This window comes from Cellulosimicrobium sp. 4261 (assembly GCF_040546915.1).
In the GTDB taxonomy this organism is placed as follows: domain Bacteria; phylum Actinomycetota; class Actinomycetes; order Actinomycetales; family Cellulomonadaceae; genus Cellulosimicrobium; species Cellulosimicrobium cinnabarinum.
The window spans coordinates 1-57,671 of sequence record NZ_JBEPOQ010000003.1; the positions used below are offsets into that span (position 1 = coordinate 1).

At 75.1% G+C, this 57,671-nt stretch carries 47 protein-coding genes (1 of these 47 running past the window's edge); 39 read left to right on the top strand and 8 right to left on the bottom strand.

Annotated elements, in window-relative coordinates; translation table 11 throughout:
* Nucleotides 1-151 precede the first annotated feature (151 nt).
* On the bottom strand, nucleotides 152-1,024 hold the full coding sequence (locus ABIE39_RS04580) for an HAD-IB family hydrolase (RefSeq protein ID WP_175007736.1): 873 nt from the start codon (nucleotides 1,022-1,024) through the stop codon (nucleotides 152-154).
* 49 nt (nucleotides 1,025-1,073) lie between these two features.
* Here ABIE39_RS04580 and ABIE39_RS04585 point away from each other — a divergent pair, with 49 nt between their 5' ends.
* Together ABIE39_RS04585 and ABIE39_RS04590 are read left to right on the top strand one after the other, a co-directional pair.
* Entirely contained in the window at nucleotides 1,074-1,364 is a 291-nt protein-coding gene (locus ABIE39_RS04585) for a glutaredoxin family protein (protein WP_255436971.1), read from the top strand.
* Between the two features lie 58 nt (nucleotides 1,365-1,422).
* The gene (locus ABIE39_RS04590; RefSeq protein WP_021482510.1) at nucleotides 1,423-2,097 is read left to right on the top strand and encodes a redox-sensing transcriptional repressor Rex; all 675 of its coding nucleotides are present in this window, start codon (nucleotides 1,423-1,425) and stop codon (nucleotides 2,095-2,097) included.
* Nucleotides 2,098-2,215: 118 nt separating this feature from the next.
* Here the strand turns inward: ABIE39_RS04590 and ABIE39_RS04595 are convergent, their stop codons facing one another.
* Nucleotides 2,216-2,767, bottom strand: coding sequence for a YceI family protein (locus tag ABIE39_RS04595; protein WP_043655749.1), 552 nt, complete (start codon nucleotides 2,765-2,767; stop codon nucleotides 2,216-2,218).
* A gap of 167 nt (nucleotides 2,768-2,934) precedes the next feature.
* On the opposite strand from ABIE39_RS04595, the gene ABIE39_RS04600 reads away from it, so the two are divergent.
* The 6 genes from ABIE39_RS04600 (at nucleotide 2,935) to ccsB (ending at nucleotide 8,808) form a co-directional block, all read left to right on the top strand.
* Nucleotides 2,935-3,465, top strand: coding sequence for a MarR family transcriptional regulator (locus ABIE39_RS04600; protein WP_175007737.1), 531 nt, complete (start codon nucleotides 2,935-2,937; stop codon nucleotides 3,463-3,465).
* A gap of 92 nt (nucleotides 3,466-3,557) precedes the next feature.
* On the top strand, nucleotides 3,558-4,229 hold the full coding sequence (locus ABIE39_RS04605; RefSeq protein ID WP_354050628.1) for a histidine phosphatase family protein: 672 nt from the start codon (nucleotides 3,558-3,560) through the stop codon (nucleotides 4,227-4,229).
* A gap of 211 nt (nucleotides 4,230-4,440) precedes the next feature.
* Nucleotides 4,441-5,019: a TlpA disulfide reductase family protein gene (locus ABIE39_RS04610; protein ID WP_175007805.1), complete on the top strand. Its 579-nt coding sequence runs from the start codon at nucleotides 4,441-4,443 to the stop codon at nucleotides 5,017-5,019.
* Between the two features lie 56 nt (nucleotides 5,020-5,075).
* Complete coding sequence (locus ABIE39_RS04615; RefSeq protein ID WP_175007806.1) at nucleotides 5,076-5,870, top strand: cytochrome c biogenesis CcdA family protein; 795 nt, start codon at nucleotides 5,076-5,078, stop codon at nucleotides 5,868-5,870.
* Between the two features lies 1 nt (nucleotide 5,871).
* On the top strand, nucleotides 5,872-7,782 hold the full coding sequence (resB, locus tag ABIE39_RS04620; protein ID WP_175007739.1) for a cytochrome c biogenesis ResB family protein: 1,911 nt from the start codon (nucleotides 5,872-5,874) through the stop codon (nucleotides 7,780-7,782).
* A 3-nt stretch (nucleotides 7,783-7,785) separates the two neighbouring features.
* Nucleotides 7,786-8,808, top strand: a complete 1,023-nt coding sequence (gene ccsB, locus ABIE39_RS04625) for a c-type cytochrome biogenesis protein CcsB (protein ID WP_108051253.1) — start codon at nucleotides 7,786-7,788, stop codon at nucleotides 8,806-8,808.
* Between the two features lie 170 nt (nucleotides 8,809-8,978).
* Here the strand turns inward: ccsB and ABIE39_RS04630 are convergent, their stop codons facing one another.
* Nucleotides 8,979-9,446, bottom strand: a complete 468-nt coding sequence (locus ABIE39_RS04630; protein ID WP_175007740.1) for a PLDc N-terminal domain-containing protein — start codon at nucleotides 9,444-9,446, stop codon at nucleotides 8,979-8,981.
* A 31-nt stretch (nucleotides 9,447-9,477) separates the two neighbouring features.
* Between ABIE39_RS04630 and ABIE39_RS04635 the strand changes: the two genes are divergently transcribed.
* Nucleotides 9,478-9,795, top strand: coding sequence for a DUF4229 domain-containing protein (locus ABIE39_RS04635; protein ID WP_354050630.1), 318 nt, complete (start codon nucleotides 9,478-9,480; stop codon nucleotides 9,793-9,795).
* A gap of 55 nt (nucleotides 9,796-9,850) precedes the next feature.
* Here the strand turns inward: ABIE39_RS04635 and ABIE39_RS04640 are convergent, their stop codons facing one another.
* The gene (locus ABIE39_RS04640; RefSeq protein ID WP_074808794.1) at nucleotides 9,851-10,720 is read right to left on the bottom strand and encodes a 1,4-dihydroxy-2-naphthoate polyprenyltransferase; all 870 of its coding nucleotides are present in this window, start codon (nucleotides 10,718-10,720) and stop codon (nucleotides 9,851-9,853) included.
* Between the two features lie 67 nt (nucleotides 10,721-10,787).
* On the bottom strand, nucleotides 10,788-12,056 hold the full coding sequence (locus ABIE39_RS04645; RefSeq protein ID WP_354050632.1) for an AMP-binding protein: 1,269 nt from the start codon (nucleotides 12,054-12,056) through the stop codon (nucleotides 10,788-10,790).
* A gap of 95 nt (nucleotides 12,057-12,151) precedes the next feature.
* Here ABIE39_RS04645 and ABIE39_RS04650 point away from each other — a divergent pair, with 95 nt between their 5' ends.
* Both ABIE39_RS04650 and ABIE39_RS04655 read left to right on the top strand, forming a co-directional pair.
* Entirely contained in the window at nucleotides 12,152-13,222 is a 1,071-nt protein-coding gene (locus ABIE39_RS04650; RefSeq protein WP_354050634.1) for a DUF3048 domain-containing protein, read from the top strand.
* Nucleotides 13,223-13,353: 131 nt separating this feature from the next.
* Nucleotides 13,354-13,611 carry a hypothetical protein gene (locus ABIE39_RS04655; protein ID WP_108051261.1) on the top strand — a complete coding sequence of 86 codons (258 nt, stop codon included), beginning with the start codon at nucleotides 13,354-13,356 and terminating at the stop codon, nucleotides 13,609-13,611.
* A 9-nt stretch (nucleotides 13,612-13,620) separates the two neighbouring features.
* Here ABIE39_RS04655 and ABIE39_RS04660 read toward each other — a convergent pair whose 3' ends face one another.
* Nucleotides 13,621-14,628 carry a 1,4-dihydroxy-2-naphthoyl-CoA synthase gene (locus tag ABIE39_RS04660; RefSeq protein ID WP_354050636.1) on the bottom strand — a complete coding sequence of 336 codons (1,008 nt, stop codon included), beginning with the start codon at nucleotides 14,626-14,628 and terminating at the stop codon, nucleotides 13,621-13,623.
* The gene (locus ABIE39_RS04665) at nucleotides 14,625-15,554 is read right to left on the bottom strand and encodes an EamA family transporter (protein ID WP_354050638.1); all 930 of its coding nucleotides are present in this window, start codon (nucleotides 15,552-15,554) and stop codon (nucleotides 14,625-14,627) included. The genes ABIE39_RS04660 and ABIE39_RS04665 overlap by 4 nt, the downstream gene beginning before the upstream one ends.
* 66 nt (nucleotides 15,555-15,620) lie before the next feature.
* Here ABIE39_RS04665 and pdxR point away from each other — a divergent pair, with 66 nt between their 5' ends.
* From pdxR to ABIE39_RS04695, 6 genes are all read left to right on the top strand, one after another.
* Nucleotides 15,621-17,090: a MocR-like pyridoxine biosynthesis transcription factor PdxR gene (pdxR, locus tag ABIE39_RS04670; RefSeq protein ID WP_354050640.1), complete on the top strand. Its 1,470-nt coding sequence runs from the start codon at nucleotides 15,621-15,623 to the stop codon at nucleotides 17,088-17,090.
* Nucleotides 17,091-17,122: 32 nt separating this feature from the next.
* Nucleotides 17,123-17,734 carry a TetR/AcrR family transcriptional regulator gene (locus ABIE39_RS04675; protein WP_354050641.1) on the top strand — a complete coding sequence of 204 codons (612 nt, stop codon included), beginning with the start codon at nucleotides 17,123-17,125 and terminating at the stop codon, nucleotides 17,732-17,734.
* A 34-nt stretch (nucleotides 17,735-17,768) separates the two neighbouring features.
* The gene (locus ABIE39_RS04680; RefSeq protein WP_175007747.1) at nucleotides 17,769-18,488 is read left to right on the top strand and encodes a DUF1345 domain-containing protein; all 720 of its coding nucleotides are present in this window, start codon (nucleotides 17,769-17,771) and stop codon (nucleotides 18,486-18,488) included.
* Nucleotides 18,489-18,559: 71 nt separating this feature from the next.
* On the top strand, nucleotides 18,560-19,558 hold the full coding sequence (locus tag ABIE39_RS04685; protein ID WP_354050643.1) for an o-succinylbenzoate synthase: 999 nt from the start codon (nucleotides 18,560-18,562) through the stop codon (nucleotides 19,556-19,558).
* Nucleotides 19,555-21,441: a 2-succinyl-5-enolpyruvyl-6-hydroxy-3-cyclohexene-1-carboxylic-acid synthase gene (gene menD, locus ABIE39_RS04690; RefSeq protein ID WP_354050645.1), complete on the top strand. Its 1,887-nt coding sequence runs from the start codon at nucleotides 19,555-19,557 to the stop codon at nucleotides 21,439-21,441. Before ABIE39_RS04685 ends, menD begins: the two co-directional genes overlap by 4 nt.
* A gap of 93 nt (nucleotides 21,442-21,534) precedes the next feature.
* On the top strand, nucleotides 21,535-23,181 hold the full coding sequence (locus ABIE39_RS04695; RefSeq protein ID WP_354050647.1) for a S1C family serine protease: 1,647 nt from the start codon (nucleotides 21,535-21,537) through the stop codon (nucleotides 23,179-23,181).
* Nucleotides 23,182-23,385: 204 nt separating this feature from the next.
* On the opposite strand, the gene ABIE39_RS04700 is transcribed toward ABIE39_RS04695, so the two are convergent.
* Nucleotides 23,386-24,753 (bottom strand): isochorismate synthase, encoded by a 1,368-nt coding sequence (locus tag ABIE39_RS04700; protein ID WP_209827078.1) that lies wholly within the window; start codon nucleotides 24,751-24,753, stop codon nucleotides 23,386-23,388.
* A 63-nt stretch (nucleotides 24,754-24,816) separates the two neighbouring features.
* On the opposite strand from ABIE39_RS04700, the gene ABIE39_RS04705 reads away from it, so the two are divergent.
* The 22 genes from ABIE39_RS04705 to ABIE39_RS04810 form a co-directional block, all read left to right on the top strand.
* Nucleotides 24,817-25,512, top strand: a complete 696-nt coding sequence (locus ABIE39_RS04705) for a demethylmenaquinone methyltransferase (RefSeq protein ID WP_108050269.1) — start codon at nucleotides 24,817-24,819, stop codon at nucleotides 25,510-25,512.
* 395 nt (nucleotides 25,513-25,907) lie between these two features.
* Nucleotides 25,908-27,209 (top strand): geranylgeranyl reductase family protein, encoded by a 1,302-nt coding sequence (locus ABIE39_RS04710; RefSeq protein WP_244985474.1) that lies wholly within the window; start codon nucleotides 25,908-25,910, stop codon nucleotides 27,207-27,209.
* A 121-nt stretch (nucleotides 27,210-27,330) separates the two neighbouring features.
* Nucleotides 27,331-27,693 (top strand): NADH-quinone oxidoreductase subunit A, encoded by a 363-nt coding sequence (locus tag ABIE39_RS04715; protein WP_021481795.1) that lies wholly within the window; start codon nucleotides 27,331-27,333, stop codon nucleotides 27,691-27,693.
* Between the two features lie 57 nt (nucleotides 27,694-27,750).
* The gene (locus ABIE39_RS04720) at nucleotides 27,751-28,302 is read left to right on the top strand and encodes a NuoB/complex I 20 kDa subunit family protein (RefSeq protein ID WP_021481794.1); all 552 of its coding nucleotides are present in this window, start codon (nucleotides 27,751-27,753) and stop codon (nucleotides 28,300-28,302) included.
* Nucleotides 28,299-29,075, top strand: a complete 777-nt coding sequence (locus tag ABIE39_RS04725; RefSeq protein WP_083385238.1) for an NADH-quinone oxidoreductase subunit C — start codon at nucleotides 28,299-28,301, stop codon at nucleotides 29,073-29,075. Before ABIE39_RS04720 ends, ABIE39_RS04725 begins: the two co-directional genes overlap by 4 nt.
* Entirely contained in the window at nucleotides 29,072-30,451 is a 1,380-nt protein-coding gene (locus ABIE39_RS04730) for an NADH-quinone oxidoreductase subunit D (RefSeq protein WP_074808817.1), read from the top strand. The genes ABIE39_RS04725 and ABIE39_RS04730 overlap by 4 nt, the downstream gene beginning before the upstream one ends.
* Nucleotides 30,448-31,332, top strand: coding sequence for an NADH-quinone oxidoreductase subunit NuoE (nuoE, locus tag ABIE39_RS04735; protein ID WP_175007753.1), 885 nt, complete (start codon nucleotides 30,448-30,450; stop codon nucleotides 31,330-31,332). Before ABIE39_RS04730 ends, nuoE begins: the two co-directional genes overlap by 4 nt.
* A complete protein-coding gene (gene nuoF / locus ABIE39_RS04740) occupies nucleotides 31,329-32,696 on the top strand; it encodes an NADH-quinone oxidoreductase subunit NuoF (RefSeq protein WP_354050649.1) in 1,368 nt (455 codons plus the stop codon). The genes nuoE and nuoF overlap by 4 nt, the downstream gene beginning before the upstream one ends.
* Entirely contained in the window at nucleotides 32,696-35,380 is a 2,685-nt protein-coding gene (locus ABIE39_RS04745) for an NADH-quinone oxidoreductase subunit G (RefSeq protein ID WP_354050651.1), read from the top strand. Before nuoF ends, ABIE39_RS04745 begins: the two co-directional genes overlap by 1 nt.
* Entirely contained in the window at nucleotides 35,377-36,789 is a 1,413-nt protein-coding gene (gene nuoH, locus ABIE39_RS04750) for an NADH-quinone oxidoreductase subunit NuoH (RefSeq protein ID WP_354050653.1), read from the top strand. Before ABIE39_RS04745 ends, nuoH begins: the two co-directional genes overlap by 4 nt.
* Nucleotides 36,782-37,513 (top strand): NADH-quinone oxidoreductase subunit NuoI, encoded by a 732-nt coding sequence (gene nuoI, locus ABIE39_RS04755; protein WP_074808827.1) that lies wholly within the window; start codon nucleotides 36,782-36,784, stop codon nucleotides 37,511-37,513. Before nuoH ends, nuoI begins: the two co-directional genes overlap by 8 nt.
* 47 nt (nucleotides 37,514-37,560) lie before the next feature.
* Nucleotides 37,561-38,439 carry an NADH-quinone oxidoreductase subunit J gene (locus tag ABIE39_RS04760; RefSeq protein WP_255436991.1) on the top strand — a complete coding sequence of 293 codons (879 nt, stop codon included), beginning with the start codon at nucleotides 37,561-37,563 and terminating at the stop codon, nucleotides 38,437-38,439.
* Nucleotides 38,439-38,738, top strand: a complete 300-nt coding sequence (gene nuoK, locus ABIE39_RS04765) for an NADH-quinone oxidoreductase subunit NuoK (protein ID WP_074808829.1) — start codon at nucleotides 38,439-38,441, stop codon at nucleotides 38,736-38,738. Before ABIE39_RS04760 ends, nuoK begins: the two co-directional genes overlap by 1 nt.
* Before the next feature lie 13 nt (nucleotides 38,739-38,751).
* The gene (gene nuoL / locus ABIE39_RS04770; protein WP_354050655.1) at nucleotides 38,752-40,782 is read left to right on the top strand and encodes an NADH-quinone oxidoreductase subunit L; all 2,031 of its coding nucleotides are present in this window, start codon (nucleotides 38,752-38,754) and stop codon (nucleotides 40,780-40,782) included.
* Between the two features lie 13 nt (nucleotides 40,783-40,795).
* Entirely contained in the window at nucleotides 40,796-42,463 is a 1,668-nt protein-coding gene (locus ABIE39_RS04775; RefSeq protein ID WP_354050656.1) for an NADH-quinone oxidoreductase subunit M, read from the top strand.
* Nucleotides 42,460-44,241, top strand: a complete 1,782-nt coding sequence (gene nuoN / locus ABIE39_RS04780) for an NADH-quinone oxidoreductase subunit NuoN (RefSeq protein ID WP_354050658.1) — start codon at nucleotides 42,460-42,462, stop codon at nucleotides 44,239-44,241. Before ABIE39_RS04775 ends, nuoN begins: the two co-directional genes overlap by 4 nt.
* Nucleotides 44,242-44,306: 65 nt before the next feature.
* Entirely contained in the window at nucleotides 44,307-45,311 is a 1,005-nt protein-coding gene (locus ABIE39_RS04785) for a polyprenyl synthetase family protein (protein WP_074808834.1), read from the top strand.
* A gap of 354 nt (nucleotides 45,312-45,665) precedes the next feature.
* Nucleotides 45,666-51,680 carry an Ig-like domain-containing protein gene (locus tag ABIE39_RS04790; RefSeq protein WP_354050660.1) on the top strand — a complete coding sequence of 2,005 codons (6,015 nt, stop codon included), beginning with the start codon at nucleotides 45,666-45,668 and terminating at the stop codon, nucleotides 51,678-51,680.
* A gap of 47 nt (nucleotides 51,681-51,727) precedes the next feature.
* Nucleotides 51,728-52,702, top strand: a complete 975-nt coding sequence (locus tag ABIE39_RS04795; protein WP_186810340.1) for an AAA family ATPase — start codon at nucleotides 51,728-51,730, stop codon at nucleotides 52,700-52,702.
* A gap of 83 nt (nucleotides 52,703-52,785) precedes the next feature.
* Nucleotides 52,786-54,129 carry a DUF58 domain-containing protein gene (locus ABIE39_RS04800; protein ID WP_354050662.1) on the top strand — a complete coding sequence of 448 codons (1,344 nt, stop codon included), beginning with the start codon at nucleotides 52,786-52,788 and terminating at the stop codon, nucleotides 54,127-54,129.
* Complete coding sequence (locus ABIE39_RS04805) at nucleotides 54,129-56,630, top strand: transglutaminase-like domain-containing protein (protein ID WP_354050664.1); 2,502 nt, start codon at nucleotides 54,129-54,131, stop codon at nucleotides 56,628-56,630. The genes ABIE39_RS04800 and ABIE39_RS04805 overlap by 1 nt, the downstream gene beginning before the upstream one ends.
* Nucleotides 56,627-57,671, top strand: partial view of an RDD family protein gene (locus tag ABIE39_RS04810; protein WP_354050666.1) — the 5' portion only. 572 nt of this gene lie beyond the right edge of the window; the window shows 1,045 of its 1,617 coding nt (coding positions 1-1,045); it begins with the start codon at nucleotides 56,627-56,629; its stop codon lies beyond the right edge, outside the window. Before ABIE39_RS04805 ends, ABIE39_RS04810 begins: the two co-directional genes overlap by 4 nt.

Genomic DNA, 57,671 nt, shown 5'->3' on the forward strand with positions numbered 1-57,671 from the left:
TGGGCCCCCCTGCCCCACCCCCCCCCCGCGGGGGCGGGCGTGTGGGCCGGCCGCGGCGGGCCCCCCCCCCCCCCCCGGGGCCCCCCCCCGCCCCCCCCCGGGGCCCGGGCCCCCCCGCGTCTCCGGCGGTCGCCGTCCCCCGCAGGCCGGGTCAGAGGCGCGCGATGCGCCGGTCGACGGCGCGGCGCACGGAGCGCAGGACGAGCGCGGCGGCCCAGGCGGCGCCGGCCCAGCTCGCGGTGCGGACGCTGCTGCGGGCGACGCGGCGGCGGCGCCCGCGGAACTCGCGGATGGGCCAGCCGACGTCCTGCGCGTGGCGGCGCAGGCGCGCGTCGGGGTTGATGGGGCACGGGTGCCCCACGGCCTCCATCATCGTCACGTCGTTGAGCGAGTCGCCGTACGCGTACGACGCCTCGAGGTCGATGCCCTCGCGCTCGGCGAGCGCCCGCACCCCGGCGGCCTTGGCGCGGCCGTGCATCATGTCGCCGACGAGCCGTCCCGTGTAGAAGCCGTCCTCGTGCTCCGCGACGGTGCCGAGCGCGCCCGTCGTGCCGAGCCGACGCGCGATGAGCTCGCCGATCTCGACGGGGGTCGCGGAGACGAGCCACACCTGGTGCCCGGCGGCGAGGTGCTCGTCGAGCAGACGGCGCGTGCCGGGGTAGATGCGCAGCGACAGGACGGTGTCGTAGACCTCCTCGCCGATCGCGGTGACCTCCGCGACGGAGCGCCCGGCGATGAGGTCCAGGGCGCGCGAGCGGATGCGGTCGATCTGCCGCTTGTTCTCGCCGAACACGAGGTACCGGGCCTGGTGCGCCGCGAACCGCACGATGTCGAGCGTCGAGAAGAACTCGCGCTGGTACAGGGCGCGCGCGAGGTGGAACGACGACGCGCCGCGGATGATCGTGTTGTCGACGTCGAAGAACGCGGCGGTCCGGTGCGGCGGCCCGGGGGCGCGCGCGGGGGCCTCCTCGGGGAGCGTCGGCCGGGAGGTCGGGTCGGGGCCCGGGCCGGGAGACGTCGCCATGCCTCCACTCTAGGCGGTCGGGCTGCCGGGGCCTCGTACCCTGGGAGGCGTGAGCACCTCCGACGCCCCCGCCCCGGTCCTGCTGTTCGGCCGCGCGGGCTGCCACCTGTGCGACGACGCGCGGGCGGTCGTCGAGGCGGTGTGCCGCGAGGCCGGCGTCGCGTGGGCGGAGGTCGACGTCGACGCGCCGGGCGCGGACCCGGCGCTGCGCGAGCAGTACGGCGAGTACGTGCCGGTCGTCACGGTCGGCGGCGTGCAGCAGGGCTTCTGGCGCGTGGACGCGCGTCGGCTGGCGCGCGCGGTGGCCCGGATTTCGGTGCCGCGCACGGACCTGGGATGATTCCTCCCGGTGGAGCGTGACCGTCGACGAGGACGGTCCCATGGACGACGGAGTGACGGTGGCTGAGCAGGTAGTCGGTGAGGTGACGGCGCCGGGGATCCCGAGCGCGACGGTGGCGCGGCTCCCGTCCTACCTGCGTGCGCTGCGCGACCTCGTGGCGCGGGGCGTCGGGACGACGTCGTCGGTCGAGCTCGCGGAGCTGTCCGGCGTGGGCCCGGCGCAGCTGCGCAAGGACCTGTCCTTCCTCGGCTCGTTCGGCACGCGCGGCGTGGGCTACGACGTCGACTCGCTGGCGCAGTACATCACCGAGGCGCTGGGCCTGGTCGACGAGCACCGGATCGCGATCGTCGGGATCGGCAACCTGGGGCACGCCCTCGCGAACTACTCGGGCTACGAGCAGCGCGGCTTCCACGTCGCGGCGCTGCTCGACGCGTCGCCGGACGTCGTCGGGACGCGGGCCGCGGGCCTCGTCGTCGAGCACGTCGACGCGCTCGAGGAGGTCGTGGAGCGCGAGAAGGTGTCGATCGTCGTCCTCGCGACGCCTGCGGCGCACGCCCAGGCGGTCGCGGACCGCGTGGTCGCGGCCGGGGTGCGCGAGATCCTCAACTTCGCGCCGCGCGCGCTCCAGGTCCCGGCGGACGTCGACGTGCGCGGCGTGGACGTCGGCAGCGAGCTGCAGATCCTCGCGTTCCACTCGCAGGCCCGCGCGCTCGCGGCGTCGCAGGAGCGCTGAGCGGGCCCGGCGCCCGGACCCGGGGGGACGAAGGGCCGCGTGCTCTGCACGCGGCCCCTCGGGGCGGCACCCCTGCCGGTGGGCGCCGGTCTCGCCCGGGACGTGCCCGGGAGGACGGTCAGGCCTGCTTGATGGCCGAGACGTCGAGCGCGATCTTGATCTTGTCGCCGACGAGCACGCCGCCGGTCTCGAGCGCGGCGTTCCAGGTGAGGCCGAACTCCTTGCGCGAGATCTCGGTGGTCGCCTCGAACCCGGCGCGCGGGTTGCCGAACGGGTCGGTCGCGGTGCCCGCGAACTCGGTCTCGAGCTCGACCGGCTTGGTGACGCCGTTGATGGTCAGGTCGCCCGCCACGACGTAGTCGTCGCCGTCGCCCGTGATGCGCGTCGACGTGAACGTCCACGTCGGCTTGTTCTCGGCGTCCCAGAAGTCGGCGCTGCGCAGGTGGTTGTCGCGGTTCTCGTCGCCCGTGCTCACGGACGCGGCGTCGAGCTGGGCGGTCACGGACGTCGACTCGAGGTCGTCGCCCACGGTGATCGTGCCGTCGGTGATCGCGAGGGTGCCGCGGACCTTGGAGATCCCGGCGTGGCGGACGGTGAACGACGCCTGCGAGTGCGACGCGTCGAGGGCGTAGGTACCGGTGGTGAGGCCGGCGGGCAGCGACGAGGCCATGGGTGCTCCTGTGGTGGTCGGGGTCCTGGCGGACCCAAGTGGTTGAAGGTTCAACTTCGGACGAGCGTATCAACAGCACCCCTCGATCCGTCTATTCCCGGTGGGGTGGAACAATGTTCCGCGACGCCCCGCACCGCCCCCAGCCCCTCCCGCACCGCCGAGGACCCATGACCAGCAACGACGTCGACATCCCGACGGCGAGGAACGTCCGCACCGCGGCAGTCGCCCCGACCGGCGAGCCGCGCTGGCTCGACACCGAGCAGCAGCGGCTGTGGCGCGCCTACCTCGACGGGACCGTGCGCTTCATCGAGGCCCTGGGTCGTGACCACGAGGAGCGGTCCGACGTGTCCCTCAACGAGTACGAGCTGCTCGTGCGCCTCTCGGAGAGCCCCGACCACACGCTGCGCATGTCGGCGCTCGCGGACGGTCTCGCCCGCTCGCGCAGCCGCGTGACGCACACCGTCGCGCGCATGGAGGCGCGCGGCCTGGTCCGGCGCTCCGCGAGCTCGGGCGACCGCCGCGGCGTGAACTGCGCGATGACGAGCGAGGGCTACCGCGTGCTCGTCGCGTCGGCGCCCGCGCACGTCGCGGCCGTGCGCCGTTACCTGGTCGACGTGCTCACGCCGGAGCAGTTCCGCGCGCTGGGCGAGGCGATGGCCGCCGTCGCCGAGGCGTGCAAGGCCGACCGCGACACCTGACCGGCCCGTCCCGGCGCGTCCCCGCCCGTCCCGTCCCGCGACGTCGGCCCGCGATGGCGTGCGCTCGCCCCGAGTGCGGGACACTGGTGGGCATGGTCTCCACCATCGTCCACCTCTTGCGCCACGGCGAGGTCCACAACCCCGACGGCGTCCTCTACGGCCGGATCCCCGGCTACCACCTCTCCGAGCGCGGGCACGAGATGGCTCGCCGCGTCGCCGCGCACCTCGCCGGCGAGCCCGGGCCCGACGGCACGTCGCGCCCGCGCGCCGACCTCACGGTCGTCGTGGCGTCGCCGCTGCAGCGCGCGCAGGAGACCGCGACGCCAGCCGCCGAGGCGTTCGGGCTCGAGCTCGGCACGGACGAGCGGCTCATCGAGGCCGCGAACCACTTCGAGGGCAAGACCTTCGGCGTCGGCGACGGCTCGCTGCGGCACCCGCAGCACTGGCCCTACCTGTGGAACCCGTTCCGCCCGTCGTGGGGCGAGCCGTACGTGGAGCAGGTCGCGCGCATGCGGGCCGCCGTCACCGACGCGCGGGACAAGGCGGCCGGGCACGAGGCGCTGCTCGTCAGCCACCAGCTCCCGGTGTGGCTCACGCGCCTGAGCTTCGAGAACCGCCGGCTCTGGCACGACCCGCGCAAGCGCGAGTGCTCGCTCGCGTCGCTCACGTCCCTGCACTTCGAGGACGACCGCCTGGTCGGCCTGCACTACACCGAGCCGGTCGCGGACCTCCTCCCGGGCGCGGCGACCGTCTCGGGGGCGTGACGTCGGTCATGTCCAGCGCTGTCGCCATGGTCGCCACGCCCGAACTGCGCGGTTCGGGCGTGGCGGAGGTCACGTCTCTCAGGTCCCGTTCAGGAAGCGCGGGCAGGGTGCGTCCCGTGATGCCGTCGTGACCGCCGACTCGCGCGCGCGCGCCGCGCGCCCCCTCTCCGTCGAGGCGCGGGCTGCTGCCGTGCCGTCGCGTCGCCGACCCGTGCGCCGGGCGCTGACGGGCGCCGTCGTGCTCGCCGCGACCCTCGGCCTCGCGGCGTGCGCCGCCCAGGACTCCGGCGCGACGACCGACGTCGTGGGCCAGGGCTTCGTCTCGGGCGACGGGTCGGTCCGCACGTGGGACGCCGACGAGCGCGGCGATGTCGTCGCGCTCACGGGCACGGACTACGAGGGCGAGCAGGTCGACACGAGCGCGTGGCTCGGGGACGTCGTCGTGCTCAACACCTGGTACGCGGCGTGCGCGCCGTGCCGGGCCGAGGCGCCCGACCTCGTGGCGCTCGCCGACGACCGCGCCGACGACGGCGTGCAGGTGCTCGGGATCAACACCACCGACGAGGCGGGTGCCGCCCAGGCGTTCCAGCGTCGGTTCGACGTCCCCTACCCGTCGATCGACGACCGCTCCGGCGAGGTCGTCGCGGCGCTCTCGGGAACCGTCCCGCTCCAGGCCGTGCCGTCCACGGTCGTGCTCGACCGCGAGGGCCGTGTCGCGGCGCGCGTCATCGGGCTCGTCGAGGGCTCGACGCTCACCGCCCTGGTCGACGACGTCCTCGCCGAGAGCTGACCGTGCCCGTCCTCACGCCCCTCGCCGCCGCCGTCCCCGCGGCCGCCGCGTCGAGCATCGGCGACACCTTCGCGACGACCGTGTGGAGCGGCTCGATGCTGCTCGCGGTGCCCGTCGCGGTCATCGCCGGTCTCGTCTCGTTCGCGTCCCCGTGCGTGCTGCCGCTCGTGCCGGGGTACGTCGGCTACGTCTCGGGCATGGCCGCCGCCACCACCGGCAGCGGAGGCAAGGCGTCCGGGGGCACGACGACGGCCACCCGGGTCGCGGCACCGAGCCGGGGCCGCGTGCTCGCGGGGGTCGGGCTGTTCGTCGCCGGGTTCACGCTCGTGTTCGTGGCGCTCATGTTCGCGGCGGGCGCGATCGGCGTGCACCTGGTCCGCTGGGAGGACGTCATCACGCGCGTGCTCGGCGTGGTCGTGATCCTCATGGGCTTCGCGTTCCTCGGCGCGCTGCCCTTCCTCCAGCGCGAGCGGCGCCTGCACGTGAGCCCGCAGGCCGGGCTGTGGGGGGCGCCGCTGCTCGGCATCGTGTTCGGGCTCGGCTGGACCCCGTGCCTCGGCCCCACGCTCGTCGCCGTCCAGGCGCTGTCGCTCAGCGAGGCGTCGGCGGGGCGCGGCGCGATCCTCGGCGTCGCGTACTGCCTCGGGCTGGGCGTGCCCTTCCTCCTCATCGCGCTGGGGCTCCAGAGCTCGCAGCGCATGCTCGGGTTCCTGCGCCGGCACCGTCTCGCGATCATGCGGATCGGCGGCGGGCTGCTGGTGCTCATCGGTCTGGCGCTGGTCACGGGCCTGTGGACGACGTGGACGACGTCGCTGCAGGGCTGGATCGGTGGATACGTGACGGTGGTGTGAGATGAGCCAGCGGACCGGCGAGCCGGGCGAGACCGAGCAGACCCAGCAGGCGGACGAGGCGGAGAAGACCGTGCGGACGGGCTACCGCCCCGAGGGCATCGACGACGCGTTCTCCGCGGGCGACGGCCCGGGGGACCGGACGCCGTCGGGCGGGAAGGGTGGCGCGCGCGGCGACGGGCCGGCGCTCCCGACGCTCGGGTGGCGCGGCGCGCTGCGCTGGACGTGGCGACAGCTGACGAGCATGCGCGTCGCGCTCATGCTCCTCATGCTGCTCGCGGTCGCCGCGGTGCCCGGGTCCGTCCTGCCGCAGCGCCCGCAGGACCCGGCGGCGGTGCTCCGCTACCTCCAGGAGAACCCCACGACGGGGGAGTGGCTCGACCGCCTCGGCTTCTTCGACGTCTTCTCCTCGGTGTGGTTCTCGGCGATCTACATCCTGCTGTTCGTCTCGCTCGTGGGGTGCATCCTGCCGCGGACGAAGGCGCACTGGCAGGCGCTGCGGTCCCGGCCGCCGCGCACGCCCCGCCGCTTCGACCGGTTCCCCGCGCAGGGCCGCGCCGTCACGGACGCGACGCCCGACGAGGTCGTCGAGGCGGCGAGCTCGCACCTGCGGGGGCGCCTGTCCTGGCTCCCGACCTTCCGCGTCGACACCGGCGCCGAGGACGCGGCGCCCGCGCGCGGGCGCGCCGCCGCCCGGCCCGCCGCCCGGACGGTCTCCGCGGAGCGCGGCTACCTGCGCGAGACCGGGAACCTGCTGTTCCACCTGTCCCTCGTCGGGCTGCTCGTCGCGGTCGCGACCGGCCAGCTCCTGCACTACCGCGGCCAGGCGATCGTCACCGAGGGCCGCGGGTTCGCGAACGCCGTCGTCGACTACGACACGTTCGAGAACGGCGCCTGGTTCCGCCCGTCGTCGCTCGTCCCGTTCTCCATGACGCTCGACGCGTTCGAGTCGGAGTTCGCCGCGGACGCCGCGGCATTCGCCCAGTCGCGCGACTTCACGGCGTTCGTCACGGTGCGCGACCCCGACGGCGGGACGCACGAGGAGACCATCAAGGTCAACCACCCGCTCACCGCGGGGGGCGCGAAGATCTACCTCCAGGGCAACGGGTTCGCGCCCGAGGTCACGGTGCACGACGCCGACGGCGAGGTCGCCTTCTCGGGCCGCGTGCCGTTCCTCCCGGAGGACACGATGTACACGTCGCGCGGCGTCATCAAGGTGCCCGACGTGTCGGACGGCCTCGACCAGGTCGGTCTCGTCGGGTACTTCCTGCCGACGGCCGAGCTCAGCGCCGACGGCGAGTCCGCGGCGTCGGTGTACCCGCAGCCGATCAACCCGCTCCTCGTGCTCGAGGTGTACCGGGGCGACCTGGGTCTCGACGAGGGCCTGCCGCAGAACGTCTACCGCCTCGACACCGACGACCTCACGCCGTCGGTCGACGAGGACGGCGAGCGCGTGAAGATCCTCGTCGCGCCCGGCGAGACCGTCGACCTCCCGGACGGTCTCGGCACCATCACGTTCGACTCCCTGCCGCGCTACGTGGCCCTCGACCTGCGGCACGACCCGTCGCTGACCTGGGTGCTCGTCTTCTCGCTCGGCGCCCTGCTGGGCCTCGCCGTCTCCCTCTTCACACCGCGCCGCCGCGTCTGGGTGCGGGCGTGGCGTGAGGAGGTGCCCGGCACGGCCGACGACGACGCGCCGCGCGAGCGGACGGTCGTCGCCGTCGCGGGCCTCGCCCGGGGCGACGACGCCGGGCTCCAGGGCGAGGTCGACTCGCTTCTCGCCGCGCTCCCCGGCGTGGCACCATCGGGTGAGGGCGACCTCACCTCGTCGTCGGGGCGCGCCCCGGCGGACGGCACCCGCCCGACCGGGCGTCCCGCACAGGACCCGACAGCGCGACCGCGCACGAAAGGCTGACCGATGACCCTCGCCGAGCTGAGCCAGGACCTCGTCTGGGCCGCAGCCACCGCGCTGACCCTCGCGCTCGTCGCGTTCGCGATCGACCTCACGCGGCTCGCGGGCCGCGTGGACGTCGAGCAGGCCGACGCGCGCGAGCGCACCACGGACCGCGCCGAGGTGCTCGCCTCCGCCGGTGCCCCGTCGGCGTCCCCCTACGGACCGGACGCGACGGGCACCGTCGCGGGCGCGCCCGCCGCCGACGCGCCGGAGCCGTCGCGCAAGGCGGGCAACATCGGCATCTCGCTGACCTGGCTCGGCACCGCGCTGCTGCTCGTCGCGATCGTCACGCGCGGCGTCGCGGCCGGCCGCACGCCCTGGGCCAACATGTACGAGTTCACGCTCGTCGGCACGTTCGTCGCCCTCGCGGCGTTCCTCGTCGTCTCCCTCAAGCGCGACGTCCGGTTCCTCGGCTCGTTCGTCACGGGGCTCTCGGTCCTGTTCCTCGTGCTCGCCCAGAACGCCTTCTTCGTCGTCGCGACGGGCGTGCAGCCCGCGCTCCAGTCCTACTGGCTCGTCATCCACGTCGGCGTCGCGATCGTCGCGACGGGCATCTTCACCGTCGCGTTCGTGACCTCGGTGCTCCAGCTGCTCCGCGACTCGCGCGACTCGGGCAACGCGTTCCTCGGAGCGCGCGGGTGGCGCTGGCTCGACTCGACGCCCGGCCCGCTGCAGCTCGAGGCGCTGAGCTTCCGCCTCAACGCGGTGGCGTTCGTGCTGTGGACCTTCACCCTCATCGGCGGCGCGATCTGGGCCGAGCACGCGTGGGGCCGCTACTGGGGCTGGGACCCCAAGGAGGTCTGGAGCTTCGTCGTCTGGATCGTGTACGCGGCGTACCTGCACGCGCGCACGACCCGCGGGTGGTCCGGCCGCCGCGCGGCGTACTTCGTGATCGTCGGCTACGCGTGCGTGCTCTTCAACTTCACCGGCGTGAACCTGCTGTTCAACGGCAAGCACTCGTACTCGGGCCTCAACCCGGGCGACTGACCGACCGTCTCCCGCCGCCGCGTCGCAGCACGACGACAAGGGGCCGCCGTCCGATCCGGACGGCGGCCCCTTGTTGTCTGCTGCGGGCCGGGTGGTGCGAGCTCGTGGTGCTGCGGGCCGGGTGGTGCGCGCCGCGTCGTGGCGCGAGCCTGGGGCCCTGCGGGGGCGCCTCAGCGCGTCGCGTCGTCGCCGTCCTCCGAGGGGTTGCTCGCGCCGGGGCGGCGCGCGTCGCCGTCGTCGGTGCGCTCGTCCTCGGGCGTCGCGTCCGTGGCCGGAGCGTCGTCGGCGGTCGGCGTCGGGGAGCCGTCGCGGGCCTGGCGGCGCTGCTGCTGCTCGAGGCGCCAGAGGAACTCGGGGTCGTCGTCGGGCGCGACGGGCGCGCTGCGCCGCCGCCGCGTGCCCCCGGCGGCGGAGCCGGGACCGGGGCGACCGGCGGGCCGGGCGCGCGTGCCGGACCGCGACGCGGAGCGCTTGACGAGGATCCAGGCGATCGGGCCGAGGAACGGCAGGAGGATGATGAGCACGACCCACAGCCCCTTGGGGATGCCGCCGCGTTCGTCCTCGTCGCTCGAGGCGAGGTCGACGAGCGCGTAGACGGCGAGACCGACGGCGAGGAGCGGGAGCAGGACGCGGAGCATGGCTCCAGCCTACGGGCCGTACCCTGGAGTCGTGCCTGTCGTCGTCTACTCCGTCCTGCGCCTGCTGCTCCTCGCCGTCGCGCTCGGCGCCCTCTGGTTCGCCGGCCTCCGCGGCTGGCTGCTCGTGCTCGTCGCCGCCGTCGTCGCGCTCATGCTGTCCTACCTGACGCTGAGCAAGCCCCGCGAGGCGGCCTCGCGCTACCTCGCCGCCCGGGCCGAGCACCGCGCCCGGACGGGCGAGCGCTTCTCCCGCGAGATCGAGGACGACGCGGCGGCCGAGGACGCGGAGGCAGACGCCGACGCCGACGCCGACGCGACAGGCCGTCCGGGAACCTCCCCGGCGCGCTGACCGGGAACGTCCCGGCCGGGATGCTCGAGCCGCTCCGCCGGGGCGGAGGACGCGCTCAGAGCGCCAGCCCGACCCCCAGCAGGACGCCGTAGCCGAGCTCGAACAGGCCGGTGCCCGCGAGCACCGGGACGAGGAGCGGACCGCGCGCACCCGCGATCACCGGGACGGTGAGGAGCGCGGCGGGCAGCAGGAGCACGAGCGTCCCGAGCGCCCACGGCGACGCGAACGCGCACACGACCGCCAGCAGGAGCGGGACCCAGATCATCGCGACGTAGGCGCGGCGCGCCCGGAAGTCGCCGAGCCGCACCGCGAGCGTGCGCTTGCCCGCCACGACGTCGGTGGGGATGTCACGGATGTTGTTGACCATGAGGATCGCGCACGCGAGCAGGCCGACGGCGACCGCGCCGACCGCGGACGGCCACGTGACGACCCCGGCCTGGGTGTACGTGGTGCCGAGCGTCGCGACGAGGCCGAAGAACACGAACACCCCGACCTCGCCGAGGCCGCGGTATCCGTAGGGGTTCCGCCCGCCCGTGTAGTACCAGGCGGCGAGGATGGCGAGGGCGCCGACCGCCAGGAGCCACCAGTGGCCCGTGACCGCGCACAGGACGAGCCCCAGCACGCCCGCGACGCCGAACGCGGCGAACGCCGCGGCGCGGACCTGCCCGGGGCGCGCGAGCCCGGACGCGGTGAGCCGCAGCGGCCCGACGCGGTCGAGGTCGGTGCCCCGCACGCCGTCCGAGTAGTCGTTGGCGTAGTTCACACCGACCTGGAGCGCGAGCGCGACCCCGAGGGCGAGCAGCGCGGGCCAGAACGCGAACCCGTCCACCTGGGCCGCGGCACCGGAACCCACGATGACGGGCGTCGCGGCGGCAGGGAGGGTGCGCGGGCGTGCGCCCGCGACCCACTGGGTCGTGCTGGCCATGGTGCTCCGTCTCGGTCGTGCGTCTCGGTCGTGCGTCTCGGTCGTGCGGCGGGTGGTCGGGCCGGGCTCAGCCGGGCTGCGTCCGCCCGTGCCCGACGGCGATCCGGGCCACCGCGGCGCGGTCCACCTTGCCGGGCCCGCGCCGGGGGAGGTCCGGGACGACGAGCACGCGGCGGGGTGCGGCCGCCCGCTCCAGCCTATCCGCGACGCGGCCCCGCACGGCGGCGACGAGATCGGGCGGTGCGCTCGCCACGTCCCCGGCGCCCGCCGTGCCCGGCGTGGCACCGTCGCCGCGCTGCGCGCCCGCGAGCGTGACGACCGCGACGACCTCGTGGCCCCACTCCGGGTGCGGCACCCCCACGACGCAGGTCTCCCCGACGCCTGCGACCTCGCCGACCACGGCCTCGACCGCCGCCGGGGCGACGTTCACGCCGCCCGACACGATCACGTCGTCCGCGCGGCCGAGGACGGTGAGCACCGGTGCGTCCGGCGGGCCGTCGAGCCGGCCGAGGTCGCTCGTGCGGAACCAGCGCGTGCCGTCGTCGTCCGTGCGGAACGCGGCCGCGGTCGCGTCCGGCTCCCCGAGGTAGCCGTGCGCGAGGAACGGCCCCGAGAGCTCGACGACGCCTGGATCCGCGTCGTCCGCCGGGACCAGCCGGACGCGGGCCCCCGGGAGGGCGACGCCGTCGTACACGCAGCCGCCGCACGTCTCCGTCATGCCGTACGTGGTGACGACGCGGACCCCCGCGGACCACGCGCGGCGCAGCAGCGCGGGCGGCGTCGCCGCGCCGCCGAGGAGCACGGCGTCGAGCGCGCGGAGCGCGTCGAGCCCCGCGGCGCCGTCGTCGGTCCCGGCGTCCGCCGCCGCGACGAGGCGGTGGAGCTGGGTCGGGACGAGCGAGACGTACCGGCGCTCGCCGCGCGGGGCGCGCGCGACGAGCGCCGCGAACCCGCCCGGGGTGAAGGGCTCGCCCGGGGGTGCGACCGTGAGGCCCCGCCCCGCGGCGTGGGCGCGCGCGACGACCTGCACCCCGGCGACGTGCGTCGGGGGCAGCGTGAGGAGCCAGTGCCCCGGGCCGCCCAGCCGCTCGTGCGTCGCGGCGCCCGACGCGCGCAGCGCGTCCGCACCGAGCAGCACCTCCCGGGGCGTGCCCGTCGAACCCGACGTGCGCAGCACGAGCGCGGTGCCCGCAGGCACGTCGGCCGGGGTCGATCCGGAGCCCGGGGGCCGGGGGAGCAGCGGGACGGGCGCGACGGGCGGGCCGTCGCCGTCGAGCGCGGCCCCGACCGCCGCGACGAGGGCGTCCAGATCGGCGGGGACGACGGCGCGGTTCACCGGATCAGCCTAGGTCGGGTCGTACCGTGGCCGAGGACACAGGTCCGTCGCGGTGCCGGCACGGGCAGGGGCCCCGGGCCGTCGGGAGGTCGAGGGTGACGAGGACGGGACGAGGAGTCCGGGGGACCGCGCTCGCCGCGGTCGTGACGGCGGCGGCGGTCGCGCTCGCCGGGTGCGCGGGCGAGCCGGCGACGCCGAGCACCACGACGGTCGAGCCGGACGTGTCCGGCGCCAAGGGGGACCCCCCGACGCCGGACGTCCCCCTCGTGTGGCCCCTCACGGGCGTCGCGGCCGACGAGGTCGCGGACCGGCCGGCGCTCGCGGTGAAGATCGAGAACGCGCCCCAGGCACGCCCGCAGACCGGGCTCGAGCAGGCGGACGTCGTGTGGGAGGAGGTCGTCGAGGGCGGCATCACCCGCTTCGTCGCCGTCTTCCACTCGCAGGTGCCGCAGAGCGTGGGCCCCGTCCGCTCGGTGCGGCCGATGGACCCGGCGATCGTCGCTCCGCTGCACGGCGTCCTCGCGTACACGGGCGGGCAGCAGCCCTTCATCGATGCCGTGGGGGCCGCGGGCGTCCAGTCGGTCGTCATGGACGAGGGCGACGACGGCTTCACGACCACCCGGGCGCGGCGCGCCCCGCACAACGTGTACGGCAGCCCCGAGACGTTCTGGGCCCAGGCCGACGACGACCGCACGTCCCCGCCGCCCGCGCAGCTCGTGTTCGCGCGCGAGCCGGGGACGGCGACCGCGACGGTCGCGGGCGCTCCCGCGACCCGGCTCGACGTGCGCCTCACCCACGCGAGCCGCGCCGTGTGGGAGTGGGACGGCGGCGAGGGCCGCTACGTGCGGAGCGAGGGCGACCGGCCGGCGGTCTCCGCGGACGAGGTGCGGCTGTCGGCGACGAACGTCGTGCTGCTCGCCGCGACGATGGTGGACACGCCGTTCAAGGACCCGGCGGGCGTGGCCGTCCCCGAGACGCAGCTCGTCGGGACCGGTGAGGGCGTCGTCGCGAGCGGCGGCAAGCAGGTCGCGGTGACGTGGTCCAAGGAGGGGGTCGAGGCTCCGCTCGTGCTCACCGGGGCGGACGGCGAGCCGGTCGAGCTCGAGCCGGGCGCGTCGTGGATCGAGCTCGTGCCGACCGGCTCGGGGAGCTGGACCGCCGGCTGACCTTCCGCAGTGGGGCGGACGGCGTCCGCCCCACGGCGTACGACCGCTCCGCCCCGAGGGGGACCGCCCGCCGCTCAGGTCGAGCCGCGGGGCCGACGCGCCGAGGGGGTCCCGGGCGGCACCGTGGAGTCATGGCAACCGTCGTCCCGCACCCCGTCCACCCGTCCCAGCCCCGCACCCCGTCCGAGGGCGCCCCGCAGCGCGCGGACCAGACCCCGCTCCCGCCGTCGTACGCGCCGCGCGCGTCGCGCGACGACGAGCCCGGCGTCGCCCGCTCGGCCGCCCCGGTCGTCGTCTCCGTCGGGCTCCTGTTCGGCCTCGCCGTCGCGGCGGCGTTCGTCGGCCGCGGCCTCATCGAGATGCTGACGAGCCTCGTCGGCGGCTCCTGAGCCTGCTCGTCAGAACGCGTAGCCGAAGCGTCCCCAGTCCGGGTCGCGCCGCTCGAGGAACGCGTCGCGGCCCTCGACGGCCTCGTCCGTCATGTACGCCAGCCGCGTCGCCTCGCCCGCGAAGACCTGCTGCCCCATGAGCCCGTCGTCCGCGAGGTTGAACGCGAACTTCAGCATCCGGATCGCCTGCGGCGACTTCGTCGCGATCACCCGCGCGTACTCGATCGCGAGCGCCTCCAGGTCCGCGTGGTCCGCGACCTCGTTGACCGCGCCCCACGCGTACGCGTCCTGCGCGGAGTACTCCCGTGCGAGGAAGAAGATCTCTCGCGCGCGCTTCTGGCCCACCTGCCGCGCGAGGTACGCCGAGCCGTAGCCCCCGTCGAACGACCCGACGTTCGCGTCGGTCTGCTTGAACCGCGCGTGCTCGCGGCTCGCGATCGACAGGTCTGCGACGACGTGCAGCGAGTGCCCGCCGCCCGCGGCCCAGCCGTTGACGACCGCGACCACGACCTTCGGCATCGTCCGGATGAGCCGCTGCACCTCGAGGATGTGCAGGCGGCCCGCGCGCCCCGGGTCGACGGCGTCGCGCGTGTGCACGTCGCCGCCGCCGTCGGGCGCGGTCGTGTACTGGTAGCCGGAGCGCCCGCGGATCCGCTGGTCGCCGCCCGAGCAGAACGCCCACCCGCCGTCCTTGGGCGACGGCCCGTTGCCCGTGAGGAGCACGGTCCCGACGTCCGACGTCATGCGCGCGTGGTCGAGGACGCGGTACAGCTCGTCGACGGTGTGGGGCCGGAACGCGTTGCGCACCTCGGGCCGGTCGAACGCGACGCGGACCACGGGCAGGTCGCGCGCGACGGCGCCGCCGGCGTCGCGCTCGACGCCGCGGTGGTACGTGAGGTCGGTGAGGCCCTCGAAGCCGCCGACCTCGCGCCAGGCGCGGGGGTCGAACGTCTCGGAGACCTGGCGGGGGAGCGCGGCGGGGTCGGGCGCGGCGGAGGCGGGGTCGGTGCTGCTCACGCCCGCCACGGTAGCCGGTGCGCGAAGGGCCGGCGTCCGCGCGTCGGGGCGAGGCCGAGCACGAGCCCGGCACCGACCACGAGCGTCCCGACGACCGACCGCGCGGTCGGCTCCTCGAACCCGAGCACGACCGACGCGGCGAGCGCCGCCACGGGCAGCAGGCCCGCGAACAGCCCGGCGCGCGCGGGACCGATCGTCGCGAGGCCGGAGTACCAGAGGAGGAACGCGACGGCCGTGACGACGACGGCGAGGTAGGCGAGCGCGGCGAGCTCGGCGCCGTCGGGCACGGCGAGGAACGGGCTCCCCGACACCCGCTGCCGCACGAGCCCGAGCACGGCGAGCTGCGGGACGGCGAGGACGCACGCGTAGGCGGAGACGCGCAGCGCCCCGAGCGTCGGCAGGAGGGGGACGGCGAGCAGGGAGAAGGACACCTCGCACGCGAGCGCGCCGAGCGCGAGCGCGACGCCGACGGGGTCGCCCGCCCCGCCGCCCTCGACGACCACGACCCCGGCGGTCACCACGACGGCGGCCGCGAGGGTGCGGACCGCGAGCCGCCGGGCCCGGAGGGCGCCCGCGGCTGCGAGGACCACGGGCGAGGCACCCACGACGGCCCCGACGAGCGACGGGTCGGCGCGGCCCGCGCTCTCGACGACGAGGACGCTGAAGCCGACGAGCCCCGTGGCCGCGAGCGCGGTCAGGCGCCCGAGCGCCCGGGGCGAGGGGAGGACCCGCGGCACCCGGCGCACGGCGAGGACGGCGAGCAGGAGGAGCGCGGCGACGGCGTAGCGCGCGGCCTGGCCGCCCAGCACCGGGAACCCGGCGAGGGCGGCGGACGCGACGAACGACGAGCCGACGATCGCCATGCCGGCGGCGCAGCGCAGGTCGCCGGTCCGCCGGCTGCCGGGACGGTCGGGTGCGGGAGTCATGCCTCGACCGTAGGAGTCGGCTGGACCAGGGTGCAGGGCCAGGTCGTGCCTGGTTCACTGGTCCAGATGACGACCCGGCTCGCGCCCGACGCCCTGCTGCTCGCGCTCGGTCCGCGCCCCGCGCGCGACGTCGGCCGCTGGCTGCAGGACGGCCTGCGTGCGGCCGTCGTCGAGGGGCGGGTGCCGGCGGGCACGGTCCTGCCGTCGGGCCGGGACGCCGCCGTCGCGCTCGGGGTGTCGCGCGGCACGGTGACGACGGCGGTCGACGTGCTCGTCGGTGAGGGGCTGCTCGTGTCCCGGCCGAGGTCGGGTGTCGTCGTCGCGGCGCTCCCTGCGGCGCCGTCCGCCCGGGGCGCGGTGCTGCTCGGCGAGGCGGGCTCCGGAGCCGCCCGGCCCGGCGCCGCGGCGGCCCGGCCGGTGAGCGTCGGGACGCCGGACCCGGCGCTGTTCCCTCGGGCGGCGTGGGCGCGCGCCGTCCGCGACGGCGTGCGCGGGCTTGCCGACGCCGACCTCGGCTACCCGGACCCCCAGGGCCTGCCCGCGCTGCGCGCGGCGCTCGCGGAGCACCTGCGCCGCAGCCGCGGCGCGCACGTGAGCGCCCGCGACGTCGTCGTGGTGAGCGGCGTGGCCCAGGCGCTCGCGCTGCTCGCGCGGCTGCTCGCCGACGGCCGGGTGGCGCCGGGGCCGGACCCGGGCCCAGGCCCGGGGCCCGTCACGGTCGCCGTCGAGGACCCGTCGTCCCGCGGCGCGCTCGAGCTCCTGCGCGACGCGGGGACCCGGCCCGTCGGCGTGCCCGTGGACGCCGACGGCCTGCGGACCGACCTGCTCCCCGGCGACGCGCGCGCGGCCCTCGTGACGCCCGCGCACCAGTTCCCGCTGGGCGTCGTGCTCGCCCCGGCGCGCCGTCGTGCGCTGCTCGCGTGGGCCGCCGCGGGGGACCGCCTCGTGCTCGAGGACGACTACGACGCCGAGCTGCGCTACGACCGCCGGCCCGTGGCGTCGGTGCAGCCCCTGGACCCCGGGAGGGTCGTGCTCCTCGGGTCCGTCTCCAAGCTCCTGTCGCCCGCGCTGCGGCTGGGCTGGGTCGTCGCGCCGCCGCGCGTCGTCGGGCCGCTCGTCGAGGCCAAGCGCCACGCCGACCTCGGCACGTCCGTCCCCGAGCAGGCGGCGCTCGCGGCGCTCCTCGGCTCGGGGACGTACCAGCGGCACCTGCGCCGGGCCCGGGCGGTCTACCAGCGGCGGCGCCGCGCGCTGCTCGTCGCGCTCGGCGAGGCCCTGCCCGGCGTCACGGTCGGGGGCGTCGCGGCAGGTCTCCACCTCGTCGTCCCGCTCCCCGGCCCGGCGGCCGAGGACGCGGCGGTCGACGGCCTGCGCTCGGCCGGCGTGCCCGTCGAGCCCCTGAGCGGGACGGGCGTCGGGCGCGCCGAGCCGACCGAGCACGGCGTGGTCGTCGGCACCGCGCGCGTGCGCGAGCCCGACGTCGCGCGCGTCGTCGACGCGCTGCGGGCGGCGGGCGCGGGACGCCTGCCCGCCTGACGACCACGCGGCAGGTGCCCTACGGTGTGCGGGTGGGGACGACGCCGACCGAGACCGCCGACCGACGACCCGCACCGCGGCGCCAGGCGCGCGGTGTCGCGCGCCGGGACGCGATCGTCCGCGCCGCCGCGGAGCTCATCCTCCAGGACGGCCCCGCCGCGGTGACGCACCGCGCCGTCGCGACGCGCGCCGACGTCCCGCTCGCCGCCACCACCTACTACTTCACCGGCCTCGACGACCTCATGGGCGCGGCCGGCGAGCTCATCGTCACCGGGTGGGCGGAGCACGCGCACGGCGCCGCGGAGCGCGCGGCTCGCGGCGGCGACCGGGCCCGGGAGGACGCGCGCGTCCTCGTCGACGCCGTCCTGCCGCCCGGCGGGGAGAGCGAGCTGAGGGGCTTCTACGAGCACCTCGTCGGCGCGGGCCGCTACCCGGCGCTCGCCCGGGCCTACGGCACGGGGCGGCAGGGGCTGGACGACGCCGTCGCGCAGCTCCTCGCCGTCCGGGGACTCGGCCACGTCGCGGCGTCGCTCCTCGTCGCGGTCGTCGACGGCGCCGCGGTGAGCGCGCTGAGCGAGGGCCGCGACGTGCGGGCGCTCGCCGTCCGCCTCGTCGGCGAGCTCGTGGCACCCGGACCGCGCTGAGGTCGGGCGCAGCGGCCGGGTAGCCTCGCGGCCCATGACCCGACGCCCGTCCACCGCCCGACCCGCCCTGCGCGACCGCCTCGTCCCCGAGAGCACCCGGACCCTCGTCTCGACCGTCGTCGCGCTGGTGACCGGCCCGGTCGTCGTGCTCCTCGCGGAGGACCCGCTCGGCCTCGACGACCGGACCGTCCCCGTGGCGGCGGGCCTCCTCGTCTGGGTCGTGCTCGCCGGGCTCTCCTGCGCGCTGACGTGCGTCGCGTTCGCCGGGCGCCGCGGCCCCGAGCTCGAGCGGGCGCTGCTGCGCGCGCACCCCGACGGGCGCGGCCGCGTCCGCAGGCTGCTCCTCGGCGGCGGGTCGACGGCGTGGTCCGTCCAGTTCGCGGTCATGGCGCTGCTCGTCGGGTTCGCCCTCGCCCAGGGCGTCGCGTGGGCCGCGGCCCCCGCGCTGACCGTCCTGGGTGTCGCGGTCATCGTCGTGTCGTGGGTCGCGGTGCTCGTGTCACACACCGTGCACTACGCGCGCCGCGACGTCGCGGCCGGCGACGGCCTCGGGTTCGCGTTCCCCGGCGAGGGACCGCGCGCCTACGCCGACTACGTGTACCTCGCCGCGGGCGTGAGCACGACCTTCTCGACCGCCGACGTCACGGTGCTCGACACGGTCACGCGCCGGATGGTCACGACCCACGCCGTCGTCGCGTTCGCGTTCAACGCCGTGATCGTCGCGCTCGTCGTGGTGGTGCTCGTCAACGCGTGAGCGCCGTGCCCGTGCCCGTGCGCCGCGCCCGGGCCGCGGGCCGACGACGACGCGTGGCATAGCCTGGGCGCGTGCCCGACTCCCGCGCCGTCGTCTACCGCACCCGACTCACCACCCGGTTCCGCGGGCTCGACGCGCGCGACGGCGTCCTCCTGCGCGGGGACGCCGGCTGGGGCGAGTTCTCGCCCTTCTGGGACTACGACGACGCCGAGTCCGCGGCCTGGCTGCGCGCCGCGCGCGAGGCGGCCGACGACGGCTGGCCCGCCCCCGTCCGTGACCGGGTCCCCGTGAACGTGACCGTCCCCGCGGTCGGGCCGGACCGCGCCCGGGAGCTCGTCACCGCGTCCGGCGGGTGCCGCACCGCCAAGGTCAAGGTCGCGCAGCGCGGGCCCGACGGCGCGCTCGAACCCCTCGACGCCGAGGTCGCGCGCCTCGAGGCCGTGCGCGACGCGCTCGGCCCGGGCGGTCGGGTGCGCGTCGACGCGAACGGCGCCTGGGACCCCGACGAGGCGCTGCGCCGCCTCCCGCACCTCGACCGCGCCGCGGGCGGTCTCGAGTACGTCGAGCAGCCGTGCCCCGACGTCGCCGGTCTCGCGGCCGTGCGGCGCGGCCAGCGGGGCGACACCGCCGTGCCCGTCGCCGCGGACGAGTCGATCCGGCGCGCCGAGGACCCGCTCGCCGTCGTGCGCGCGGACGCGGCCGACGTCGTGGTGCTCAAGGTGCAGCCGCTCGGCGGCGTGCGCGCGTGCCTCGACCTCGCCGAGCAGGTGCGCCTGCCCGTGGTCGTGTCGTCGGCGCTCGAGTCGTCGGTCGGCATCGCCGCGGGCGTCGCTCTCGCCGCCGCGCTCCCCGCGCTGCCCTACGCGTGCGGCCTCGCGACCGTGAACCTGTTCGCCGCCGACGTCGTGGCCGAGCCGCTCGTGCCCGTCGACGGGGCCCTGCCCGTGGCCCGCCCCGCGCCGAGCGCGGCGGCGCTCGCGGCGACCGCGCCCGACGCGGGCACCGACCGGCGGTGGCGGGCGCGGCTCGAGCGCGTCGCCGGCCTCGCGCTCGCGGGAGGGGCACGATGAGCGCCGCCGTCGACCCGCTGCTCGACGGCCTGGACGCCCAGCCGCCCGCGGTGCGCAGCGCGTTCGCGCTCGTGCACCGCCTCGCGCTCGAGGGCGTCGCGGACGTCGTGCTCGCCCCCGGGTCGCGCAGCGCCCCGCTCGCGTACGCGCTCGCGGCCGCGGCCGACCTCGGCCGCCTCACGCTGCACGTGCGCGTCGACGAGCGTGCGGCCGGGTTCCTCGCCGTCGGGCTCTCGCGCGGCGCGGGGCCGCTCGTGCGCGGCGGCGTCGCGCTGCCCCGGCCCGTCGCGGTCGTCACGACGTCCGGCACGGCCGTCGCGAACCTGCACCCCGCGGTCCTCGAGGCGCACCACACGGGCGTCCCGCTCGTGCTCCTCACCGCCGACCGGCCGCACGAGCTGCGCGGCACGGGCGCGAACCAGACCACCCACCAGGCCGGGATCTTCGGCCCCGCGACACGGTTCGCCGCGGACGTCCCGGCGCCCGACGGCCGTCCGGGCGAGGTCCGTGACCTCCTCGCCGTCACGGCGCGCGCGCTCGCCGAGGCGGTCGGCGCGCGGTCGGGTCACCCCGGCCCGGTGCACCTCGACCTCGCGTACCGCGAGCCGCTCGTGCCCGCCGGGCTGCCCGGCACCCCTCCCGACGCTGGGCCCGCTGCGCTCGGCGCTCCCGCGGCCGTCGGCCCGGACCCCCGCGGCGTCCGCCCGATCGTCGTGGTGCCGGCCGCCCCCGCGGCCGTGCCGACCGCCGTCGCGCCGGGCGACGTCACCGAGCCGCTCGGCACGCCCGTCGCGCCCGTCGCGATGCCGGCCCCCGGCGAGCGGACGGTCGTCGTCGCGGGCGACGGCGCAGGGCCCGTCGCGCGCGACCTCGCCGAGGCGCGCGGCTGGCCGCTGCTCGCCGAGCCGTCGTCGGGGGCGGCGGGCGGCCCGCGCCTCGTCGTCGCCCACCCGCTCGTGCTCGGGGTCGACGCGCTCGTGGACGACGTGGAGCACGTCGTCGTGCTGGGGCGGCCCACGCTCTCGCGGCCGGTGCAGCGGCTGCTCGGCCGGGGTGACGTCGCGGTGACGGTCGTGGCGCCGGGCGCACGGCCCTGGCCCGACGCCGCACGCAACGCCTCGACGGTGCTCCCTGTCGTGCCCGCGGGCTGGCTCGACCCCGCGCCCGCCACGGGCTGGGCCGAGCGGTGGCGGGCGGCGTCGGCCGCGGCGGCGGACGTCGTCGCGGTGGCGACCGACGGGACCCGGACGGACGGCCCGAGCGTCGCGCGCGCGGTCGCCGCGGCGGGCGGCCCGGACGACCTGCTCGTCGTCGGGTCGTCGAGCCCGGTCCGCGACCTGGGCCTCGTGCTCGGCCTCGACGGGCCCGGGCCGCGCGTGCTCGCCAACCGCGGGCTCGCGGGCATCGACGGCACCGTGTCGACGGCGCTCGGCGCGGCCCTCGCGACGGGCCGGGGCCACCGGCGCACGCGCGCGCTGCTCGGCGACCTCACCTTCCTCCACGACGTCGGCGGGCTCCTGCGCGGACCGGACGAGCCGCACGCCGACCTGCAGCTCGTCGTCGTGAACGACGACGGCGGCGCGATCTTCGCGGGGCTCGAGCCCGGGGCGCTGGGCGAGTCGTCCGCGGGCGCGCGCCGCACGTTCGAGCGTGTCTTCGCGACGCCGCACGGCGCGCACCTCGCGCCGCTGTGCGCGGGGTTCGGGGTGGACCACCAGCTCGTCCAGGACGTCCCCTCGCTGCGCCACGCCCTCGCGGCGCCGAGCCACGGCGTGCAGGTCCTGGAGGTGCGCGTCGGGCGCGCGGACCGTCGTCGCGAGGGCCTGCGCCTCGCGGACGACGTCCGGGCGGCCGTGCGCGCGGCGCTGTCCTCGGGCGGCTGAGGGGCGCGAAAACTCGCAGCGGACTCCCAGGTTCGTTCAAGCGTCGTTCAAGCGCGGCGGTGTGAAGTAGTGGGCAGAAGAAGGAGGCCCACCATGACGAACACCCCGGGCACCGAGCCCACCCCCACCCCGACGCCCGACGCCACGCAGCCGCTGCCGGCCGCGACCTCGGGCGAGCAGGCACCGGTCCAGCCGTCGGCGCACCCGACCGGCCACCCGACGCAGCCGCTCCCGCCGCACCCCGTTCAGCACCTCACGACGCCGCAGCCCGCCCCGACGAGCCACGGCGCGGCGCCCGCGGGGCAGACGCCCGCCGCGGCGCCGGCCAACCCGTACGCGCGCCCCGCGCAGGGCGCGCCCGGCGCCCACACGCCGTCCGGCAGCTTCGGCCCGCCGCCCGCACCGCCCGCGCCGGCCACCGTCGGGGAGGGCGGCGCCCCGCAGCGCCGCCGCACCTGGGTGCCGGTCGTCAGCGCCGCGGCCGCCGCCGCGCTCCTCGCGAGCGTCGGCACCGCCGGGCTCACCGGCGCGTTCGGCGCCGACCGGGACTCCGCGTCGCTCGCCGACGTCGGCCAGCAGCACGAGACGTCGGCCGCGCCTGTCGCCGACTCGTCGTCGCAGAACCCCGACTGGGAGGCCGTGACGAAGGCCGTCGCGCCGTCGGTCGTGGCGATCCAGGTCCAGACCTCGCAGGGCGGGGCCGAGGGCTCGGGCGTCATCATCGACGACAAGGGCCACGTGGTGACGAACAACCACGTGGTGTCCGGCGCCGAGAACGACACGGTCCAGGTCACGCTCAGCGACGGCCGCCTGTTCGACGCGAAGATCGTCGGGCTCGACCCGGCGACGGACCTCGCCGTCGTGCAGCTCGTCGACGCCCCGGACGACCTCCAGCCCGCGACGCTGGGCGACTCCGACGACGTGACCGTCGGCGAGTCGGTCCTCGCGGTGGGCAACCCGCTCGGCCTCGCGAACACGGCCACGACCGGCATCGTGTCGGCCGTCGACCGCCCGGTGTCCGCGTCGGGCGAGGGGGGCGGCACGTCCGTCGTCACCAACGCGATCCAGATCGACGCCGCGATCAACCCCGGGAACTCGGGCGGTCCGCTGTTCGACGCGCAGGGCCGCGTCATCGGCATCACGTCGTCGATCGCGACGCTCTCGAGCGGCGGCGGGCAGTCCGGCTCGATCGGTCTCGGGTTCGCCATCCCGGTGAACCTCGCCAAGACGATCGGTCAGCAGCTCGTCGACAACGGGACCGCGGAGCACGCGTTCCTCGGCGTGACGCTCGCCGACGCGACCGCGACGGCCGACGGCGTCACGCGCCGCGGCGCCGAGGTCCAGGAGGTGACCGACGGCTCGCCGGCCGCCGACGCGGGCATCCGCTCGGGCGACGTCATCGTCGCCATCGACGGCCACCCGGTCGGCGGTGCGGAGTCGCTCACGGCGTTCGTGCGCGAGCGGGCGGCGGGTGCCGAGTCGAAGCTCACCGTCGTGCGCGACGGCAAGACGCTCGAGCTCGACATCACCTTCGCGACGCGCCCGGCGGACGACGAGACCACCGGCCAGGGGTCGCAGGACGGCCAGGGCCGGCAGCCCGGCCAGGACGGCCAGGGCCAGCTCCCCGGCCAGGGCGACCAGGGTGGCCAGCAGGGCGGCGACCAGGGCCAGCAGGGCGACCCGACCGACCCCGGCAACGTCCCGAACCCGTTCGACTGGTTCTTCGGCGGCCAGGGCTGACCCGGCGCCGCACCCCGTCCCGCCACCTCCTCCGACCGTGGCGGGTCGGTGGGCCGTCGGGGACGTCCCCGCCCCGGCGGCCCACCGCACCGAGCGGCCGGCACGGATCTCCGTGCCGGCCGCTCGTCGTCGTCCGGGGGTCTCTCGCCGGGGTCCTTCCGCCGGGGGTCTTCCGCCGGGGTCGGGGCGCGGGGCGGTGGGGCGTCAGGCGTCGCCGAGCGCGTAGCGCATCGGCTCGAGCTTCGCCTCGGACTCGGCGACCTCGGCCGCCGGGTCGGACGCCGCGACGATCCCGCACCCGGCGAAGAGCCGCACGGAGCGCGGGTCGGTGCCCGACAGCTCGGCCGAGCGCAGCGCGATGCCCCACTCGCCGTCGCCGTCGGCGCCGAGCCACCCGACGGGCCCGGCGTACCGGCCGCGGTCCATGCCCTCGATCTCGCGGATGAGGTCGCGCGCGACGACGGTCGGCGTCCCGCAGACCGCCGCGGACGGGTGCAGCGCGGCGGCGAGCGCGAGGCTCGTCGGCCCGGCCGCGGCGCCGCCCGACGCGCCGGGCGCGCTCGCGCCGCGCGCGAGGACGGCCGTCACGTCGGACGCGAGGTGCATGACGTTCGGCAGGTGCAGCACGAACGGCGAGTCGGGGACGTTCATCGACGAGCAGAACGGGGCGAGCGCCTGCGCGACCGACCGGACGGCGTACTCGTGCTCCTCCAGGTCCTTCGACGACCGGGCGAGCTGCGCGGCCCGCAGGAGCGCCTCGTCGTCGGACAGGCCGCCGCGACGGATCGTGCCCGCGAGCACGCGGGACGTCACGAGTCCCTTCTCGCTGCGGACGAGCAGCTCGGGGGTCGCGCCGACCAGCCCGTCGACCGAGAACGTCCAGCACGCCTCGTAGGCCGACGCGAGGCGGGCGAGCAGCCAGCGCGGGTCCACGGGCTCGCTCGTGTGGGCGACGACGTCGCGCGCGAGCACCACCTTCTCCAGCGCGCCCGAGCGGATGCGCTCGACGCCCTCCGCGACGACGGCGGCCCAGTCGTCGGCGCCGAGCGCGCCGTCGTGCCAGGCCACCTCGCCGGGCGCGCGCACGGGCTCGCGCGGCGTGCGGCGCAGGGCGTCCGTGGGGGAGGAGGACAGCGAGCCGGCGGTGTCGACGGTCGTGAGCCACGCGTGCCCGTCACGCCGCCCGACGACGACGCGCGGCACGACGAGGACCCCGCCGGCCCGGACCGGGTCGTGCGCGTCGTCGCCCGGCGCGGAGTCGTCGAACGCGAACGAGCCGAACGCGACGGGGCCCGTGCCGGGCAGGCCCACCTCGTCGCGCACGACCGCGCGCGCGAGCGTCTCGTGCCACGCGGCCTCGGCGTCGGCGAACCGGCCCGGGCCCCACGTCTCGAGCCGCAGCGCCTCGCCCCAGCCGACGATCCCGTCGCCGCGGCGCACCCACGCGAGGGGTCGCGTGTCGGGCAGGAGGTCGACGAGGGCGTCGAGACCGCCGGGCAGGTCGGGGATCCGGGTGGTCCTCACGACCAGCGGGTGGGGCTGTGCGGCGGTGGCCGACGGTTCTGCGCTCATCGCCTCCCAGCGTAAGCCGCGACGGTGCGACCCCGGGCGCGGGGACGTGGAAGCATGGGCGGCATGCCCCGTGCCAACCTGGACAAGAAGCCCTCCGAGGTCGCGTCGATGTTCGACGGGATCGCCTCCCGGTACGACCTGACCAACGACATCCTGTCGCTCGGGCAGGACCGCGCGTGGCGCCGGGCGACGGTCCGCGCGATCGGCGCGCTCCCGGGCGAGAAGGTGCTCGACCTCGCGGCGGGGACCGGCACGTCCTCGGAGCCGTTCGCCGACGACGGCGTGCGCGTCGTCCCGTGCGACTTCTCCCTCGGCATGCTCCAGGTCGGCAAGGAGCGTCGGCCGGACCTCCCGTTCGTCGCCGGGGACGCGACGCGGCTCCCGTTCGCGGACGGCACGTTCGACGCGGTGACGATCTCGTTCGGGCTGCGCAACGTCGTCGACACCGAGGGCGCGCTGCGCGAGATGCTGCGGGTCGTGCGACCGGGCGGGCGCGTGGTCATCTGCGAGTTCTCGACCCCCACGTGGGCGCCGTTCCGCGTCCTGTACCAGGAGTACCTGGTCCAGGCGCTGCCGCGCATCGCCTCCGCGGTGACCCGCGAGGGCGGGTCGTACCAGTACCTCGCCGAGTCGATCGCCGCGTGGCCGGACCAGGAGGGCCTGGGCCGTCTCCTGCTCCGCGCGGGCTGGGAGAAGGTCGCCTACCGCAACCTCTCCGGCGGGATCGTCGCGCTGCACCGGGGCGTGCGCCCGGCCTGACGGGACGCCAGGTCCACGGCCCCGCGCGTGCCGCGCGGGGCCTTCTCGGCGACCCCGGCGGCACGCGGCCGCGTCGGCGCGCGTGCGCGGCGCTGACCTGGGACGACGGCGACCCGGGCGGGCGCGGACGCGCGGGAGGCTAGGCCATCGCGGCGCCGGCCCCCTTGCCCGCGAGTCCTCGTCCCCAGGGCCGGTCGTCGCCGGGCGCCAGGACCTTCGTCACAGGATCTCCCAGGGAAGGGTCGCCTTGCTACACATCTCCCGTCCGGAGTGACTAGAGTGGCGGTGTCCATTGTGACCGACTTCACAAGGACAGTGGATGCACCGTGTCCCGAGCCGGGCCACGGTGGAGCATCGCACGAGGACTCCGACGACGGGACGGCGAGGTGGGCACGGTGGGCGCGAGGCTCGACGACGCCGACGTGATCGTCGTGGGCGCCGGCCCGGCCGGTTCCGCGGCCGCCCACTACTGCGCCGCCGCGGGCCTGAGCGTCCTCCTCCTCGAGAAGTCCGCCTTCCCGCGCGACAAGATCTGCGGCGACGGCCTCACGCCGCGCGCGGTCGCCGAGCTCGTGCGCATGGGCGTCCCCACGCGCGCCGAGGACGGCTGGATCCGCAACCGCGGGCTGCGCGTCGTCGCGAGCGGCCGCTCGTGGGAGCTCGCGTGGCCGGACCTCGCGTCGTACCCCAGCTACGGCATGGCCCGCGCGCGCCACTCGTTCGACCGCACGCTCGCCGAGCACGCGCAGCGCACCGGAGCCAAGCTGCTCGAGCGCACCGCCGTCACCGGTCCCGTCCTCGACGAGCGCACGGGCCGCGTCGTCGGCGTCACGGCGCGCCCCGTGGACGAGAAGGGCCGGCGCGCCGGGGACGAGGTCACCTACCGGGCGCCCGTCGTCATCGCGGCCGACGGCGTCTCGTCCCGCTTCGCCCTCGCCCTCGGCCTCGCGCGGCGCGAGGACCGCCCGATCGGCGTCGCCGTCCGCACCTACTTCCGCACGCCCCGCCACGACGACCCGTGGATGGAGTCCCACCTCGAGCTGTGGGACGGCAAGCCCCGCGAGTCGAACCTCCTGCCGGGCTACGGCTGGATCTTCTCGCTCGGCGACGGCACGGCGAACGTCGGCCTCGGCTCGGTCAGCTCGACGCCCGCGCGCCAGTCCGCGGCGAACGTCGACTACAAGGACCTGTTCGCCACCTGGATGCGCAACGCGCCCGCCGAGTGGGAGTTCACGGAGGAGAACCGGCTCGCCCCGGTGCGCGGCGCGGCGCTGCCCATGGGCTTCAACCGCACGCCGCTGTACACGCGCGGCGTGCTGCTCGTCGGGGACTCGGGCGGCATGGTGAGCCCGTTCAACGGCGAGGGCATCGCGTACGCGATGCAGGCCGGGCGGGCCGCGGCCGACGTCGTGGCCCAGTCCCGCGTGCGCCTCACCGACGCGGGGCGCGAGCGTGCGCTGCAGACGTACCCGCGCCTCATGCGGCGCGAGCTCGGCGGCTACTACACGCTCGGCCGGTACTTCGTGAAGCTCATCGAGCACCCCGAGATCATGCGGATCTGCACGCGCTACGGGCTCCCGCGCCCGGTCGTCATGCGGTTCGTCCTCAAGCTCCTGTCGGACTGCTACGAGCCCCGCGGCGGCGACTGGGTCGACCGCGTCATCGCCGGGCTGACCAGGGTGGTGCCATCGTCATGAGCCCACGAGGTGGGCCGGCACCCGCGCACCACGCAGCGCCGGCACTCGCACCACCTGACCGCGGACCCGGACGACGCCGTCCGGGGAGACCCGTCCCGAGCCCCCACTCGAGGAGTCGACGATGACCAACCCGTACGTCCCGCTGCTCGTCCTCATGGGCGTGGCCGCCGTGCTCGCGCTCGGCGGCGTCGCCGCGAGCGCGGTCATCGGCCCCAAGCGGTACAACCGCGCCAAGCTCGACGCCTACGAGTGCGGCATCGAGCCCACGCCCCACGCCGTCGGCGGCGGGCGCTTCCCGATCAAGTACTACCTCGTCGCGATGACGTTCATCGTCTTCGACATCGAGGTCGTCTTCCTCTACCCGTGGGCCGTCGACTTCGCGACGCTCGCGACGTTCGGGCTGGTGGCGATGCTCGCGTTCCTCGCGCTCATCACCGTCCCGTTCGTCTACGAGTGGCGCCGCGGCGGCCTCGAGTGGGACTGACGGTGGCACCCAGCGTGGGCCCCGGCGGGCACCGGCGAGAGAACTAGGAGAGACACCATGGGGATCGAGGAAGCTCCCTCGGGCTTCTTGCTCACCACGATCGAGGACCTCGCGGGGTACCTGCGCAAGGCGTCGCTGTGGCCCGTGACCTTCGGCCTCGCGTGCTGCGCCATCGAGATGATGGCGGCGGGCGCGTCGCGGTTCGACCTGTCGCGCTTCGGCATGGAGGTCTTCCGCGCGTCGCCGCGCCAGGCGGACCTCATGATCGTGGCCGGGCGCGTGAGCCAGAAGATGGCGCCGGTCGTGCGGCAGGTCTACGACCAGATGAGCGAGCCCAAGTGGGTCCTGTCCATGGGCGTGTGCGCGTCGAGCGGCGGCATGTTCAACAACTACGCGATCGTGCAGGGCGTCGACCACGTCGTCCCTGTCGACATCTACCTGCCCGGCTGCCCGCCGCGGCCGGAGATGCTCATCAACGCGATCCTCGCGCTGCACGACCAGATCCAGCACGAGCCGCTCGGCGTGAACCGCAAGGAGGCGGCGCGCGCCGCCGAGGCGGCGGCGCTCGAGGCGACGCCCACGTTCCAGATGAAGGGGCTGCTGCGGTGACGGACGAGAAGAGCGGCGCCGGCACGCCGGTGCCGCAGCCGGAGGAGGTGAACGGCCCCCGGTCGGCCGACCTCGTGACCGGTGCCGGGGCGCCCCGCACGCTCGAGGTCGTCGAGGTCCGCGAGGGCATGTTCGGCGTCCACGGCTCGGGCGACACGTCCGGGTACGGCGGGCTGGTCCAGCCCGTCGCGATGCCGGGCGCGAGCGCGCGCCCCTACGGCGGCTGGTTCGACGAGGTCGTGGACGTCCTCGCCGAGGTGCTCGAGGCCTCCGGCGTCGCGTTCGACGCCGCGGTCGAGCGCGTCGTCGTCGACCCGCCCGGCGCGCACGCCGAGCTGACCCTGCACGTGCACCGCGACCATCTCGTCGAGGTGTGCCGCGCGCTGCGCGACGACCAGGACCTGCGCTTCGAGCTGAGCCTGGGCGTGAGCGGCGTGCACTTCCCGCACGACGTCGGCCGCGAGCTGCACGCCGTCTACCACCTGACCTCGATCACCCACGGCCGGCGGCTGCGGCTCGAGGTGGCGGTGCCCGACGCGGACCCGCACGTGCCGTCCACGACGTCCGTCTACCCGACGAACGACTGGCACGAGCGCGAGACGTGGGACTTCTTCGGCATCGTCTTCGACGGCCACCCGTCGCTCGCGCGCATCGAGATGCCCGACGACTGGCCGGGCCACCCGCAGCGCAAGGACTACCCGCTCGGCGGGATCCCCGTCGAGTACAAGGGCGCGACCGTGCCCCCGCCCGACACGAGGAGGTCGTACTCGTGAGCACGCACACCACCGGCGCCCCCGGCGGCGCCCCGCACGCCACCCGGCCGCCCGTCGGCGACTTCGACCCCGGCGTCCCGAGCTTCGAGGCGTCCGGCGGCGACTGGGCCGAGATCGCGGAGAGCGCCGTCGCGGCCGCCGCGCTCGGCGAGGAGCGCATCGTCGTCAACATGGGCCCGCAGCACCCGTCGACGCACGGCGTGCTCCGCCTCATGCTCGAGATCGACGGCGAGACGGTCACCGAGGCGCGCTGCGGCATCGGCTACCTGCACACCGGCATCGAGAAGAACATGGAGTTCCGGACGTGGACGCAGGGCGTCACGTTCTGCACCCGCATGGACTACCTGGCGCCGCTGTTCCAGGAGACGGCGTACTGCCTCGCGGTCGAGAAGCTCCTCGGCATCACGGACGACGTGCCCGAGCGGGCGAGCGTCATCCGCGTGCTGATGATGGAGCTCAACCGCATCGCGTCCCACCTCGTGTGCCTCGGCACGGGCGGCAACGAGATGGGCGCGACGACCGTCATGACCATCGCGTTCACCGCGCGCGAGGAGATCCTGCGGATCTTCGAGGCGGTCACGGGGCTGCGCATGAACCACGCGTACGTGCGCCCGGGCGGCGTCGCGCAGGACGTGCCGCCGGACCTCGTCGAGCAGGTCCGCCGGGCGGACCCGCTCGTGCGCCGCTACCTCGGCCAGCTCGGCGACCTCATGCTCGCCAACCCCATCTTCAAGGGGCGCCTCGTCGGGGTCGGGCACCTCAACCTCGCGGGCTGCATGGCGCTCGGCGTCACCGGCCCGGTGCTGCGCTCGACGGGCCACCCGTACGACGTGCGCAAGTCCGACCCGTACTGCGGCTACGAGACGTACGACTTCGACGTCCCGACCGCGACGGGCGCCGACTGCTACGACCGCGTCGTGCTGCGGCTCGAGGAGTGCTACCAGTCGCTGCACATCGTCGCGCAGTGCCTCGACCGCCTCGAGGCGACGGCGGGCCAGCCCGTCATGGTGGGCGACCGCAAGATCGCGTGGCCCGCGCAGCTCGCGATCGGGAGCGACGGCCAGGGCAACTCGCTCGAGCACATCAAGGAGATCATGGGCTCCTCGATGGAGGCCCTGATCCACCACTTCAAGCTCGTCACCGAGGGCTTCCGGGTCCCCGTGGGGCAGGCGTGGCAGACCGTGGAGCACCCGCGCGGCGAGCTCGGGGTGCACCTCGTGTCCGACGGCGGCACGCGCCCCTACCGGGCGCACTTCCGCGACCCGTCGTTCAACAACCTCCAGGCCGTGGCAGCGATGTGCGAGGGCGGCCAGGTGGCCGACGTCGTGGTCGCGGTCGCGTCCCTGGACCCCGTGCTGGGAGGGGTGGACCGATGACCATCGACGCCGGACCTGCGACGGACGGGACGCCCGCCCGGCGGGCGCGCCCCGGGTACGACGCGGAGACGACGGCGCGCCTCGCCGCCGACGCCGCGCAGATCGTCGCGCGCTACCCCGAGTCCCGCTCCGCGCTGCTGCCGATGCTGCACCTCGTGCAGTCCGAGGACGGCTACGTGTCGCGCGACGGCATCCTGTTCTGCGCGGAGCAGCTCGGCCTCACCGCGGCCGAGGTCTCTGCCGTCGCGACGTTCTACACCCAGTACAAGCGCCACCCCAACGGCACCTACACCGTGGGCGTCTGCACGAACACGCTGTGCGCGATCATGGGCGGCGACGCGATCTTCGACGAGCTGTCGGAGCACCTCGGCGTCGGGCACGACGAGACGACCGAGGACGGCGCGATCACGCTCGAGCGCGTGGAGTGCAACGCGGCCTGCGACTACGCGCCCGTGATGATGGTCAACTGGGAGTTCTTCGACAACCAGACCCCCGGCAGCGCGACGGACGTCGTGGACCGGCTCCGCGCCGGCGAGGCCGTCGCCCCGACGCGCGGCGCGGCGAGCGTGTGCACGTTCAAGCAGATGAGCCGCGTGCTCGCCGGCTTCACCGACGGCCGCGCCGACGAGGGCGTCGGCGCGGGCGAGCCCACCCTCGCCGGCCTGCGGCTCGCGCGCGAGCACGGCTGGACCGCACCGACCGGTGAGACGGACGCGGAGGCGGCCCCGGACGGCGGCGCCCCCGCCGGCGGTGCGCCGGACGCCGGCGAGGCGCAGTCGAGCGCCGAGCGGAAGCCGACGACCGACGCCGACGTCGACCCCGGCGGCAAGGCCGAGTCGCCCGGCACGAAGCCCGACCCGTCGAAGGGAGCGGACGCATGAGCGAGCAGCAGAGCACCGAGACCCGTCCGGCGCCGGACCCGCTGACCCCGGTCCTGTCGGACACGTGGGACGCGGACCGGTCCTGGACGCTCGCGTCGTACCTGGACCGCGGCGGCTACGCGGGCCTGCGCGCGGCGCTCGGGCAGGAGCCGGGCGACGTCGTCGCGACGGTCAAGGCGTCGGGCCTGCGCGGCCGCGGCGGCGCGGGGTTCCCCACGGGCATGAAGTGGGGCTTCCTGCCCGCGCCCGACGGCGGCCCGCGCTACCTCGTCGTCAACGCGGACGAGTCCGAGCCGGGCACGTGCAAGGACATCCCGCTCATGCTCGCGAGCCCGCAGGCGCTCGTCGAGGGCGTGGCGATCACGTCGTACGCGATCGGGTGCGACCACGCGTTCATCTACGTGCGCGGCGAGGTGCTGCACGTGTACCGCCGCCTGCTGCGCGCGGTCGAGGAGGCGTACGAGGCGGGCTACCTCGGCAAGGACGTGCTCGGGTCGGGCTTCGACCTCGACGTCACGGTCCACGCCGGGGCCGGCGCGTACATCTGCGGCGAGGAGACGGCGCTGCTCGACTCGCTCGAGGGCCGCCGCGGGCAGCCGCGGCTCAAGCCGCCGTTCCCCGCGGTCGCGGGCCTGTACGCGCGGCCGACGGTCGTGAACAACGTCGAGTCGATCGCGAGCGTGCCCTCGATCGTCGCGCGCGGCGCGGACTGGTTCACGTCGATGGGCACGGAGCGCTCGGCCGGCGTCGGCCTGTTCTCGCTCTCCGGGCACGTGACGCGGCCGGGGCAGTACGAGGCTCCGCTCGGCACGACGCTGCGCGAGCTGCTCGACCTCGCGGGCGGGATGCGCGGGGGCAGGGCGCTGAAGTTCTGGACGCCGGGCGGCTCGTCGACGCCGCTGTTCACCGACGCGCACCTCGACACCCCGCTCGACTACGAGTCGGTCGCGGCGGCGGGCTCGATGCTCGGCACGCGCGCGCTCCAGCTCTTCGACGAGACGACGTGCGTCGTGCGGGCCGTGAGCCGGTGGACCGACTTCTACGCGCACGAGTCGTGCGGCAAGTGCACGCCGTGCCGCGAGGGCACGTACTGGATGAAGCAGGTGCTGGCGCGCATCGAGGCGGGCCAGGGCACGGAGGCCGACCTCGACCTGCTCCTCGACACGTGCGACAACATCCTGGGCCGCGCGTTCTGCGCGCTCGGCGACGGCGCCACGTCGCCCGTCACGAGCAGCATCGCGCTGTTCCGCGACGAGTACGAGGCGCACATCACGGAGCACCGCTGCCCGTTCGACCCGGCGGCCTCCGCGCTCTTCGACTACACGCCCCGCCCGGCCCGCGTCCTGACGGCAGGAGTGCACTGATGACGACCACGACCCCCGCCCCGGGCACCGGCTCCTCGGCCGTCGCGCCCTCGGGCGGCGCGGCCAAGCCCCCGGCCCCCGCGGACCAGGTGACGTTCACGATCGACGACATCGAGATGTCGGTGCCCAAGGGCACGCTCGTGATCCGCGCGGCCGAGCAGATCGGGATCCAGATCCCGCGGTTCTGCGACCACCCGCTGCTCGAGCCCGCCGGGGCGTGCCGCCAGTGCCTCGTCGAGGTCGCGGCGCCCGACCGCGAGGGCAACGTGCGGCCCATGCCGAAGCCGCAGGCGTCGTGCACGCTCGAGGCGACGCCGGGCATGGTGGTCAAGACGCAGCGCACGAGCCCGGTCGCCGACAAGGCGCAGCACGGGATCATGGAGCTGCTGCTCATCAACCACCCGCTCGACTGCCCGGTGTGCGACAAGGGCGGCGAGTGCCCCCTGCAGAACCAGGCGATGAGCAACGGGCGGGCGACGAGCCGGTTCGTCGACGTCAAGCGCACGTTCCCGAAGCCGATCGCCGTCTCGACGACGATCCTGCTCGACCGCGAGCGCTGCGTCCTGTGCCAGCGGTGCACGCGCTTCTCGCAGGAGATCGCGGGCGACGCGTTCATCGACCTGCAGAAGCGCGGCGCCGCGCAGCAGATCGGCCGCTTCGACGAGGCCGTGCTCGACTTCGCGCCCCCCGCGGGCGAGGCGCCCGGCGACCGCCCGGTGGGCCTGGCGCTGGAGGACGAGGCCGGACTCCCGTTCGCGTCGTACTTCTCCGGCAACACCGTGCAGATCTGCCCGGTCGGCGCGCTCACGGGTGCGGCGTACCGCTTCCGGTCGCGCCCGTTCGACCTGGTCTCGACGCCGTCGGTCGCCGAGCACGACTCGTCCGGGTCGGCGATCCGCGTCGACCACCGCCGGGGCGTCGTGCTGCGCCGTCTCGCCGGCCAGGACCCGCTCGTCAACGAGGAGTGGATCACCGACCGGGACCGCTTCGCCTTCACGTGGCAGTCCGCGCCGGACCGCCTCACGCACCCGCTCGTGCGCGACCGCGAGGTCGCGCCGGACGGCACGGTGACGCGCGGCGAGCTGCGCCCGGCCTCGTGGGCCGAGGCGCTCGAGGTCGCGGCCGACGCCCTGACCCGGGCCCGCGACGCGGGCGGGGTCGGCGTCCTGCCCGGCGGGCGGCTCACGGTCGAGGACGCGTACGCGTACGCCAAGCTCGCGCGCACGTGGCTGCGCACCAACGACGTCGACCACCGGGCCCGCGCGCACAGCGCGGAGGAGGCGGACTTCCTCGCGCACGCCGTCGCCGGCACCGGTCTCGGCGTGACCTTCCCCGACCTCGAGAAGGCCCCCGCGGTCCTGCTCGTCGGCCTCGAGGCCGAGGAGGAGGCGGGCGTCGCGTTCCTGCGCCTGCGCAAGGGCGCGCTGCGGCACCGGGTCCGCGTGTTCTCCGTGGCGCCGTTCGCGTCGCGCGGCGTGCAGCGCATGCACGGCACGCTGCTCCCCGCCGCCCCGGGCACCGAGGCGGAGTGGCTCGACGGCATCGCCGCGGGCGACCGGGTCCGCACGCTCGACGAGGCGAGCGGCACCGACGACGTCCTCGCCGACGCGAGCGACGCGCTCCGGCAGCCGGGCGCGGTCGTCCTCGTGGGGGAGCGGCTCGCCGCGACGCCCGGCGGCTACAGCGCGCTGCTGCGCGCGGTCGCCGCGACGGGCGCGCGCGTCGCCTGGGTCCCGCGCCGAGCAGGCGAGCGGGGCGGCGTCGAGGCGGGCACGCTGCCCAACCTCCTGCCGGGCGGCCGCCCGGTCGCCGACGCCGCGGCCCGCGTGGACGTCGCGACCGTGTGGGGCGCGGCGACGACCGAGGACCACCCCGCGGGACTGCCCACGGCCCCGGGCCGCGACCTGGGGGAGATGCTCGACGCGCTCTCGGTCGGCCAGCTCGCGGGCGTCCTCGTGGGCGGGCTCGAGCTCGACGACCTGCCCGACCCGGTGCACGCGCGCCGCGCGCTCGAGGCGGCGGACGTCGTCGTCTCGCTCGAGGTGCGGCGCTCGGCGGTGACGGACCTCGCCGACGTCGTCCTCCCGGTCGCGCCGCCCGTGGAGCGGGCCGGGGCGTTCGTGAGCTGGGAGGGGCGCGTGCGCCCGTTCCCGGCCGCGCTCGCCTCGACCGCGATGCCCGACCACCGCGTGCTCGACGCGCTCGCGGACGCCGCCGGCGCCCCGCTCGGCCTGTCGACGCTCGAGGCCGTGCGCGCCGAGCTCGAGCAGCTCGTGGGCGACGGCGCCTGGGACGGCGCGCGCGCCGCGGCGCCCACGGTCGACGCGACCGAGCCGCCCGCCGTCGCGCCGGGGACCGCGGTCCTCGCGAGCTGGCGCCTCCTCCTCGACGACGCGCGCGGCCAGGACGGCGAGCGCTACCTGGCCGGCACGGCCAAGCGCCCCGTGGCCCGCCTGTCGGCGGCCACGGCCGCCGCGGTCGACGTGTTCGACGGCGAGCTCGTGCGCGTCGTCACCGACCGGGGCGCGGTCACGCTCCCCGTGGTGGTGACCGACATGGTCGACCACGTGGTGTGGCTGCCGCTGCGCTCGCCGGGGTCGTCCGTGCACGCCACGCTCGGCGCGGTGCCGGGCGACCTCGTCCGGCTCGAGCCGGGGACCACCGACGGAGGGGAGGGCGCATGAGCGGCCTGCACGCGCTCCACGCGCTGGCCACCGAGACGCCGGCGGTGCCCGGCATCACGGCGAACTTCTCGCAGGACAACGGCTGGACGTACCTCGTCAAGGCCGTCCTCATCCTCGTCTTCCTGCTGACGAGCGTGCTGTTCGCGATCTGGTTCGAGCGCAAGGTCGTCGCCCGCATGCAGGTGCGGCCCGGCCCGAACTGGCACGGCCCGTTCGGCCTGCTGCAGTCGCTCGCCGACGCGATGAAGCTTCTGCTCAAGGAGGACATCACCGTCAAGGCGGCCGACAAGTTCGTCTACCTGCTCGCGCCGATGATCTCCGTGTTCTGCGCGCTCCTCGTGTTCGCGGTGATCCCGTTCGGGCCCGAGGTGCAGATCCCCTTCACGGACTACGTGACGCCCGCCCAGCTCACCGACTTCCCGGTCGCGACGCTCTACATCCTCGCGTGCGCGTCGCTCGGCGTGTACGGGATCGTGCTCGGCGGCTGGTCGTCCGGCTCGACGTACCCGCTGCTCGGGTCGGTCCGCTCGACGGCCCAGGTCATCAGCTACGAGCTCGCGATGGGCCTCTCGCTCGTCTCCGTCTTCCTCATGGCGGGGTCGATGTCGACCTCGCGCATCGTCGACTCGCAGACGCAGCTGTGGTGGTTCCTCCCGCTCCTGCCGGCGTTCGTCATCTACGTGATCTCCATGGTCGGTGAGACGAACCGCCTGCCGTTCGACCTCCCCGAGGCCGAGGGCGAGCTCGTGTCGGGGTACATGACCGAGTACTCGTCGATGAAGTTCGCGTGGTTCTTCCTCGCGGAGTACATCAACATGCTCAACGTCTCCGCGGTCGCGACGACGCTGTTCCTCGGCGGGTGGCGCGCGCCGTGGCCGCTCTCGGCGATCAACGACGGGATGTTCAACGAGGGCTGGTGGCCCATCCTCTGGTTCCTCGTCAAGGTCTGGGCCGTCATGTTCTTCTTTGTGTGGGTGCGCGGCACGCTGCTGCGCCTGCGCTACGACCAGTTCATGCGCTTCGGCTGGAAGGTCCTCATCCCCTTCGCGCTCGCGTGGCTCGTGCTGCTCGCCGTCGCCCAGGCCGTGCGCCAGTTCCTCGACGTGGACCTGCGCGTGTTCATCGGGATCGCGGTCGCGACAGCCCTCGTGGTGGTGGTCGTCGTCTGGTTCTGGCCCGAGAAGAAGGCGCCGCCCGGGTCGGCTCCGCGCGCCGCGGGCGCCGCGCCCGAGCCGTTCGACGCGTTCGCCGGCGGCTTCCCCGTCCCGCCGCTGCCCGGCCAGTCGCTCCCGCCCTCGCCGCGCCGTCGGGCCCTCGTGCCCGACGACGCGGGCGCGGCCAGGACGTCCGCACCGGGTGCCGGTGCTCCCCGCGACACACCGCACGACAAGGAGGTCGACCGTGGCTGACGACCAGAAGCCGGACCGGCCGGGCGAGTACGAGGTCCGCCGCCCGCAGGCGAAGGGCCTGCGCGAGCTCGTCGCGCCCGTCGCCGGGTTCGGCGTGACCTTCTCCTCGATGTTCCGGCCGACCGTGACGGAGCAGTACCCGCGCCAGAAGGTGCCGCCCAAGCCGCGCTACCACGGCCGGCACCAGCTCAACCGGTACCCCGACGGGCTCGAGAAGTGCATCGGGTGCGAGCTGTGCGCCTGGGCGTGCCCCGCGGACGCGATCTACGTCGAGGGCGCGGACAACGCGGACCTCCCCGACGGCGGCCACATGTCGCCCGGCGAGCGGTACGGCCGCGTCTACCAGATCAACTACCTGCGCTGCATCTTCTGCGGGCTGTGCATCGAGGCGTGCCCGACGCGCGCGCTGACGATGACCAACGAGTACGAGCTCGCCGGGCCGACGCGCGAGGGCATGATCTGGGAGAAGCAGGACCTCCTCGCGCCGCTGCGCGAGGGCATGCTCGCCGCGCCGCACCCGATGGTGCCCGGGACGTCGGACACCGAGTACTACCGCGGAGAGGTGAGCGGCCCGGTGGCCGAGCAGGTGGAGTGGGTGCGCGAGCACCGGCCGGACGACCCGACGCTCCCGCCGGAGCAGGCGGGCCGCGAGCCGGAGGTCCGGCGGGTCACGCAGCCGTCCGGGCGGTCCGCCCGTCCGTCGGCCCGGAAGGGCGCGCGGTGATCGGGGGCGGCGGCGAGGCGGTCCTGTTCTGGGTCCTCGCCCCTCTCATGGTGCTCGCGGCGCTCTCGCTGCTCTTCGCACGCAAGGCGGTGCACGCCGCCATCGCGGTCATGTTCGTCATGGTCGACCTCGCGATCCTCTACATCGCGCAGGAGGCGTCGTTCCTCGGCGTCGTCCAGGTGGTCGTCTACACGGGCGCCGTGATGATGCTGTTCCTCTTCGTGCTCATGCTCGTCGGCGTCGACGCGTCGGACTCGCTCGTCGAGACGATCCGCGGCCAGCGCTGGATCGGCGTGCTGCTCGGGCTCGGGCTCGGGGCGGTGCTGGTCGGCGTCGTCTCGCAGGCGGCGTTCCCGCCCGCGGTCGGCCTCGAGGCCGCGAACGCGGTGACGAACCCGGTCGCGCTCGCACGCGTGCTCTTCGCGGACTACGTGTTCGCGATGGAGGTCGTGGGCATCCTGCTCATCACCGCCGCGGTCTCGGCGCTCGTGCTCACGCACCGGCGCCGCCTCACGCCGAAGGTCGGCCAGCGCGAGCAGGCGGACGCGAAGGTCGCGGCCCTGCCCTCGGGCGGCCGGCTCACGCCGCTCGCCGCGCCCGGCGTCTACGCGCAGAACAACGCGATGGACACGCCGGCCCTCGACCCGCAGGGCCGGCCCATCGAGGAGTCGGTGTCCCGCATCCTGCGGATCCGCGGCCAGGAGCGCTCGGCCGGCACGATCCTCGAGGCCGAGCGCGACGTGCTCGTCGAGCACGAGCCGCAGCGCGCCCTGCCCGCGCTGCGCGCCCAGGACGCGAACGAGCGCGTGGTGCAGGCCGCGACGGCCGAGCAGCCCGAGGGCGAGGCGCCCGCCGGCGACGTCGCGGGTCCCGACGACCCGGGCCGGTCCCGCGTGCCCGGCGCGACCCCGGGAGGAGAGGACTGATGGAGCTCACCCACTACCTCGTGCTGGCCTCGATCCTCTTCGCGATCGGCGCCGCGACGGTCCTGCTGCGCCGCAACGCGATCATCGTGTTCATGGGCGTCGAGCTCATGCTCAACGCGACCAACCTCGCGTTCGTCACGTTCGCCCGCATGCACGGCGACGTGACCGGCCAGGTCCTCGCGTTCTTCGTCATGGTGGTCGCGGCGGCGGAGGTCGTCGTCGGCCTCGCGATCATCGTGTCCATCTTCCGCACCCGTCGGTCCGCCTCGGTCGACGACGTCAACCTGCTCAAGAGCTGAGGGGCCGGCACCGATGACGATGCTCCTTCCCGCCCTGCCGTCGGCGGGCGGACTGCTGACCGCGACCGACGTCGTGCCCGCGACCGAGACGGTCCCGGGCGCGTTCCTCGCCGCACCGCTGCTCGTGCTGCTCCCGCTCGTCGGGGCGGCCGTCCTGCTGCTCGCGGGCCGCCGCAGCGACCGCTGGGGCGCCTGGTTCGGCGTGCTCATGTCCGCCGCGGCGTTCGTCGTGGGCCTGGTCCTCTTCGTGTCGATGCTGGGCCTCCCGGTCGACGAGCGCGTCGTGGACTACCGCCTGTTCGACTGGATCGTGTCCGGCGGGCTCGACCTCGCCGTCGGGCTGCGGATCGACCCGCTGTCCCTGACGTTCGTGCTCCTCGTGACGTTCGTCGGGACGCTCATCCACGTCTACGCGGTCGCCTACATGGCGCACGACCGCGACCGGCGCCGGTTCTTCGCGTACCTCAACCTGTTCATCGCGGCGATGCTCGTCCTCGTCCTCGCCGACTCGTTCCTCCTGCTGTTCGTCGGCTGGGAGGGCGTGGGCCTCGCGTCGTACCTGCTCATCGGGTTCTGGAACCACAACCGGGCGTACGCGGTCGCGGCGAAGAAGGCGTTCGTCATGAACCGCGTGGGCGACATCGGCCTCATCGTCGCGATGATGCTCATGTTCGCGACGTTCGGCGCGCTCGACTTCAGCACGGTGTTCGCCCGCGTGCCGGAGGCCTCGACCGCGCTGCTCACGGCGACGGGCCTCGCGCTCCTGCTCGCGGCCTGCGGCAAGTCGGCGCAGTTCCCGCTCCAGGCATGGCTCGGGGACGCGATGGCCGGCCCGACGCCGGTCTCCGCGCTCATCCACGCCGCGACCATGGTCACGGCGGGCGTCTACCTCGTCGTGCGGTCCGCGCCGATCTTCGAGGGCGCGCCGACGGCGCAGCTCGTCGTGGTGATCGTGGGTGCGGTGACGCTGCTCTTCGGGGCGATCGTCGGCTGCGCGAAGGACGACATCAAGAAGGCGCTCGCCGCGTCGACCATGTCGCAGATCGGCTACATGATCCTCGCCGCCGGGCTCGGCCCGATCGGCTACGCGTTCGCGATCTTCCACCTCGTGACGCACGGCTTCTTCAAGGCCGGCATGTTCCTCGGTGCCGGGTCGGTGATGCACGGCATGGACGACCAGGTCGACATGCGCCGGTTCGGCGGCCTGGCCCGGTACATGAAGGTCACCTGGATCACGTTCATGATGGGCTGGCTCGCGATCCTCGGGATCCCGCCGTTCTCGGGCTTCTGGAGCAAGGACAAGATCATCGAGGCCGCCTTCGTCCCCGTCGACGGCGAGCCGTGGCGGGCCTGGGTCTTCGGCGGCGTCGCGCTGCTCGGCGCGGGCATCACCGCGTTCTACATGTCGCGCCTGTTCTTCATGACGTTCTCCGGACGCCGCCGCTGGAACGACGGCAGCGGCTCCGTGGACGGCCTCGGCCCGCAGGACGGTCCCGTCCAGCGCCCGCACGAGTCCCCGCGCCTCATGACGTGGCCGATGATCGTGCTCGCCGTCGGGTCGGTGGCCCTGGGCGGCATCCTCGCCGCGGGCTCGCGCTTCGTCACGTGGCTCGAGCCCGTCACGGGGCACGCCGAGCACCACGAGCCGGTGCTGCCCGTCTGGTCGCTCATCGCGCTGACGCTCCTGCTCGTCCTCGCGGGCGCGGCGCTCGCGTGGCGCCAGTACGCGATGTCGAGCGTCCCGGTCCGCGCCCCGCGCGGCTCGGTGCTCACGCGCGCGGCCCGCCGCGACCTGTACCAGGACGACGTCAACGAGACCGTGTTCATGCGCCCCGGCCAGTACCTCACGCGCTCGCTCGTCTACGCCGACAAGGAGATGGTCGACGGCGGCTGGATGGGCCTGGCGGGCCTCGTCGGCAAGGTGGGGGAGTGGCTCCGCGGCTGGCAGAACGGCTACGTGCGCTCGTACGGCGCGACGATGCTCGGCGGCCTCGTGGTCGTCGTCGCCGTCGTCCTCGCCCTGACCACCGGCTCCGCGAGCTGAGAGGGAGACACCCATGACCACCTCCGTCCCCTGGTTGTCCCTGCTCGTCGCCTGGCCCCTGGTGGGTGCCGCGGCGGTGTGGCTCACGGCCGCCGCCCGCACGCGCGGCGTCGGTGCCGGCGCGCTGCGTGCCGTGCGCGGCATCGCGCTCGGTGCGGCGCTCGTCGAGCTCGGCCTGCTCGTCGGCGCGTTCACCGCGTTCGACACGTCGGCGGCGGGCACCCACCAGCTCGCCGAGACGTACCGCTGGATCCCGCAGATCGGGGCGAGCTACGCGGTGGGCGCCGACGGCGTCGCGCTCGCGCTCGTCGCGCTCTCGGTGCTGCTGGTCCCGCTCGTCGTGCTCGCCGCGTGGAAGGAGCAGGACGGCGACGTCCGCCGCCTGCGCCACTACCTCGCGCTCGTGCTGCTGCTCGAGGCGTTCATGGTCGCGGTGTTCGTCGCGCGCGACGTGTTCCTCTTCTACGTGCTGTTCGAGGCCATGCTGATCCCGGTCTACTTCATGATCGGCGGGTTCGGCGTCGGGGCACGGCGGCGCTACGCCGCCGTGAAGTTCCTGCTGTTCTCGCTCGCGGGCGGCCTCATCATGCTCGCGGCCGTCATCGCGCTCTACGTGCAGGTGCCGATCGACCCGGCCACGGGCGCGCGGCCCGAGGACGCGTTCCTCACGGCGAACCTCGTGGGGTACTTCGCGGAGACCCCGATGCCGGTCACGATCGAGCGGCTGCTGTTCCTCGGCTTCTTCCTCGCCTTCGCCATCAAGGCGCCGCTCTTCCCCGTGCACACCTGGCTGCCCGACGCCGCGCAGCACGCGCCCGCCGGGACGTCCACCCTGCTCGTCGGCGTCCTGGACAAGGTGGGCACGTTCGGGATGCTCACGCTGTGCCTGCCGCTGTTCCCGAACGCGAGCAGGTGGGCGGCGCCCGTCGTCGTGGTGCTCGCCGTGGTGTCGATCCTCTACGGCGCGCTCATGGCGATCGGGCAGAGCGACCTCATGCGCCTCATCGCCTACACGTCGGTGTCGCACTTCGGGTTCATCGTGCTCGGCATCTTCGCGTTCACGTCGCTCAGCGTGTCCGGCTCGTCGCTCTACATGGTGAACCACGGCATCTCGACCGGGGCGCTCTTCCTCCTGGCAGGCTTCCTCGTCGCGCGGCACCCCGAGCGGTCGCAGCGCATCGCGGACTACGGCGGCCTCCAGAAGGTCGTCCCGGTGCTCGCGGGCACGTTCCTCGTGGCGGGCCTGTCCGCGCTGTCGCTGCCGGGCCTGTCGACGTTCGTCAGCGAGATCATGGTCCTCGTCGGGACGTTCGCGCGCAGCCCGTGGGCCGCGCTCGTCGCGGTGCTCGGCGTCGTGCTCGCCGCGCTCTACGTGCTCCTCACCTACCAGCGGGTCTTCACGGGCGGCACGCGCGAGGGGCTGGAACAGCTCCCCGACCTGGGCGCGCGCGAGAAGTGGGTCGTCGCGCCGCTGCTGGTCGCCCTCCTCGTCCTCGGGTTCTACCCGGCACCCGCGCTCGACCTCGTGCGCGAGCCCGCCGAGGTGACGCTCTCCGACCTCGCGGTCGCGGGCGTCGAGGACCCGCCGCGCTCCGACCCGTTCGCCGCGGCGACCGAGCAGGTCTCCTCGGGCCAGGGCACGTCCGTCACTCGTAGCTCCGACGAAGGGAGCGAGTCGTGAACGACTCCTTCGTGGCCCCCACGGTCGACTGGCTGTACCTCGCCCCGGTCCTCGTCGTGCTCGGCGCCGGCGTCGTCGGCGTGCTCGTCGAGGCGTTCGTCCCGGCGCGCGTCCGGCGCACGGTGCAGGTCGTCCTGGCCCTGCTGGCGACGGCCGTGGCGCTCGCGTTCGTCGTCGTGCTGTGGCGCGACCCCGCCGTCCAGGGCACGGACGGCGCCGCCTACGGCGTGCGCGTGCTCGGCGGGTCGATGGTCATCGACCCCTTCGGGCTCGCGGTCCAGGGGATCGTCGTGCTGCTCGCGTTCCTGGCGATCCTCGTGATCGCCGACCGGACGTCGACCGGCCAGGACGCGTTCGCGCCGTCCGCGGCCGCCGTCCCCGGCTCGCCGTACGAGGACCTCACGCGGCGCAAGGGGCTCGAGCAGACCGAGGTCTACCCGCTCGTGCTGTTCGCCGTCGGCGGCATGATGATCTTCCCCGCCACCGGGAACCTGCTCGTGATGTTCGTCGCGCTCGAGGTGCTCTCGCTCCCGCTGTACGTGCTGTCCGCGATGTCCCGGCGTCGCCGCCTGCTGTCGCAGGAGGCGTCGTTCAAGTACTTCCTGCTCGGCGCGTTCGCGTCCGCGCTGTTCGTGTTCGGCGTCGCTCTCGTCTACGGGTTCGCCGGCTCGGTGGACCTGGTCGAGGTGTACCAGTCGCTCGCGACGCCCGGGGGCCCGCTCGCGAGCATGCCCGGTCTCGTCGTCGTCGGCGCGCTGCTCATCCTCGCGGGGCTCCTCTTCAAGATCGGCGCGGCGCCGTTCCACTCCTGGACCCCCGACGTCTACCAGGGGGCACCGACGCCGATCACGGGCTTCATGGCCGCGTGCACCAAGGCGGCGGCGTTCGGCGCGCTCCTGCGCGTGCTGTACGTCGTGAGCCTCGGCCTCGCGCAGTCGTCGCCGGCCACGCGCGAGGACCTGTTCGTCGCGCTGTGGATCGTCACGCTGCTCACCATGGTCGTCGGGACCGTCGTCGGTGCCGTGCAGACCGACGTCAAGCGGCTCCTCGCCTACTCGTCGATCGCCCACGCGGGCTTCATCCTCGTCGGCGTCCTCGGCTTCTCCCAGCTCTCGCTGCGGGCGACGGTGTTCTACCTCCTCGTCTACGGCCTCGCGACGGTCGGCGCCTTCGCGGTCGTCACGCTCGTCCGCGAGACGGCCCCCGTGCGCGAGCGGGTGGCCGCGACCGTCGGGGCGGGCGCCGGGGGAGATGACGGCTCGGACGCGGCGGACAACGTCACGGACGGCTCGTCCCGAGAGCCCGTCGCCGTGCTCGGCGAGGCCACCCACCTCGCCCAGTGGGCGGGTCTCGGGCGCCGCAGCCCGTGGCTCGCCGGCGTCTTCTCGCTCTTCCTGCTCTCCATGGCGGGCATCCCGCTGACCGCCGGGTTCGTGGCGAAGTTCACCGCGTTCGGCGCGGCGATCGCCGGCCCCGACGGGCAGGGCGGTGGCTCCACCTGGGTGCTCGCGGTGGTCGGTGTGCTCGCCTCCGCCGTGGCGGTGTTCTTCTACGTCCGCCTCATCGTGCTGATGTTCTTCACGGCACCGTCCGGTGGCGTGCGCGACGCGGCGGACGGCGGCGCGGACGCCTCGGAGGGCACCGGCGTGACCGTCGTGCGGTCGACCGGACCGACGACCGTGGCGATCGCGGTGTGCGCGATCGGGGTGCTCCTCCTCGGTGTGTTCCCCTCCCCGGTTCTCGATCTGGCGGCCGAGGCGGTTAAGTTCGTCCCGTGACCTCCGTGCCTCCCGTCCCCTCCGCGCCCGCCGGGCCCCGTGGTCCGCGTGAGCGGACCGCTCCCGTGACGACCACCGCGATCCCGATCTCGGACCCCGAGCTCGCGGCCGCGCTCACCGAGCGCCTGGCGGAGGTCGAGACCCGGCTCCGGGCCGCCGTCGCGCACGCCGACCCGCTCGCGGACACGGCGTCGCGCCACCTCGTGAACGCCGGGGGCAAGCGCCTGCGCCCCCTGCTCACGCTGCTCGCTGCCGAGCTCGGGGACGGGGCACGGCCCGAGGTCGCGGAGGCGGCCGTCGTCGTCGAGCTCACGCACCTCGCGTCGCTCTACCACGACGACGTCATGGACTCCGCGCCCGTGCGGCGCGGTGCGCCGTCCGCGCACGCGGTGTGGGGGAACTCCGTCGCGATCATGGTCGGTGACCTGCTGTTCGCGCGCGCCGCGTCGACGGTCGCGGCGCTCGGCCCGGAGGCCGTGCTCATCCAGGCCCGCACGTTCGAGCGGCTCTGCCTCGGCCAGCTCCACGAGACCACCGGACCGGGAGAGGGCGACGATCCCGTCGAGCACTACCTCGAGGTGCTCGCGGACAAGACGGCGTCGCTCCTGTCGACGTCCGCGCGGCTCGGCGCGATGTTCGCCGGCTGCCCGGCCGACGTCGTCGAGACGGTCGCGGCGTACGGCGAGCGGCTGGGGGTCGCCTTCCAGCTCGCCGACGACGTGCTGGACCTCGCGTCCTCCGGCGACGAGTCGGGCAAGACGCCCGGCACCGACCTGCGCGAGAAGGTCCCGACGATGCCGGTCCTCCTGCTGCGCGCGCGCATCGCCCAGGGGACCGCGACGGAGGACGACGCGGCGCTCGTCGCGCTGCTCGACTCCGACCTGACCGACGACGCCGCGCTCGCGGCGGCCGTCGCGGCGCTGCGCCGGCACGAGGTGCTCGCCGAGACGCGTGCGCTCGCCGTCCGGTGGGCCCGCTCCGCCGTCGACGAGCTCGACGCGCTGCCCGCCGGGCCGGTGAGCGACGCGCTGCGCTCCTTCGCGGAGGCCCTGGCGGACCGCGCCGCCTGACCCGTCGACGGGGTGAACTTTCCGGCGGCGGGCGTCGTGCCCGCGGGGCCCCCGCAGAGCCCTGGCCGGTTGCCCGGGACACCCGTCCGGCCCGGCCGGGCGCGCCACGCGCGACGAGCGTCGGTGCCGGGGGAGCCGGACCGCGCGGCCTGAGAGGGGAGTTCTCCCCATGGGACGGGTGTCGGATCTCACTCGCTCTCCCGTTATCCTCGGTTGCGCGATCGGTGGGGCCGCCTGGGAAGTGCGAGATCGAGGGGGCCGGCGAAGGGGACCGATCGCCTCCCGATCCGGCTCCTCGGAGGACTTGTGGGTTTCCTGGCGCGCCTGCGTGAGCATCGTCGTACCGTCGCGTCGGTGAGCACCGTGTCGGTGTTCTCCACCGCGCTGGTGGGGCTCGCGCTGTTCACCGAGGGCGAGGCCACGGCGGACGTGGACCTCAACGACTCGGGCGTGTGGGTGACGAAGACGTCGGCCGGCCTGGTGGGGCGGTTCAACTACGAGTCCCAGGCGATGGACGGGACGCTCAACGCGGGCAGCGCGTCGTTCGACGTGCAGCAGAACGCGGGCCGCGTGCTCCTCGAGGACGCGGGCACCGGGACCGCCTCGCCCGTGGACGTCGCCCATCTCAAGCTCGACGGCCAGGTGCGCCTCCCGGCGGGGGCGCAGGTCGCGTCCGGGGGCGCGACGACCGCGATCCTCGACGGCGAGGAGGGCCTGCTCTGGGTCCTGCCGTTCGACGGCGCGACGTCGTTCGACGCCGAGGAGCTGGACCCCACGGTCGAGGTCGAGGGCGACGGGGACGTCGTCGTCGCGCAGGACGGTACGGTCTTCGTCGCGGTCCCGTCGACGGGGACGCTGTGGACCGTCCGCACGACGGCGCGCGGCGCGGTCTCGGGGGAGCCCGCGTCCACCACGCTGCCCGTGGGGACGGGTGCCGAGGTCGAGGTGACCGCGGTCGGCGACGAGCCGGTCGTGCTGGACCGCTCCGCGTCGCAGCTCGTGCTGCCCGGCGGCAAGGCGGTGGCGCTCGACGACGGCGCGGAGGCGCGGCTGCAGCAGCCCTCGGCGGCGTCCGACGACGTGGTGGTCGCGACGTCGCGCGGCCTGGTCACGCAGCCGCTCGGCGGCGGCGACGCGGTCCGCCGCGCGGCCGAGGGGCGACCGGCGGCGCCCGTGCAGCTCGGGTCGTGCACGTACGGGGCGTGGGCCTCGACCGGCCAGGTGGTCCGTGACTGCGAGGGCACCGACCGTGACCTGGACACCCGCCTGGAGGGGATCGACCCGCAGGCGCGCCTGGAGTACCGGGTGAACCGGCAGGTGATCGTGCTGAACGACCTGTCGGCGGGGACGTTGTGGATGGCGGCGGACGAGTACCAGAAGGTCGACGACTGGGACGTGCAGATGCCGGAGGAGGCTGAGGGTGAGGAGGCCGACGCGGAGCTGACGAACCCGGAGCAGGTGGACCAGTTCATCGCGGACCGGTCCCAGCCGAACCGGCCGCCGCAGCCGAAGGACGACGCGTTCGGGGTGCGTCCGGGGCGCACGACGATCCTGCCGGTGCTGGGCAACGACGTGGACCCGGACGGGGACGTGATGACGGCGTCGCTGGCCGGGGACTCGCCGTCGAACGCGACGGTGCAGGCCATCATGGGCGGTGCCGCGCTGCAGGCCGTCGTGCCCGAGGACGCGACCGGGGAGGGCTCGTTCCGGTACGCCGTCTCCGACGGCCGCGGCGGGACCGCGGAGGCCTCGGTGTCGCTGCGCGTCTCGCCCTGGGGCGAGAACGCGCCGCCGGAGCAGACGGGCGACCCCGTGGTCCGGGTGGAGCAGGGCGGGACGGCGTCGATCAAGGTGCTGCCGTACTTCAAGGACCCGGACGGCGACGACCTCTACCTCGCCTCGGCGGCCGCGACGGTCGCGGGCGACGACGTGCGCTCGCGCCCCGACGGCACGGTCGAGCTGCGCGACGGCGGCGGCTCGACGGGTCGCAAGATCGTCACGGTCACCGTGGCGGACGGCCAGGGCGGCGTGTTCGAGGGCAAGCTGCTGGTCGACGTGGTGCCGGGTCCGCAGCCGCCGGTCGCGGTGAGCGACCACGTGGTGGTGCCGGCGGGGCAGCCGGTGACGGTGGAGCCGTTGCGCAACGACACCGACCCGAACGGGGACGAGCTGCGGCTGGCGTCGGTGTCGGAGTCCGCGCCGGCGCAGATCACGCCGAACTACGACGCGGGCACGTTCACGTTCCTCTCGATGGAGCCGCGCTCCTACGACCTGACGTACCAGGTGACCGACGGCCCGAACGCGACGACGGGCCTGGTCCGGGTCGACGTCCTGCCGCCGTCGGCGGCCGAGGGCGCCCCGATCGTCGTCACCGACACGGCACTGCTGCCCACCGGCGGCTCGACCCTGGTCGACGTGCTCGCGAACGACACCGACCCGGCGGGCGGCGTCCTGGTGGTCCAGTCGGTCTCGGTCCCGGCGGACGCGGGCGTCTCGGTGGCCGTCCTCGGGCACCAGATGCTCCGCGTCACGGAGCTGCGGCGGCTCGACGGCCCCGTCAGCATCGCCTACACCGTGTCGAACGGCACGGAGTCGGCCGTGGGCGAGGTGCGGGTGGTGCCGGTGCCGGCGCCGACGCGGTTGCAGCCGCCGAACGCGGTGGCGGACGAGGTGACGGTGCACGCCGGGGACGTGGTGACGGTCCCGGTGCTGAAGAACGACACGCACCCGGACGGGTTGGAGCTGTTCCTGCAGCCCGAGCTGGAGCAGGACGTGGACCCGGCGCTGGGTGAGGCGTTCGTCTCGGAGGACACGCTGCGGTTCAAGGCGGGCCCGGAGGCGGGCACGGCGTACGCGATCTACCGGGTGCGTGACGCGAACGGGCAGGAGGACTCGGCCCAGGTCACGATCCGGATCCGTGACGGGGAGGACAACGCCCCGCCGCAGCCGCGCGAGATCGAGGCCCGGGTGCTGTCCGGGTCCAGCGTGCGCATCGCCGTCCCCCTGGACGGCATCGACCCCGACGGCGACTCCGTCCAGGTGACGGGGGTGGCGGCGCCGCCCGCGAAGGGGTCCGCGAGCGTCGTCGAGGGCTTCCTCGAGTACGTGGCCGCCAAGAACGCGACCGGTCTCGACACCTTCACGTACACGGTCCTGGACGCCCGCGGGGCGACGGCGACCGGGACCGTGCGGGTGGGGATCGCGCGGCCGGGCGAGAGCAACCAGTCGCCGGTCGCGGTGGACGACGAGGTGACGGTGCGTCCGGGGCGCACGGTCTCGGTCGCGGCGCTGGCCAACGACACCGACCCCGACGGCGACCAGGTCGGCCTGGTCCCGGGCGGGATCGAGGACACCCACGACCTGGACGCCGAGGTCGTGGCCGACCGCATCGTGCTGACCTCGCCCGACCAGGACGGCTCGTACACGTTCTACTACCAGATCCAGGACACCTACGGCGCCCGCGCGACCGGCGCGGTCACCGTGAACGTCTCGGCGAACGCGCCCCTGCTGCCCCCGGTCGCGCGCGACGACACCGTGCCCGTGGAGGACATCCTGGGCAAGACCGAGGTCACCGTCCCCGTCCTGGACAACGACGAGGACCCCGACGGCGCCGCGAGCGAGCTCACCGTCACCACCGACGCGAGCACCGCGAGCGTCACCCCCGACGGCGAGCTCACCGTCACCCTCACCGAGGGCCGCCAGGTCATCACCTACACGGCGACCGACATCGACGGCCTGACCGCCAAGGCCTTCGTCAAGGTCCCCGGCCTCACCGACCAGAAGCCCACGCTGCGTCCGGGCACGCAGCTCGAGGTGCTGGCGGGGGAGTCGCTCCCCATCGACCTCACCGAGCACGTGCTCGTCGTCGAGGGCCGCTCCCCGCGGCTGACGACCGAGGACAAGGTCAAGGTCACCGAGGGGGACCGGCAGGTCCCGTCCGTGACCGAGATCGTGTACACGCCGGACGCGGACTACACCGGCCCGGCGTCGGTGTCGTTCGAGGTGACGGACGGGTCGGGCCCGGACGACCCGGAGGGTCGGACGAACGTCCTGACGATCCCCGTGCAGGTGCTCCCGCCGGAGAACCTGCCGCCGGAGCTGTCGACCCCGACGCTCGACGTCGCGGCGGGCGAGGAGGCCTCGATCGACCTCGCGCGCTTCGCGACCGACCCCGACGGCGACCCCCTGACGTTCCGGGCCACCGGCCAGGCCCAGGGCGTGACCGTGTCCGTCGAGGGCACCACGCTGCGCGCCCAGGCGACCCCGGACGTGCCCAAGGGCTCGGTCGTGCAGGTCCCGATCACCGTCACCGACGGCGAGCACCCCCCGGTCGAGGGCACCGCGACCCTGACCGTCGTGGCTTCCACCCGGCCCCTGGCCCGCGCCAACCCCGACACCGTCGACGACGCCCACCAGGGCAAGGCCGTCACCGTGCCCGTCCTGGCCAACGACTCCAACCCGTTCCCCGACACGCCGCTGACCCTCGTCGACGCCGTGGTGGAGACGGGCCAGGGGACCGCCTCCGTCGCGGGCGACCAGGTCTCCGTCACGCCGCGCGACGACTTCGTCGGGGTCATGGTGGTCCGGTACCGGATCCAGGACGCGACGAAGGACCCCGACCGCGAGGTCGAGGGCCGCGTGCAGCTCAAGGTCCTGGGCAAGCCCGAGGCGCCCGCGACCCCGCAGGTCCTCGAGGTCCGCTCCAAGACCGTCGTGCTCACCTGGGACCCGCCGAACAACAACGGCGCCGACATCACCGGCTACACCGTGCGCTCCCAGAACGGCTACGAGAAGGCCTGCGGCACCACCACCTGCACCCTGGACGGCCTGACCAACAACGTCGAGTACACCTTCACCGTCTACGCGACCAACGCCGTCGGCGACGGACCCGCCTCCCCGGCCTCCGCCGTCGCCCGACCCGACGAGAAGCCCGACCCGCCCGCCGCACCCACCCTCGAGTTCGGCGACACGTCCCTCACCGTCACCTGGACCAACAAGACCTACACCGACCGCTCGCCGATCCAGGCCGTCAACCTCGAGATCTCGCCCGCGCCTCCGGGCGGAGCCGTGCAGAAGACGGCCCTGACCGGGACGTCGGTGACGTGGGACGGCCTGCAGAACGGCGTCGCCTACAAGGTGCGTGCCCAGGCCGTGAACCTCGCCCCCGACCCCTCGGACTGGGGTGACTACTCGGCGGCCGAGACGCCGGCGGGCAAGCCGGCAGCGCCGGCCAAGCCGGCGGTGCAGCGCACCTCGATCGGCGACACGTCGCAGATGCAGGTCTCGTGGGGCGCCCCGGACGGCAACGGCGCCCCGCTCACGCGGTACACGATCGAGGCGCTGCGGGGCGGGAGCGTCGTGCAGACCGCGACCGCCGACGGCGGCGCGACGTCCACCACGATCGGCGTCCCGGCGGACACGACCGGGTACGCGTTCCGCGTGCGTGCGCACAACAAGGCGACGGACAAGCTCGGCGACGCCGAGTTCTCGCCCGCGTCCGACCCGGTGCGCGCGTTCGCGAAGCCTGGAGCGGTGTCGAACCTCAGCGCCGACGCCAACGGCGCGAACGGCGAGATCCAGCTGTCGTTCGGCGCGGCGTCGGGCAACGGCGTGCGGGCCGACGAGATCACCTACCAGTACGACGCCGGCGGCGGCTGGCAGGCGCTCGGCGCGAACAAGGTCGTCGGCGGCCTGTCGAACGGCAAGCCGTACCGGATCGCGGTACGCGCGGTCGCGGGTGTCGACGGCGCGCGTGAGCCGGGGGCGGCGGCGACGGCGAACGAGGAGTCGCCCTACGGGCCCATCCCGGCGCCGGAGGTGTCGATGAACGGCGGCGACCGCTCGATCACGTACAGCTGGTCGACCGCGGGCAACGGGCGGGACTACTCCGTGCAGGTGCGCGGCGCCGTCCAGTCGAACCAGAAGCAGGGATCCGGGAGCCTCTCGGTGGGCTACTCCGAGACGCGCGAGATCTGCGTCCGGGTCATCCCGACGGAGGGCGCCGCGAAGGAGACGTGCAGGTCGGCGACGTCCGACAAGAAGCCCGAGCCCGTCCTCACGGTGAGCAAGGGGAGCAACCACAAGCTCCCTGACGGCAAGTGGCCGGGGTACTGCAGCCACTCGTCGTGCGCCGAGCTCTACCTCACCATCAAGGACGGTCCGGCCAACACCGCGTTCCGGGTGACGTGCTACGGCGGCGGGTCGCAGATCGGCTCCGGCAACTACAGTCGCGACGCCCAGGGCCGCGCCCTGCAGACGGACGGGAACGGGAACTACTCCGGCGGCCAGCAGTGCGTCTACGGCCAGCCGGGCGGCTCGGCGCGGATCGAGACGACCATCGGGAGCACGAACACCATGACGTGGTACTAGCGCGGACCGCGCCCCACCTCGGACAGCACAGCGAACGGAAGCGACGAATGACCACCATGACCCCCGAGCAGGCCACCTGGTTCGCTCAGACCTTCGACCGCCTCGTCGGCAACGTGGGCCAGGCCGTCCTGGGCAAGGCGCACGTGGTGCGCCTGACCCTGACGTGCATGCTCTCCGAGGGCCACATCCTCCTCGAGGACGCGCCCGGCACCGGCAAGACCTCGCTCGCGCGTGCCCTCGCCGCGAGCGTCCAGGGCACGAACAACCGCATCCAGTTCACCCCGGACCTCCTGCCGTCCGACGTGACGGGCGTGACGATCTACGACCAGAAGACGGGGAAGTTCGAGTTCCACCAGGGCCCGATCTTCGCGTCCATCGTCCTCGCGGACGAGATCAACCGCGCCTCGCCCAAGACGCAGTCCGCGCTCCTCGAGGTCATGGAGGAGGGCCGGGTCACTGTCGACGGCGTCGGCCACGAGGTCGGCCGCCCGTTCATGGTCATCGCGACGCAGAACCCCATCGAGCAGGCCGGGACGTACCGCCTGCCCGAGGCGCAGCTCGACCGCTTCCTCATGAAGGCGTCGATCGGCTACCCGGACCACGCCTCGACGGTCGAGATCCTCTCCGGCGCGTCGGTCCGCGACCGGAGCAAGACGCTCCAGCCGCTCATCACGACGCAGGCCGTGACGGAGATGGCCGAGCTCGGCGCGCGCGTGCACGTCGACGGCGCGGTGCTCGAGTACGTCTCGCGGCTCGCCGAGGAGACGCGCAACGCGCCGGAGGTGCGCGTCGGCGTCTCCGTCCGTGGTGCGCTCGCCCTCGTGCGCTGCGCGAAGGTGTGGGCCGCCGCGCACGGGCGCAACTACGTCCTGCCGGACGACGTCAAGGAGCTGGCGCAGCCGACGTGGGCGCACCGCCTCGTGCTCGACCCCGAGGCCGAGTTCGCGGGCGCGTCGAACGAGGCCGTGCTCGGCCGCCTGCTCGCCGACGTCGCGGCGCCGCAGGAGCGCCGCAGCGCCTGAGGCGACCGGCGTCCCGCACGCCGGCCGCACGCCGTCCCGCCGCCGGCGGATCCACGGCCCCGCACCGACCGAGAGCTCATGCCATGAACGCCACCCCCGGCCCGACCAGCGGTCGCCCGAGCGCCCGCTCCGGCCGCACCGCCAGCGGCGGCCGCCCGGGCGCACCCCGCGCGGGGTCCGCCCTCGCCGGGCTGCTCCGCCCCCTGGCCGCACCCCTCGCGCGGGTCACCGCGCCGGTCGGGCGTGCGCTCGCGCCCGCCGCGCGAACGGTCCGGCCCGTGACGTCCGCCGTCAGCCCGTTCGGCTGGGCCGCGCTCGTCGTCACGGTCGCGTGCTGGTGGGCGGGGCTGGCGCTGTCGTGGCTCGAGCTGCTCGTCGTGGCGGTCCTGCTCACGGTCGCGCTGCTCGCGGCCGTGGCGTTCGTCCTGGGGCGCTTCCGGTACGCCGTCGTGCTCGACCTCGCGCAGCAGCGGGTCACGGTGGGGGACCGCGCGGTCGGCCGGCTCGACGTCCGCAACGACTCGGCCCGCCCGCTGCTCCCGTCGGTCATGGAGCTGCCCGTGGGGCAGGGCATGGCGACGTTCCCCGTGCCGCGCCTGCGTCCGCAGGGGAGCCACGAGGAGATCTTCACCGTGCCGACCCACCGGCGGTCGGTCATCTCCGTCGGACCGGTGCGCTCGGTGCGGGCCGACCCGCTCGGGCTCCTGCGCCGCGAGGTCGTGTGGACCGAGCCGGAGGAGCTCTTCGTCCACCCGCGGGTCAAGAACCTGTCCGGCTCGTCGACCGGCTTCCTCAAGGACCTCGAGGGCCGCGTGACCACCGACATCTCGAACTCCGACGTGTCGTTCCACGCGCTGCGCGACTACGTGCCCGGCGACGACCGCCGCCACATCCACTGGAAGACGACGGCCCGCACGGGTCAGCTCATGGTCCGCCAGTTCGAGGAGACGCGGCGCTCGCACCTCGCGGTGCTGCTCTCGACGCGGGCCGAGGACTACGCGCACGACGACGAGTTCGAGCTCGCCGTGAGCGCGTGCGGGTCGCTCGGGCTCCAGGCGATCAAGGAGGACCGCGGCGTCACCGTCCTCGTCAACGACGGCACCCTGCGTGGCGACCACCGCACGCGCCTCCTCGACGACCTCGCGCGCGTGGAGACGCAGTCGCAGCGGACGTCGCTCGTCGACGTCGCGCGCGTCGCGGGCCTGACGATCACGGACGCGTCGGTCGTGGCGTTCATCGTCGGGAGCCGGGTCACCCCGACGGAGCTCCGCGCGGCGTCGGCGCGCCTGCCGCAGGACGTGCGCGTCATGGCGATCCAGTGCGTGCCCGGCGCGTCCCTCAGCCGGCACGCCATCGCGGAGCTCGTCGTCCTCACCATCGGCGAGCTCGGCGAGCTCCCCCTCGCCCTGCGGAGGCTGAACGACTGATGAGCGCTCCCAGCACCACGACGCGCGGCTCGCGCCGCGCCACGCCGGTCGGCACCCCGGCGCCCTCGTCCGGCACGTCGCAGCGGAACACCACCCGGCTGCGGGGCGCCGACACCCCGCGCGCCCTCACGGCGCTCGGCGCCGTCGACGCGCTCGCGCTCGTCCTCGTCCTCGGCGCCACGGTCGTCGGGTTCGGCCCCGTCTGGGGGTCCTCGGGCTACCTGCTCCCCGCGGCGGGGGGCGCCGTCGTCGGTCTCGGGGTCGCGTGGCTCGGCGCCTGGCGGCGCTGGGCGGCCTACACCGTGCTCCCGGTCGCGGTCCTCGCGTACCTCCTCCTGGGCGGCGTGCTCGCCCTGCCCGCCGACGCGATCGGCGGCGTGCTCCCGTCGCTCGCGACGATCTCCGACCTCGCGCGGGGGGCGGTGACGGGCTGGAAGGAGTTCGTCACGACGGTCCCGCCGCTGCACTCGTTCCCGCACCTCGCCGTCGTCCCGTATCTCCTCATGCTCGTCACGGGGCTCCTCGCGGGCACGATCGCGTGGCGCGCGCGCCGTGCCGCGTGGGCGCTCGTGCCGGTGGCCGTCGCGTTCGTGGCGGTCATCCTGCTCGGGACCGTCATCGCGGCGTACCCGGTCGTGCAGGGCCTCGTCCTCGGCGGGGTCGGCCTGCTCTGGGCGGGGTGGCGCGTCACCGCCGCGCGCCTCGGCGCGCACCAGATCACCACGGAGGCGAGCCGCGCTGCGACGCGGCGCCTGTGGTGGCACCGCGTGCGCACGGGCGCCGCGATGCTCGTCGTCGGCGGCGTCGCGGCGGCCTTCGCGGCCCCGGCGCTCCTGCCCGACGACCCGCGCACGGTCTTGCGCGAGACGGTCGTCCCGCCGCTCGACCTGCACCAGTACGTCAGCCCGCTCACGGCGTTCCGCAAGTACGCCAAGGACATGCGCGAGGACGAGCTGTTCACCGTGCGGGGCCTGCCCCCGGGCGCGAAGGTCCGCCTCGCCGCGCTCGACACGTACAACGGCGTCGTCTACGACGTCTCGAGCGGGCTGCCCGGCTCGGGCGTCTACACGCGTGCCGGCCAGGAGATCGCGACGGTCGCGCCCGGCACGCCGACGCGCCTCGACGTCCAGGTCGGCGACTACACCGGGGTGTGGGTGCCCGACGCCGGCCAGCTCGCGGGCATCACCTACACCGGCGAGCGGGCGCGCGAGCTCGGCGACACGACGTACTACAACGCGACGACCGGCACGGCCCTGTCGACCGCCGGGCTGCGCCCGGGCGACACCTACACGCTCGACACGCTCGTCACGGCCGAGCCGACCGAGGACGACCTCCGCGCGGGGGCGATCGACCAGTCCGTGCAGGTCCCCACCCCGCCGAAGGGCGTGCTGCCCGCGTCGCTCGCGGGCAAGGCCGCGCAGTTCATGGGCGAGGAGACCGAGCCGGTCGACCAGCTCTTCGCGCTGCGCGACGGCCTCGTCGCGAGCGGCATCTTCTCGAGCGGGCTCGACACGCAGCCGCCGTCGCGACCGGGCCACTCGGCGGAACGGATCGACACGCTGCTCGCCGACGAGGAGATGGTGGGCGACGACGAGCAGTTCGCCGTCGCGCTCGCCCTCATGGCCAACCAGGCAGGCATCCCCGCGCGGGTCGTCATGGGCTTCTACCCCGACCTGGAGAAGAACCCGCTCGAGCCGGGCGAGCCGTACACCGCGACCGGGACCGACGTGCACGCGTGGGCCGAGGTGCCGTTCGTCGGGCACGGCTGGGTGCCGATCACGGCGATCCCGGACGAGGACAACAAGATCCAGCCGGAGCCGAAGAGCCTCCAGGTGCCCAAGCCCCCGATCCTCGAGGACCCGGAGCCGCCGGAGGAGCCCGCCGAGGCCGAGGCCGGGAAGATCGACGACGAGGAGAAGGAGAAGGCCGACAGCGACGGGTTCGACTGGGGCCAGGCCGTCCTCATCGGCGTCGCCGTGGTCGTGCCCCTCGCGCTGCTCGCGCTGCCGATCGTGCTCGTGCTCGCCTACAAGGCGCGGCGCCGGGCCCGGCGCCGCACCGCGGAACGGCCCGTCGACCGCGTGAGCGGCGGCTGGCGCGAGGTGCTCGACGCCGCGACCGATCTCGGGACGCCCGTCCCCGCCGGCTCGACACGCCGCGAGGGCGCGGGGGTGCTCGCGCAGGCGTACGGCGCCACGGCGACCATCCCGCTCGCGCACCGCGCGGACGCGACCGTCTTCGGCACCGGGGAGCCGACGGAGCAGGAGATCGAGGCGTTCTGGGCGGACGTCGACTCCGTCGTCGGAGGGCTACGCTCCTCCGTGAACCGTCGCGCTCGCGTGCGTGCCGCGCTCTCGCTGCGGTCCGTGCGCGCGGGCGGCGGTTCCGCGGGCCTGCGCCGGTGGCTGCCCGGCCGCCGCGCCGGCGCGCGGGGTGGCGCCGTGCCGCCGGCGGCAGGGTCGTCGTCGGGGCCGTCGAGACGACAGGGAGACGAGTCATGAGCGACGTGACGTGCCCCGCCTGCGGGTCCGCGCAGTCCCCGGGGGCCGCGTTCTGCGCGGTGTGCGGGCAGCCCTTCCCGCGGACGGGCCGGCCCGTCGCCGCACCGTCGTCCGGCCCGGTCGGCGGGGTCCAGGCCGTCGCCGGCCGCGGGGGCCCCGGTGGCCCGGACCTGCCGTACGCCGCCGTCGCGCACGCGACCCCGGACACGACGACCGAGCCCGAGGTCTACGCGGCGACGCAGAAGGCCTTCGCCCCGGTCTCGTCCGGGGCGTCGCCGTCGTCCCTCGCGGCCGCGCCGTTCGCGGGGACCGGGCGCCGCTTCCTCGCGTACGTCGTCGACGTGGCCGTGCCGTCCGTCGTGGCGCTCGTGGTGCTCGTGGCCGGCCTCGCGATCGTGGGCGCGCCGCTGGGCAGCGTGCAGACGGTGACCCAGGACGAGGCCGCCGCGCTGCTCGGCAAGATCCTCGTCGTCTACGTGGCGGCCGCGGTGCTCGCGCTCGCGTGGTGGGTCGGGGTGTGGTTCTGGGAGGGCTCGACGGGCAAGACGCTCGGCAACCTCGCGACCGGCGTCCGCACGGTGGACGCGGGGACGCGCGGTCCGGTCGGGTTCGGGCGCGCGGCGCTGCGCTGGATCATCGTCGGGGTCGTGCCGCTGGGCGGGATCCTCGTCGTGCTGCTCAGCCCGCGCTTCGACTCCTCGGGCCGGTCGCAGGGCTGGCACGACAAGGCGGGCCGGTCGCTCGTGCTCGACGTGCGCGGCGTCGCCCCCGCGTCCTCGGGGTACGACGGCGTCGCCTCGCTCGTGGAGCGCGGCCCGGCGGCGTACGGCGCCCCGGCCGGGTATCCCGCCGCCCCGGGCGGCCACACGGCGTCGTACCCGGTGCCCGACGCCGGGCGCCCGCCCGCCCCGTCGGCCGCGACCCCCGCCGCGTCGTTCGCGCCGCCGCCGTCTGCCGCCTCGCCCGCCCGTCCCGACGAGGCGGCAGGGGCGGTGCCGACGGCGTCCGCCCCCGTGCCGGACCCGTGGGCCTTCCCGTCCA

Bases quoted from the DNA above. Each gene is read 5' to 3' on its own strand.
- ABIE39_RS04580 (WP_175007736.1), bottom strand. From the start codon at position 1,024: ATGGCGACGTCTCCCGGCCCGGGCCCCGACCCGACCTCCCGGCCGACG.
- ABIE39_RS04595 (WP_043655749.1), bottom strand. From the start codon at position 2,767: ATGGCCTCGTCGCTGCCCGCCGGCCTCACCACCGGTACCTACGCCCTC.
- ABIE39_RS04600 (WP_175007737.1), top strand. From the start codon at position 2,935: ATGACCAGCAACGACGTCGACATCCCGACGGCGAGGAACGTCCGCACC.
- ABIE39_RS04605 (WP_354050628.1), top strand. From the start codon at position 3,558: ATGGTCTCCACCATCGTCCACCTCTTGCGCCACGGCGAGGTCCACAAC.
- resB (WP_175007739.1), top strand. From the start codon at position 5,872: ATGAGCCAGCGGACCGGCGAGCCGGGCGAGACCGAGCAGACCCAGCAG.
- ccsB (WP_108051253.1), top strand. From the start codon at position 7,786: ATGACCCTCGCCGAGCTGAGCCAGGACCTCGTCTGGGCCGCAGCCACC.
- ABIE39_RS04630 (WP_175007740.1), bottom strand. From the start codon at position 9,446: ATGCTCCGCGTCCTGCTCCCGCTCCTCGCCGTCGGTCTCGCCGTCTAC.
- ABIE39_RS04640 (WP_074808794.1), bottom strand. From the start codon at position 10,720: ATGGCCAGCACGACCCAGTGGGTCGCGGGCGCACGCCCGCGCACCCTC.
- ABIE39_RS04655 (WP_108051261.1), top strand. From the start codon at position 13,354: ATGGCAACCGTCGTCCCGCACCCCGTCCACCCGTCCCAGCCCCGCACC.
- ABIE39_RS04665 (WP_354050638.1), bottom strand. From the start codon at position 15,554: ATGACTCCCGCACCCGACCGTCCCGGCAGCCGGCGGACCGGCGACCTG.
- pdxR (WP_354050640.1), top strand. From the start codon at position 15,621: ATGACGACCCGGCTCGCGCCCGACGCCCTGCTGCTCGCGCTCGGTCCG.
- ABIE39_RS04680 (WP_175007747.1), top strand. From the start codon at position 17,769: ATGACCCGACGCCCGTCCACCGCCCGACCCGCCCTGCGCGACCGCCTC.
- menD (WP_354050645.1), top strand. From the start codon at position 19,555: ATGAGCGCCGCCGTCGACCCGCTGCTCGACGGCCTGGACGCCCAGCCG.
- ABIE39_RS04695 (WP_354050647.1), top strand. From the start codon at position 21,535: ATGACGAACACCCCGGGCACCGAGCCCACCCCCACCCCGACGCCCGAC.
- ABIE39_RS04700 (WP_209827078.1), bottom strand. From the start codon at position 24,753: ATGAGCGCAGAACCGTCGGCCACCGCCGCACAGCCCCACCCGCTGGTC.
- ABIE39_RS04705 (WP_108050269.1), top strand. From the start codon at position 24,817: ATGCCCCGTGCCAACCTGGACAAGAAGCCCTCCGAGGTCGCGTCGATG.
- ABIE39_RS04715 (WP_021481795.1), top strand. From the start codon at position 27,331: ATGACCAACCCGTACGTCCCGCTGCTCGTCCTCATGGGCGTGGCCGCC.
- ABIE39_RS04720 (WP_021481794.1), top strand. From the start codon at position 27,751: ATGGGGATCGAGGAAGCTCCCTCGGGCTTCTTGCTCACCACGATCGAG.
- nuoE (WP_175007753.1), top strand. From the start codon at position 30,448: ATGACCATCGACGCCGGACCTGCGACGGACGGGACGCCCGCCCGGCGG.
- nuoF (WP_354050649.1), top strand. From the start codon at position 31,329: ATGAGCGAGCAGCAGAGCACCGAGACCCGTCCGGCGCCGGACCCGCTG.
- ABIE39_RS04745 (WP_354050651.1), top strand. From the start codon at position 32,696: ATGACGACCACGACCCCCGCCCCGGGCACCGGCTCCTCGGCCGTCGCG.
- nuoH (WP_354050653.1), top strand. From the start codon at position 35,377: ATGAGCGGCCTGCACGCGCTCCACGCGCTGGCCACCGAGACGCCGGCG.
- ABIE39_RS04760 (WP_255436991.1), top strand. From the start codon at position 37,561: ATGGTGCTCGCGGCGCTCTCGCTGCTCTTCGCACGCAAGGCGGTGCAC.
- nuoK (WP_074808829.1), top strand. From the start codon at position 38,439: ATGGAGCTCACCCACTACCTCGTGCTGGCCTCGATCCTCTTCGCGATC.
- nuoL (WP_354050655.1), top strand. From the start codon at position 38,752: ATGACGATGCTCCTTCCCGCCCTGCCGTCGGCGGGCGGACTGCTGACC.
- ABIE39_RS04775 (WP_354050656.1), top strand. From the start codon at position 40,796: ATGACCACCTCCGTCCCCTGGTTGTCCCTGCTCGTCGCCTGGCCCCTG.
- ABIE39_RS04795 (WP_186810340.1), top strand. From the start codon at position 51,728: ATGACCACCATGACCCCCGAGCAGGCCACCTGGTTCGCTCAGACCTTC.
- ABIE39_RS04800 (WP_354050662.1), top strand. From the start codon at position 52,786: ATGAACGCCACCCCCGGCCCGACCAGCGGTCGCCCGAGCGCCCGCTCC.
- ABIE39_RS04805 (WP_354050664.1), top strand. From the start codon at position 54,129: ATGAGCGCTCCCAGCACCACGACGCGCGGCTCGCGCCGCGCCACGCCG.